Source organism: Bradyrhizobium sp. UFLA05-89 (assembly GCF_059803475.1).
This window is the reverse complement of record NZ_JBANBA010000073.1, coordinates 1-47,338: the sequence shown is the minus strand read 5'-3', so window position 1 is coordinate 47,338 and position 47,338 is coordinate 1. Positions and strand designations below refer to the sequence as shown.

The window sequence follows — 47,338 nt, the reverse complement described above, 5'->3', positions numbered from 1 at the left end:
TGTGAGTATGCCTGTCCATAAGGACAGTTCTCAACACAACGGTCCACCTGACAAGGCGGCCCCCAGCGGAGGATTACGGATCATCTGGACAAGAATGGGCTGGGGTAAAGTGACGTCCTGGGAAGGAGACGTCAAAGAACGTGAAGTGTGAGACAATCGCCCAATGCGATCTTCGAAAGCCGCTTCGACAGAGGGTGTCGATCTGACGGACGGCTTACATCGGTGGTCCTTCGTGCGGTTGTTCTTCTTGGCGTCGATCACGACGTCCTCCGGCATTTCCGGAATAGCATCAGCAGTTGGGCGATTGCAGACCGGGCAGGGCTCACCGGGCGCGCCACATCCGCATGCGCGCGGCCCTCCTTCCCAAGGCCGCTCGGGATGAGCCTCGCAGACCCAACCTGAGTCATAGCAATGTGGGCATCGCATCCGCGGTCCATCCACCGAACAGCATTCCTGTCAGAGTCCGACTGTACCGTTGCGCATCGCCGTATTTTACCCAAGAACCCGCCGCGTCGCTGGATCCCACGGGGGGCCGTTGCGGGGATGGCGTGAAGCTGGATTTGGAGGAGTCTAGGTGTCACGCCAAGACCCGACACCTCATCGAAGCGTCATCTTTTGGTTTCGGCAAGCTCAAGTGTTAAGCAGAAGTATGACTGTGTGGCTGACGTAATTGTCGCTCACGTTGGCACACGCTTTCAAATCGGGAAGTGCGTGGTTGAGCGAGACACCTTAGAGCCAGCGAGTTCGCTTGGGGATCGGCCGTCGCGACCCGGCGGCGTCTTCTATCGACTAGCCTTAGTTGAAGTTCAGCCGTCAAATAGTTTGAGGGAGAGGCTTTCCAAGGAATGTCCGAGTTGGGTCAGAAAATGCCAGTGAGAGCAAATCGGGTCCGCTAAATCCTGAGACCTCGACAGCACGTGTAGACACTTCAGAATGGCCAATGAACGAGATCATTCGCCTACCTCGTCGGAAGTCGTCAGTGGAGTGGCATCTCAAAATTGAAACGGACTGACCGAAATGGAAATCTTGCCGTCCGCAGCTTGTTCTACCTTAAAGTCCACCTCTTTTTGCGCTGTTACATCCTCAACGGTCACATGCAACAACGCCGTACAAGTAACTGCTCGCTTGGCTTTTGAATTTGTGCGTATTGTTTCATCCAACCTGTATGCGGCGCCTTGTCTAGCCTTTTTCAAAGTGGCTAATTTTTCGGCTTCTGTGCTCGTATTACTTACCATCGCCGCGATCGCGCTCGAATTCTTGACCGCGTAGTTGACAAGCGCGTTGTCGCTGTTGTCTGAAACGATCTTAACCACCGTACTGCGCGTATCGAAAGAATCACACTCGGGCGTCGTCCCGCCGCAACCGCTCAGCAAAAGCAAAGCAGGGAGACACCAGAAAACCCACTGTCCTTTCCGAAAATGTTTCATCGGAATCGTCACGAGCACCGTCATCAGTGGCAGGCCCGTAGCTTCCACCAGATTTGCGGCAAGAGCAGTGTTGCCGACTGCCATAGTAGCTACGGTGACAAGCTACGTTTTGCCGCTCTGTAAGGTTCTAAACTCTAGTTGCTGATCTCCGAAGTTAAGGGAGGAGTCGAAAAGACTGGCAACTGAAGCGGTCTTCAAACGGGCGTGGCTTCTCGGGGCGGACTAGGGGGCGGGAGTCCGTACCGGGCAGCGCGCTCTGCAGCCAACTCGCGATAGGCTTTCGCTTGTTCGGCGAGCTGCGCCTTGAGATTTGGATCAGCTTCGTGGGCAGCCAAGCGCTCAAACTGCAATGCGTGTTCTATGTATTCAGTCAGGAGTTTCATAGCGGAGAAACTATATTCTTGGCTGGCCGCCATTTCTTATCTCAGCGTGCCCGTGCCAATGATTGGGGTCCTGCTTTCGGCCTTTCATGATGTTAACCCTTGGGGGTGAACTCCGGTTCTGGACCATCTTGCAGTTCCCGGTGTTTTATTCTCTCAGGGAACTGGGACCATGTTAGGAACTTTTAGAACATTAAAGGCGGTGCTGGGGGCCACTCGATCGCTCTAGTGGCGCTCGCCATTGTCTTGGTGTCGCCGGAAGCAATCTGGGCTGCACGAGCGATCAGCGTCTTCGGGCCAGGACTGATCTTGCACAGTCCTTGAGACCAAAGATCGATAGCCGTCCCCGCAAATCGAGCTGACCCCCATCTACCGCTAGGTGATCCTATGTCGAGACGCTGGCCAACCCGATTTCAAGTTCGTAGCCGCTGCCGCCGCCGAGGTTAAGCAGCAGAGTGCTGCTATTGCATCGCTACGAAACTAAGTGGTCGCGCACGCTTTGATTTGCATGGGTGAATACGACTTCCATATGGAACTGATGAACGCCGTCGCCCGATACAGGTTGCTGGCAGAGGTGTTTTCGCAGGACCCTGACCTGCTATCGCAGATAAATCAGCTCGTGGCGGAACTCGAAGAGGACCTACGAAACCTCGAACTTTCCGCTGAGGCACCAAAGCACGACCACGAACACTAACAAGCCGCTCGTCGGCGGCACCCAGCAAGCTATGGGTAGCAATCAGGCAACTGCTGTCAACCTGCTATCTGCATCCGGGTTTGCGCAAAGCAGACGTTTGCGAATGGCTTCTTCAACGAGCGCCAGTGCTTCCTTGGCCTCTCGCGCTTCAGCTTCGGCAACTTTGGCGCGAAGGTCTGCAGCCGTCAGCTTATCCTTTTGAGCTTCAATGCACGACTGGGCTTGTTCTAGCGCTCTGCACGCACCTTGCAACTTATGTTCGGCGGTGGTGATCAGTTCACGCTGCGCCCGCTCGGCGGCCTCAGCCCGAATTTCAGCGTGCCGCAGCCTTTCTAAGGCGCTCGCGCAAAGCGATTGGGCGCGGGCTTCGGTCTCACGGGCATGCTCCTCCATACTGCGGAAGACGTCGGCCGCTTGATACACCAAGTCGAGGGCTGTTGCTCCCTTGTCTGGTGCCGGCGGCGGGGGAAAGTTCAGGACGGTCTCGTCCCGTCCAACTGACGCACTGGAATTACGCTGCGCCATCAAATTCAAGCCCCGTTGCTAACACACACACCAGCAGCATCATGGAAAGCTACGGTTAACGGATGGTTAAAAAGCCGAATGCCCGGGGCATCGCAACGGCGCGGGGGGACGGTGGCCTTCGCTGCCGGACTTCCAGGAAGTGACCACGCATCGCTGGGCCAGACGCGGTCGCCCCTCGATGCGTACCGAAAGACGCCCGAGCAGGATCGGCAAGGCATTGAAGCTCCCGGTTTCGAGGTCGTACTGGGATACATAGCCGGTCGAACAATCCCACGCGGACTACACGAACTCAGTAGCGACCAAGCCATCAGCGGCGGTGAGAGGGGCGTCGGGGCGTCCAGGTACAGCAAAGGATTGAATTATTACCGCGCCGAATGAAGTCCCGCCGACATGAGAGCGCCGGCGGGTTTTTACTGCAGTGTTCGTGCTTAGACAGCCGTCATCGGCAAACGTTCACTGGCACAGCACGCCATCCCCGACCGGTCCAGACTCGGCGCCACTGCGTGCAGCTGCCGCCCCAGGCAGCATAACTCGAACCTGGGCCCCATCCCCAACCTTGGTTCCAGCCCTGTCCCCATCCTTGATTCCATCCCGATCCTTGATTCCAGCCCCAACCTTGGTTCCAACCCGGGCGGCCCCAGGTGGCAGCACTCGCGAGGCCGAGACCCACGCCAGCTGCTACAGCCGGTCCATGCCATCCCCGGCCGCCCCGGCGCCAAGCGACGCCGCCGCCGCGCCAACCGCCGGCTCTGTGGAAACCAGCTCTGTGAAAACCAGCACTGTGGAGCCCAGCTCTGTGAAAGCCGCCTCCGTGAAAGCCCGCACGCGCGGAGGATGCTGTGGGGGCAAGCGCAATCACGGCCGTTGCCGCCATCGCGATAACAATTTTCCTGGTCATGAGGGAACTCCTGACAGACTCTCGTCCCCCTGGACTCCCTAAACAGCACAACCGATTCTTGTTCCCAACCGGCAGCAAACTCGTCGCCGGCGAGTTCAGGCGATGATGAGAACCGAGCGCGTGGCTTCGGTCCAGTTGCGAACGTACTGGGACATCAGTCGCCGCCGCATGCCCGCACTGGCACACGCTGCATAGCTTTTCCGCGTGGCCAGCCGCGCTCGACGGCATATTTGATGCCGGCGCCGAACTCCGGGCCGCTGGCTTATGGATGCGGCCGTCCTGGTCCTGGACGGGCTCAATGCCGGCGGCGATCTCGACAAGCTTGCGAGCTGCGGCTTCCGGGTTGGCGAAGGGACGTTCGGCGACGAGTTTCATGCGGCAGTCGGGCGGTGGGCATTTCGGGCATGGGCTGACGCTCGACTACTCGGGGAATTTTCGAGTGAAAGTAGCTATTCCGAGATTTGCACTCCCAGAGCCAAGGGCAGTAACGCTCCTGTTAGCGATGGCTGCCCTTGGGCGGAGCTGGTGGCTTATACGTTTGCAGCGCTCCGCAGGGCAGGTATTCAGAAAGTAAAGCGCGCTGACCTGTTTGACGAATAACACTATCGAAGTTTGCGCACACCGCGACGGCGACACTGCGATGTACCCAAATGATAATCCGGGCGAACGGCTCAGGCTGAATGTCGAACGGAACTTCCATGATCATGATGCTTGAAGAAGAGATCGAGCTTCACAGGTTCGCCAGTATCTCGCCAGAACAGTCTTTTGCCCATGCTGCCCGCCACCGCGAGGCGATGGTGGCCGCCGATTAGAGTATAATCATCCGTTGCTATGGCGATGATCTCGCCGGTTTCATCAACGATGACTTTCATGCGCCGCCTCCAATGCAACGCGCCGGTCAGCGCAGCCGCGATGGTACGCAATCTGTCTAACCTTGTGTCGGTCCCCGCGTTCCAACGGTGAAGATCACAGCTTCCGTAAGCCCATCGCGCACCGCCTTTCTGTGCGAGATGTACCCACTCATCGAGCGGTGGCTCGTTCCACTCGTCCGCCTTGGCAAGACAGGCTGACGCGATCTCCCGGCGGACCTGATCCACGACGGCGTCGATACTGCGCCGGACCTGTATGTCGCGCGAGCATCGGGCCGCGATGCCGGATAGATGCGTCAGCGTTATGCCAGCGAGCTGGTCGATCAGGGCATCGACATCGTCCCGGCGCACCAGCTCGCGTCGCTTCTCCATCAACCGCAGTTGCAGCATTCGGTCTTAGCCCTGACGTGACCAGCGTCAACCTCGCTGCGTGGCGATTGCCGTCGGTCGCGCGGGAAGCTGTCACCTTGCCGCTGGATCACGCCTTCCGCTGCGAGCTTGCAGATGTAGGTGGGTGCAATCGAGGTGCAGCGCGAGTGTCGACGCGCTGACGGTCCCAGCCCCCCTTAGCGACAGGCGAGCCATCAAAGGTAACGGTTTCAGGCATCGTGTTTCCGTCCTGTTGCGTCGCGGGCAGGATAGCTCACTTCCGCCTTCTGGCCTCATCGCGTCATTTCGTGGCGATGAGGAAGTTGGTCGCTATCGGCGCATAGCCGACATTGAGTAGGACGCACCTCTTCCTGTAACTGCAACCACGACTTCTTTCGTACCAAATATGCTCAGTATGTGCAGTCGCGCGTACCCCGCTTTTCCTACACGCCCCAGAAGAACCGGACGACCGTGCGGAGCGCGTCGGAAGGTTCACGACGAAGTGCTACGGCCCGCTGAGTAGAGCGTGCCACGTCTCGTCTCCCTTCATGCACGCGAGCTACTGCACGCGCTGCTGCATTCAGCGAAGACGAACCCTCCCAAACGGTCACCCGGGCAGGCCTTCAATCGCAACGATTCGAAATTTGGCGCCGCTCTGTCGGACTTTTGCGGCCGATTGGTTTTCGGGTGACTCGTACCAGCTGCGAACTGCATCCAGGCTTGGGAATTGCAAAATAGCCATACAACATGGCGCGGAGCCTGCTCCCTCCAGAAGGAGATTGTTCTGGCTGCGCGCCAGGTAGCGCCCGCCGTATCTCGGCAAGATTTCCCGCGCGAGCTTTGCGTACTCGTTCTGGATCGATTCGCTTGCGGTGGTCTCAGTTCGCTCAATAATGACAAAGGCCGGATGCTGCTGCTCCGCAATCGACACGGTGCCAAGGCAAGTAAACCCGAGAACAAGCAGAAATCCGATCCACCGCATGGAACTTGCTCCGAACATTTCGAGCGACCCGTTGCTCATCTGTCGGTCTGAGTTGCAATGCGCCAGTAGCATCGCAACTGCGCTAACGAAGTCGTGACCAGGATATCAGGATGACGGCAAGTAATTGCACTGATCGGCAAGGGACTACCCATCGTTCTCGCACGGAGCGCCAATACAAGGCCGTTCCGAACCGACGTGGACCCAAAAAGGGACCCAAATCGATTTTCTCGCGCATTTTTCCGGCTCAGAATCGAGCGTCATAAATGCGCGAACTCATCTGCAATGTAAGGGAGATTCGATGGCGTTTAGATGGGGATGAGCTGCCACGAGGTCCGGAGTGCCTAGGAGTCCGGACCTCGTGACTTCATCCCCCGCCTCATGAGGCCCCCGCCCATGTGACGCGGCCAGGAAAGTGTGACGCGTGTTGGCCGTCGGTCGCGCGGAGATACGCGAAATTATCGGGCGCTGCTATCCGCGTCATTACGGACGTGAACTGCCGTCTCAGTGCCACGCACGCGTGTGCCGAGGCCGGCGCGATGACCACATCTCCCTGAACGTCGGGAACCTGCCTTTCACCGGCGTGTCACTGAACCGCGTTAGCGCTGCCGATGTCATCACGCGATGGCCAAGGGAGTTCAAGACATGTCCGCTGTGCTGCCTGTGCTGGGCGCTGCCCTGTCAATCAAATCGATCCCTGCGCACCGTGACTGGCTCCTCGAACGCCAGCGCGACCTCGAGATCCAGGATTTCTTCCGCGCGGACCTGCTCGACAGCGACTGGCGCGCCACTGCGAGCGAGATCAAGCAGATGCTCGCGGGCCACACCGGCCGGCTCGGCATCCACGGCCCATTCTGGGGCTTCACGATCGACAGCCATGATCCGATGATCCGCCAGGCTGTCACGAAGCGACTTCTCCAGGGCCTCGACGCAGCCGAATTTCTCGGTGCGACGCAGATGGTGATCCATTCGCCGTTCACGACCTGGGATCACAACAATCTCGATCTTTACCCAGAGAGCCGCGGCAACCTGGTCGAGCGGGTGCGCGCAACGCTTGCCGAAGTGATCGCGCGGGCCGAGCAAAGCGGCTGCGAGATCGTGATCGAGAACATCGAGGACAAGGATCCCCGTGATCGCGTGCGCCTTGCGAAAGCGCTCGAGAGCCCGAAAGTGCGCGTCTCGCTCGATACCGGTCACGCCAACTACGCCCATGTTTCCACCGGCGCGCCGCCGGTCGACTACTACGTCGACGCGGCCGGCGACATGCTGACGCATGTGCACCTCCAGGACACCGACGGCTTCGCCGACCGCCATTGGGCGCCGGGTGAGGGCAATATCCGCTGGCCGGCGGTGTTCCGTGCGCTGGGGCGCCTCAATTCCCATCCGCGGCTGATCCTCGAGCTGCGCAATCACGATCACGTCCGCACGGCAGCGGCACATCTCAAGTCGCTCGGTCTCGCTGAATAACCAACACAAATAAGGGCAGGGGTCATCGTCATGAGCAAGCTCACACGTCGACCATCCTGAAATCCGGCACGGCGGCCGCCGGCAGCTCCTGCCGCGGTTCTCGATGGCGCAGGGCGACAACCGTCCCTCGGTCACGATCGCGGTACAGAAGGTCACGAACACAAACGTGCTCGACGTGCTGCGCGAGCAGTCGAACGTTGGGGAGCGCGTATTCTTCTCCTCGATCTGGGAAGGCTGATCTCGAAGAATTTCCGCGGCAATGCGGTCGAGCAACTCGTGCTGATGCTGTCCGACTTCCAGGCGAGCATGCCGTTCTTGATCATGGCGCTCGCGGTGCTCGCCTTCTTCGGCAACTCCCTGACGCTGCTCATGGGCCTGTTCGGCTGGGAGCGCTATGCCCGCATCGCGCGGGGCCTCGCGATATCGGCCCATGCGCAGGGCTATGCGGCCGCCGTCCGCCAGCTCGGCGCGACGCCGAGTCGGATTTACCTCGGGCACATCCTGCCCAACATCGCCTCGACCCTGATCGTCTCCACGACACTGGTCTTCCCCGAGGTGATCCTGATGGAGTCCGGTCTGTCCGTCCTTGAGCTGGGCGTTCAGCCGCCGATGACCAGCCTCGGCAACATGGTCGGCTATGGGCGGGAGTACCTGACCCGGGCGCCTTGGATCATGCTGGCGCCAGCCACAACGATGGTCGTGACCACGCTCGCAGTCTCCATCATCGGCGACTGGCTGCGCGATAAGCTCGATCCGACCCTGCAATAGGGGCACTTGCAGCCCGGATGGAGCGAAGCGGATCCGGACTACGAAAAGCCCGCGTCGGGAGCAGGGGAGGCCTGCACCGGGTCGATCTGGGCGGTTTCGAGGCAAGTTCTCGTTGCGCCCTTCGGTCCCGTGCGCTATCCGGCCGGAAAGGCCTGAGGCGGCTTCAAAATTTCCCGCCAGGCCCACCCAACGAGGACGGAAACCGCCATGCCAGCCTATCGCTCCCGCACCACCACCCACGGCCGCAACATGGCGGGCGCGCGCGGCCTCTGGCGTGCGACGGGCATGAAGGATGCGGATTTCGGCAAGCCGATCATCGCGGTGGTCAACTCCTTCACCCAGTTCGTGCCCGGCCACGTCCACCTCAAGGATCTCGGCCAGCTCGTCGCGCGCGAGATCGAGCAGGCCGGCGGCGTCGCCAAAGAATTCAACACCATCGCGGTCGACGATGGCATCGCCATGGGCCATGACGGCATGCTGTACAGCCTGCCGTCGCGCGAATTGATCGCCGACAGCGTCGAGTACATGGCCAACGCCCATTGCGCCGATGGGCTCGTCTGCATCTCCAATTGCGACAAGATCACGCCTGGCATGCTGATGGCGGCGCTGCGGCTCAACATCCCCGCGGTGTTCGTCTCGGGCGGCCCGATGGAGGCCGGCAAGGTCAAGCTGCACGGCAAGACACACGCGGTCGACCTGATCGACGCGATGGTTGCGGCGGCCGACTCCAAGGTCAGCGATGACGACGTCAAGGTGATCGAGCGCTCGGCCTGCCCGACCTGCGGCTCGTGCTCCGGCATGTTCACCGCCAATTCGATGAACTGTCTCACCGAGGCGCTGGGTCTCGCGCTGCCCGGCAACGGTTCGGTGGTCGCGACCCATGCCGATCGCAAGCGCCTTTTCGTCGAGGCCGGTCACACCATCGTCGACCTCGTCCGCCGCTACTACGAGCAGGACGATGCCAGCGTGCTGCCGCGCAACGTCGCCAACTTCAAGGCGTTCGAGAACGCCATGACGCTGGATATCGCGATGGGCGGCTCGACCAACACCGTGCTGCATCTCCTCGCCGCAGCCCATGAAGGGCAGGTCGAGTTCACCATGCGCGACATCGACCGCCTGTCGCGCCGCGTGCCCGTGCTGTGCAAGGTCGCGCCTTCCGTCGCCGACGTCCATGTCGAGGATGTGCATCGCGCCGGCGGCATCATGGCCATTCTGGGCGAGCTCGACCGCGCCGGCCTGATCGACACCAAGGTCTCTACCGTGCACGCACCGACCATGGCCGACGCGCTGGAGCGCTGGGACGTCAAGCGCTCGAAGAGCGAACAGGTCCGCACCTTCTATCGCGCTTCGCCCGGTGGCATTCCGACGCAAGTGGCCTTCAGCCAGGAGCGCCGCTATGAGGAGCTCGATCTCGACCGCGAGAAGGGCGTGGTGCGCGATCTCGAACACGCCTTCAGCAAGGATGGTGGCCTCGCCGTGCTCTATGGCAACCTTGCGCAAGACGGCTGCATTGTGAAGACGGCGGGCGTCGATGCCTCGATCCTGAAATTCTCGGGCCCGGCCCGCGTGTTCGAAAGCCAGGACGCTGCGGTCGAAGGCATCCTGGGTGGCAAGGTCGTTGCTGGCGAAGTCGTCGTCGTCCGCTATGAGGGTCCGCGCGGCGGCCCCGGCATGCAGGAGATGCTCTATCCGACCAGCTACCTGAAGTCGGTCGGGCTCGGCAAAGCCTGCGCGCTCGTCACCGATGGCCGCTTCTCCGGCGGCTCCTCGGGCCTGTCGATCGGGCATCTGTCGCCGGAAGCCGCCGAGGGCGGCAACATTGGCCTGGTGCGCGACGGCGATCGCATCGCGATCGACATCCCGAACCGCAGCATCCAGCTCGAAGTCTCCGACGAGGAACTGAGCAAGCGCCGCGCGGCGGAGCAGGCGAAGGGCGATGCGGCCTGGCAGCCGCAGAACCGCAAGCGCAACGTCTCGACTGCGCTGCAAGCCTATGCCGCACTGACCACCAGCGCCGCGCGCGGCGCGGTGCGCGAGGTCAAGCGGCGCTCGAACTAAGCTCGCACGTGCGGGCTACGATCCTTGGTCAATGAGTTCTTATCGACCGGCCGCGATTGCGCGGTCCCGTTAAGGATGCCCCAACGAACTTTCATCGATGCGGATTTCGCAGCATATACTGCTGCGTGCCGACCCACCGATCCAAGTCATTTCCCGCGTAACTGGGGCACCAACCACCATGTCTCGTACCATTGCCGTCGTTTTCGCCAGTGCAACCGTCGCCATTGCCATGACGGGCGCGGCGTCCGCCGGCTGCTACAATTGCTACACCCCGCCGCCGTGCACGACCTGCTACCAGCAGCAATACGTGGCGCCGCAATATCGCACCGTCGATGAGACCGTGATGGTCTCGCCTGGCTCCGTCGTTGCGCATCGCACGCCCGCGCAGTACCGCACCGTGATGGTGCCGCAGACCGTGATGGTCGCGCCGGCCGGCGTGCAGTACGAGCGAATCCCGCCGCAATACGCGACGCGCCAGCGCGTCGAGATGGTCTCGCCCGGCTACTCTTATTATGCCCCCGTCGTCTCGCCCTGCGCGTCCTGCGGCGGCTACTGAACCAGAATCAGAGCAGACAAAAAGCGTGGCGCCCCTGGCGCTGCGCTTTCGTTTGAAGCGAACGAGGCCCGGAGTTGGAGACTAGTCCAGCCGGGCCTCGTAATCGGCGACGCCCTGGGCGGCGGCGCCGATGTCGGGAATTGATTGTGTCCGGCCACGTGACGAGGGCCGTTGCAGGCTTCGCAAGCTAAGCGGGCAAGCTGACAGCGACCTTACAGGTGGTTCCGGTGGGCGACGACACCTGCCAGCCGGACCAGTCCAACTTCGCGTTGCCTTTGCGGACTGCCTGCGTTAAGCGACTGAAATTCCTGATTTGGAAGGGTGGCCGAGTGGTTTAAGGCACCGGTCTTGAAAACCGGCGTGCCCGCAAGGGTACCGTGGGTTCGAATCCCACCCCTTCCGCCAATGCAGCTCGGATCCGGAAGCCGAGCGGCCCGAATCAAAGATTCGCGCGATCGGTTTGGCCTCACGCCAGCGGAGGCGATCTCCGCGCTGCATGGTGCTGGCGCAACCGGATGCAGAGATAGTGCTGGACGGAATGCACTGCCTCACGGGGACCATTGCCGATCGCGCCCGCGATCTTCGAGAACGGCATGTACGGGAACGACGAGGCCCGCCGGCGGAACCTGGCGGGCCCCTAATCGTACTAATTTGCGTCGGCCATCGCTTCTGTTGAGGCAGGGCAATTGGAAGTGGCCGGCAGGGGCCGCTGGCCGTTGCACAGGGTCGGCGGCCCCACCTTGAGTTACAAACCTATCGACGGCTGATCAATGCGGGAAAACGTCGCGTGACTGCCGGTTCACGCTGGCGAGCCTTAACATAGGAGAATTGACTTCCGGTATCGCGATGCCGACATTGGTAAGATGCGGCGCGGGGACCGTAGCGATGAAAGACTATCAAGCCCAGCTCGAGAAGCTGCGCAGGGACGCGGCAGAGTGCGCCTTGATCCGCGATCTGGCGACCGACAGAGACAAACGCGACTTGTTTGATCGCCTCGCCGCTCACCTCACAGTTCTTGCGGATCAGGTAGAGATGGCGCTGCTCGAGAGGCGAAAGGCGACTGGCAGTTAGTGGCTCACGCCGGCGCGCGCCTATCGCCTCATACGCGCAGGCGCCCCCTCGGGATCGTTCTCGCCAAGTCGCGTCTGAGCAACTTCCGCGGTTCGGGCCGCCTTGCGGCCTGCCATTCTGGCGCGTCGTGCTCCTTCTGCGGCAGCGCAGCGATGTACTCGCCGGCATCACGCAGCATCACCAGCTTGCGGCCGTTGGCCTCGATCGGATCGTCAAAGCCGCTCCCCAGCCCTGTGCAACCACGTCTATTCTTGCCGGCAGGCTAGAGGGTACCGGGCACAAGATGAGGAAGTCAGCACTTCGCGGACGCTTCGGGGAGCTGTATGTTGACAACTTGACAGTGCCGTCGTGGCACCGACCCCCGCCATGTTTCCGGGGCCTGCGACCACGCGGTTGCAAGGGAGAGAAAAATGCGCCTGTTCTTGGTGGCGTTCTTCGCATTATCAGCTGGGCTAACCCTCGCTCATGCACAAGACAAGACCAAACAGTCTGTGTCGTCGTGTAGCTATACTCTACGCAGCGGGGATTCGTACGACGTGCCCGCCGGCGAGGCTCTTTGCTGGCGCGTGCCTGCGCCTTCCTACAAGGAATACACGCTGCTAACTTGTGGATCGCCGCCGTCGTTGCAGGAGATTGCCCGGGTGAAACCAGGCGATCCTCGCTGCAAGAAATACGAGGAACGGCAATAGATCTTGATGTGAGCCGCGATCTCGACCAGCTTGCGCGCGGCGGCTTCCCGGACAGGCGAAGGGACATAAGGAACTATCTGGGTTGTCGCCGATTAAATCCTTGCCGAACGCGCGCACATGGGAGTGCGTGTCATGCGCCTTCAGACATTCAAGGACGACAGCCGCTCCAGGCACTTCGATTTGATCGGTGGAAAAGGACACCACTGGTCAATTGATCTGGTCACGGCAACGGCTGCGAGCATCCTAACGGTAGGCTTCGCGTGTGCCCTCGTGGCCCTCTGGGTTCGCTAGCGGCACAGCGGAGTTCACTCCAACCGAAACACAAAATCCACCGTGTGTCTCACGAGTGGCGGGGCCGATCGTCGCCGTGTCCGGCAGAAGTAGACGGCCGCGCCCTGGTCGACGTCATATGCCTACCGGCAAGATGCGCGCGATGCGCGTGAGCGGCGTCGTGGTCTATTGCGCGGACGACATGCCGCAATCAAAGCGACTTCCCAAGAACCTCGCAAAGAGGCTCGCAACGGCCGCGAGCCATTGCGGACGTGGGGAAAGGCTGGCGGGAACTGACCCCGCTTAGGATCGAATTCGGCCAATCTGGGTTAACGAAAACCGAGGCGAGGCAGCGGTGGGTTATTCTATGCTTGGATTGGCAATTCTGTTCGCGGCAGTCGGGTTGGGTTTTGCCGTTGGTTACGGCACCCGAGAAGTCGTCTCACGCAGACGACACGTCGAATATTTGGCATATGCGCCATATCTCGGGCCTCCACAGCCGAATGTTTCACATACCAGGGATGACGGTCGCTTGGGGCAGCAGCCAACCACGTCGGTCAGGAACATCTTCTCGATATTGGCCGATCGCCTCAGCTTCGCGCTTGCTTTGGATTTTACCTTGGCGCTGCTGCTGATCCTGTTGCTGCCAAGGCCGTTATGACCCTTCCGGACGATCCGAGCGAAAAACTGTCGGCCGTATCCCGTGCGTTTGGGGCGGGTCCCGCGTCGGCCGGCGCCGTTCGCACAGGAAGCACAACCGGTGAAGGCCGTCGACACAAGGAGGCCGCCTCGGAAGGCGGCCTCAATTCGAAAGCGCTGATCTAATTCCGTGTTGAAATGAACTCGCAGCCAAAGCCTCAAGCTGCGACCAGCCCCGGGTGCAACAGTAGATCGGGAATTCAAACGTCTGCCCGGCGAGAGAAGGCTACCAACGTCTGCATACGCCGCTTTAACAAATGCAAATCAGATCGAGAAAAGTCGGCAAATTTGAATCTGTTCCTCTGTGCAAAATTGGACATTACAAAATGCCGGACCGCTCTAGGCTCGCTCGGCTTGGCCAGCCAATACCGCCAAGCAAAACTCCAACGGCCCCGGCATTGTAGGTGGTGCTGGGGCCGTTTTTCGGCAGCACGCCAGGAACGCGCTTGCGCGGAGATCATGCTCAAACAACAACCCAAGGTGCGCTGGCGATTCACCCTAATCTCATCGCGCTTTCCACGATTAGGAAATAGAGCGACGCCACGGCGCAAATTGCCGCTCGTCCTAACTCCGTCTGTGCGTTCGAGGCGCAAGGCCGCCGCCATGACCAGCGGCCTTCCCCGGTTTCAAAAATACGAAATGAAAAAGCTCGCCCCCGGAATTGCCTGGTTTCCTAGAGGCCTTCCGGCGAGCGCATATGTGAATCGATTCGAGAGCCAAACCTGTTTTCAATGGGAAACTACGTAGGCAATGGTCGCGAGCAGCACGATCAGCCAAGAGTACCATGCGATGAAAACCCAGCTGTCAGGTTGAAGCTTTCGCATCTCAAAAGTGAGTACCCTCGGCCTGGATATCCTTTGATCTAGATCAAGGTGGCGAGTCGCTTGGCGATGCCGCATGGGGTGAGAAGTGAGCCCGCCATCCTCTATGGCGGGATTTTCTTCGTCTGTTTGGGCGCGATCATCGGGACCCTTTGAGTAAGCTGCGGCTCGGGCCTGCGAAAGAAGTTGCCAGCCCGACGTGGCCTCACGATCAAAGGACCCGACCTTTCGCCTGCGCCGCTTGGGAGGGCGCGGCGCGCGGCTTGATCGGCGTCAGTTCGCCGGATGGAGAGATGATGGCGACCTCCTGACGGCGGCACTTCGGACAGACGAACTTCACCTCATGCGGTCGGCTCGACCAGCTCGCATGCTTGAGGTTGGCCGACATCGGCCAAGCTTCGCATTGCGGACACGAGATCAGAAATCGACCAGGGTCGAGCATACCCATTCCAAAGCTCCAAGAGCCTGCCCGTAAGCTGAAATGTCCCACATATGTAAATAGTTCCGCGGGCGGGCAGGGCGGCGACGCAGGCCTGCCACGTTCCTGATGCGCGTCACATCTTGAATGCGACCCGCGTCGGACCGACGACAACGAGTTTGGCCGAAGCGTCGCTGCTCAGCTTCGCTTCTCTTTCGACCTCAGCCGCATCCCGATCTGCTGACGAATGGTCTTTGCAAGTGGCCGCACCGCGGCGACGGCGAAGCCGCAGAAAAGCATCAGCCAAGTCGCCAGCGCCGCGCACCACAATAGATCTTCCAGAATCTTGGGCATGATTTGCCCCCCAAAATGACTGCCTGAAATGAGAACAGTGTCCCTCAACCTCTGAGCGGCCACAAGGCGTCCTGAAAGTAGCAGCGAAGCGATATCAGTCGCGGAGAAGCCGCTGAGCGCCAGTTTTGCTGGGGAAGCGGGCCCGTTTCCCAAAATTCCCTCGATCGGTGATTGTGAAACGGAGGATCGATTCTCGGGGTAATCGGTTGGATCCGGATGCGCATCCGGGTCATGACATGGGCAGGTTCGCTGACCCTTGTTGGTGTTCTTGTCTCTGCTTGCGTGAATTCTGACCATGCGAGGCCGACAATTCGATCGGGCGCGCCATGGGCTCGCGATCTCAACGAGCCGCCCCCAAGTCGAGAGCCCGCCAACGAAGCGGCGGTGCCGGGAATAAAAGCGGATCTGAATGCTGCGCGAGAGAAAGCACCGCGCTGAGGGGAGACTTCCGTCGACGCCTCCTTTGCCCCGGCAAAGTCTCAGTGCTGAGGGCCACTATCCGATTATCCTTTCCAGGGCGACGAGAGCAGTAAAGACGATCACGACGACTCCAATGAAGGTAATGCCGAGGAAGACGTTGTGCATGGTGCCGCGTTTCCTTATTCGCCGCCGCGGCCAACTGCCGCGTAGGCTATTCGCGCGTCTTTCGGATTCCGACCGCGCGTCTGTCCGCAACGCGGGCACGAGTTGGGTGATCCCCGCAATCAGCTTTAATCAGCTTTCAACGTCAGTGGATTTTGATTTCCTTCAACGGGAGCCGAAGCTCGGCCGCGCGTTCTTCGCGATCCTTCTTGCGAAACTCGATCTCTCGCCGCTCGAATTCACTGAGTTCCCTTCGAGCCGCTTCCAGGATGCGATCACGTGGCGTCGTTCCTGGTTGTGTCCGTTCGGTCATTCCTTACCCCGGTGTTTTGGAAGGGGCACAGCGCCGTAGAATTGCGGATTTATGACGGCAGCGCGAGGACTATCGGTCCAGGCATTCTCACGATCGTGCCAAGAGATAGTGCCAAGCGATCGCGCCAAGCGACCGCGGCAAGACAAGCCTTTGGCGCGTGCGGCTGGGTCCGATCGTTGTGCCGGCAATTTGCCCGACGCGTCAATTGCGGGCGCCGCCGAGGCAACCCTCGCCGGCAACGCCCGCGCTACTGTGCATGGGGTTGTTTTCGATATTTTTGTTTAAGCGTGGTCCGCGCCGGTCCCGCGGCGGTTTTTCAACGCCGATGCTCTGATCGGCGTGTGTCGGGGCGGAAGTTTCACTGCCTGCGGTACACCCGGGGCTGCTGCGCGCCCGGCTGCTGTCCGGTCTGTTGCTGCTGCTGGAAGAGGACGCGCGGGTTCAGATCGCAATAGGTGTTCCACCGGCCCGAAGCGGACGCCAGGCACTGCGCCTTCGTTTCATACGAGCAGTCTCCAGACCAGCCGAGCTGTCCGCCAAAGACGCACCAGGGGTAATCATAGGAGGCGGGAAGGGCGGAGCCTGCGCGAGCGGCTGTTGCCGCGACCAGCAGGGCCAAGATGGCTAACGTCATGCGCATGATCATATCTCCTGTCCTAAGGTCTTTGGCGGCGGGCAAGCCCTCGAGCCATCCCACACGCCGCCTCAACGCGATCAAGCGCGTGGAGGATCAAGCCAAGTGGCTCGCCAGTCCACCCAGGCGCGATTTTTTTCTCGCCATGTGTGAACTGCCTCACATCCGGAATGCCGATCCCCTGCTACAGATCACGCATTGCTTTACTTATCCATTATTTAAAAACGCACCCCCGGCTGTTGCTATGCCGGGGGTGTTTTTGCGTGGAGCCGAGGCGAGGTGCTTCACTTGTCTGCGCAGCGGCCCAGGCTTGGACTGGGCCGCAATCAGAATGAGGCAAATCTCGCTATTGGAATCCGGTCAGGCGGCGTTTTTGTTCAATGCCGGCGGGATGAGCGCGCGGGACTGAAGGAATGCTTCAGCGCCGCGATCAAGCCCGCGGTCGAACGTGTCGACGATCTGGCTTCAATCGCTTCCGCCGCGACGCGGCAATCCGCGGCAACCTTCAGCAGGCCGATCCGCGCGAGGTCGAGGGTGGAGAGCTCCGCCTGCTCCAGACACACACGCTCCAAACGGCGGAATTCCCGCAGCTCTCTGCTCATGCGCTGTCCCCGATGGTTGAGGATAACCCAACCGCGATTCTCCTTAATGCGCGGTAAATCAGGCCGTGCTGGCCCCAGGCTGGTCACCCCCGCCTGTGCTATAGTCCAGCGCATGACCTGATCCCCGACGGCCCGCACCGACGGTTCCATCGTTCGGCCGGCGACTCGACCAGGCAACCAAGGCAGATGGCAAAGCGACCACGGAGACGATCGCAACGGGAGGGAGCCTGATCATGACCACGTTCGACAAGCGCGAGCAGGGCTTTGAAGCCAAATTCGTTCACGACGAGGAGCTCATGTTCAAAGCCACGGCCCGGTCCAACAAGCTGCTCGGCATGTGGGCCGCAGGGCAGCTCGGACTGAGCGGCGATGCCGCAAGCCGCTATTCGACGGAGCTCGTGACCGCCAATCTGGACAACAAGACGGTCGATGATGTCCTGGCAAAGGTCTCAGGCGATCTCGCCGGCAAGGGCATCACGCCCGAGCAGGTTGCACAGAAGCTTCAGGAATTCCTGCACCAGGCCGTACAGCAGCTGAAGGGCCCCGACTAGGGTTGTTCGTGATTGCGCGTGGCCGTGTCGCTCAGGCGATCGACGAAAGCGATCCCGATCGCTGATGCTACGAAGGTGATGTGAATCAGGACCTGCCACATCACGCCCTGCTCGGTAAAGCTGGCGCGGCCTGAGCCGAGATTGCCGGCCTCGATGAAGGTGCGTAGCAGCGCGATCGAGGAGATGCCGATGATGGCCATCGCGAGCTTGATCTTCAGCACGCTTGCATTGACGTGGCCGAGCCATTCCGGCTCGTCCGGATGGCCCTGGAGATCGAGCCGCGAGACAAAGGTCTCGTAGCCGCCGACGATCACCATGACCAGCAGATTCGAGATCATGACCACGTCGATCAGCGCCAGCACGCTCATCATGATCTGCTGCTCGGTCAGATCGAGCGCGTGCCAGGACAGATGCCAGAGCTCCTTGACGAACAGCGCAATGTAGACGCACTGCGCAACGATCAGCCCAAGATAGAGCGGCAATTGCAGCCAGCGCGAGCCGAAGATGACCATCGGCAGCGCGCGCAGGCGCGGCGAGGCCGGAAGGCGGGGCTGGCTCGTCGTCTCAGGCTCGCTCGACATTTTCAGGCAATTCCCCGCTTCGGTTGCACGGTGGCCAGATGTAGCCCGACATGATGGCCTGCGGAAGACGTGACGTCAGGATCATGCGCCGCCTGCGGCATGATGCTATTCTGACTTCCGGGCGGCGCTGATTTTCAGCTGAGATCATTGGAGACATCGTGCGGACGATTGCGGCTGTTGCGACCATCGTGCTCTGCGGAGCCGTAATCACCGAAGCGGCCGCGGTGCCGCTGACGCCATTTCGCTACGCGGACCAGGCGCAACGCTATTGTCCGAACGACAGGGTGGTGTGGCTGGATTTCAGAAAGGGACGCTACTACGCCAAGGGCCAGAAGCTCTACGGGCAGGGCTTTGATGGCAGCTTCGTCTGCCTCAACGAAGCTAAGAGCAGCGGCTATCGCGGCTCGGTGCTGGGCGTGCGCTGAGCTGCACCTGGCCGCGTGCCTCGTGAGCTACTTGCTCTCGCTCGGCAGCTTGACCGGCACGTGCGGGGAACTGCTGACGACGCGGGGACTTCCGTCCGGATAAGTGCGGCTCGTCCGGATCAGCGTTTCCAGAACCAGGAAGAATTTCTCGGCAAGCATGTCTCGTCACCCTCGTTGGTGATGGCCTCTTGAAATGAGTCGAGGCGCGAGAGGCGGAAATTCAATCAACTAAAAGGGAGGCGGGCGATCCGAAAACTCTGCACAGGCCGATCGGCAGGCTATTGCGCCGCAACATCGCGGCAGATGGATAATGGAAAGGTTGGCGCTCTCAGGCGAACGCCAAGGCCATCAGACTCGAGCAGAGCAGAACCAAGCCGCCTGCGGTCAACGCCAGAAAGCCGTCGGACACCAGATCATGATTGCGCATAGTACACCTGCCGCTCTCTTACTCGATGCTCGACCGGATTGATTAAAAGTTTCCGAACGCGCTCAACTGAAAGAGGTGATGCTTCCGCGCGAGGCATTATGCCCTCGTGCGGTATCCTTCGAACGCATGGGCCAGAAAAATCCCCGCGCTTACCAGACCCATCAGTGCTGAAACCGTCTCAATCATCGCAAACTTCCGTTGCGCCCCTCGCACACGCGACAAAACGCGTACCGCCTTGCACAGTCAAAAGGATTCCAATGTGCGCACTTGCAATCGGCAGGCAGTGAGGATTTGGCGCAACAGTTTGTCCAGGACTGGGACGGGAATAGGGCGCTTGGCGCGCCGGTGCTCCGTAGATCAACGGAGAGAATGCCAACCTCTGGTTTACCATCTCGGCGCGAGAGTCGCGCGCTCCCCATTTCCGCCGTGATCGCGTTGCGATATTGTCACCACTTCCGAACCGGTGGTGGGCCGTTTCGGGCAAGTCCGGCAGAAGGCCTCCTTGTGGGCACGCGTCCGGCGAGATGGTATTGGGGCGAATGGGGATCCGACGGTCAGATTCGATGGTGCGGGCCGCGCGTGGTGTTGCGGCTGCCGCGACCTGCCTCGTGCTCGCCAACTGTGCCTCATCGGGCAAATTCGCCAGCCGCGTCGATCCGAAATACGGCGTATCCTCCAGCCCGCGCGTGGTGGCCTGGGGCGATCCCGTGCCCAAGGGCGGCGGCACCTACCGCATCGGCAAGCCCTATGTGGTGGCCGGCAAGACATACGTGCCGGAGGAAGACGCCAACTACCGCGCCGAGGGCCTCGCTTCCTGGTACGGCGACGATTTCCACGGACGCCTGACAGCCAATGGCGAGATCTTCGACATGGGCTCGCTCACTGCGGCGCACCCGACCTTGCCAATGCCGTGCTACGCGCGGGTGACGAATCTTTCCAATGGCAAGTCGCTGATCGTCCGGGTCAATGACCGCGGGCCGTATCACGGCAACCGCCTCATCGACGTCTCGAATAAGGCCGCTGAACTGCTTGAATTCAAAGGCAACGGTGTTGCCAAGGTCCGCGTCGAGTATGTTGGCCGGGCGCCGCTTGAGGGATCCGACGACCGCCAGCTGATGGCCACCTTGCGCACCGGCATTCCGGCGCCGACCCCCTCCATGGTCCGCGTCGCCTCGGCAAGGCCCTTCGTCCCGGAGCTGTCAGCCTCCAGCCATGGTGCGATCCGTGGCGAGGTTCCGTTGCCGGAAGGGCGGCCCTACAGCCTCGGCAATACTTCGGCGGATGTGGCCTCGATCAACGCGACCTCGGAAATGTCGGCTTCGAGCCGCAGCCGCGGCCGTGCGCTCCACAACGCGCGGGCGGTGTCCTACGACCAGGACGGCCGCGATACGTCGGATGCGGCGCCATCGGCAGCCTATGTCTCCGACGACGGCGCGGCAGAGGCGCGCAACATCCTGAGCGGCCGCGGGCTCTACTGAGCCGCGCTTTCCTTCAGGAACTTCACCAGGGCCGTATTGACCTCGTCGGGCCGCTCCTGCTGCACCCAGTGGCCGGCACCGTCGATGATCAGCTTGCGCTTCAGGTTGGGCAGCACGCGCTCGAGCTCATTGACGCGCTTGGCGCCGATCAGACCGGTGATCACGCCGTCCTTGGAGCCGGCGATGAACAGCGAGGGCTGATGGATCTGCGCATTCTGCCAAGGCGCGGTCAGCTCCCAATTGCGGTCCAAGTTGCGGTACCAGTTGAGGCCGCCGCGGAAGCCGGACTTGCGATAGGCCTCGGTGAAATAGGCAAGGTCTGCCTCTGTCAGCCAGCCCGGCAGCGGCTCCGAGCCGCTGGCGTGGCCGAGAAAGCCCTTGTCGTCCTGAACGAACATCGCCGCCGTCGGGTCGGACAGTCCGCGCCCGCCCAGTACGACGCGCATGGTGTGGGCGACATCGCGCTCGAGCTCAGCCTCGGCAACGCCGGGCGTCTGAAAGTACTGCCAGTAGAAATTGGTAATGCCGTTCTCACGCAACAGGTCGAGCGGCTTACCGCGACCGCGGAACGACGGCGGAACGCTCAGGCCCGCCACCGCCGTGAACATGTCCGGCCGGAACAGCGCCGCATGCCAGGCCACCGGCGCGCCCCAGTCGTGGCCGATGACCATGGCCTTGGTCTCGCCAAGTGCCTGCACCAGGGCAACGACGTCACCGACCGTGTCGAGGATGGAGTAGGCGGCAACATTCGACGGTGCGGTGGTCCGGCCGTAGCCCCGCATGTCCGGAGCAACGACACGGAAACCGGCTGCCGCCAGCGCCGGGATCTGGTGACGCCAGGAGTAGGAGAGCTCAGGCCAACCGTGGCAGAGAACCACGAGCGGTCCCTGGCCCTGTTCGCGGATGAAAAGATCGATCCCATTGGCTGGGATCACGCGGGAGGAGGACATCGCTTTTCCGCCTTCTTTCAGAGGTTTGGTCGGAAATCGTGAGGCGCCACGATAAGGATGCCGGCCCACCTGTGCAATCTTCGGGTGATGATCCGGTTCCCCGTGTTGTTTGCGCGGGGGCCAACTGTTAGAACGCCGCTCTCGGGGCTTCGCCATGGTATTTCGCTTTCCTCCGATCCGACCATCCCGGTTCGCCGCCGGGTGGCTCGCGCGCGGGCTCGTTGCGGTCGGCGTGGCCTTGAGCCTCGGCTGGGGCGGGGTGCTCTATGCTGCCAATCAAAGCGTGCAGGGCGCCAAGAAGGAAGAAGCCGGCTTCGACGGCGACGCACCCACCGCGATCCTGATCGAAGCGTCGAGCGGCAGCGTGCTGTTCGAGAAGAATGCCGACGAGCTGCGCGCGCCCTCCAGCATGATGAAGCTGATGACCGCAGAGGTCGTCTTCAATGCCGTCAAGAAGGGCGACGTCAAGCTGACCGACGAGTACCGGATCAGCGAGAATGCCTGGCGGAAGGGCGGTGCGCCCTCCGGCAGTTCGACCATGTTCGCCGCGATCAACAGCAAGGTATCGGTCGACGATCTCCTGCATGGCGCGATCATCCAGAGCGGCAACGACGCCTGCATTGCGCTTGCCGAGGGCTTGGCCGGCAACGAGCGCCTTTTCGCCACCGATTTCATGACCAAGCGCGCCCGCGAGCTTGGCCTGACCAAATCGACATTCGCCAATTCGAACGGGCTGCCCGATCCCGGCAACAAGATGACGGTGCGCGAGCTCGGCGTTCTCGCGCGCCACATCATCCTGGATTATCCGGAGTTCTATAAGCTGTTCGGCGAGAAGGAGTTCACTTGGAACAAGATTCGCCAGCCCAACCGCAACCCGCTGCTCAACGCCATGGAAGGCGCCGACGGTCTGAAGACCGGCTTCACCAAGGAGGGTGGCTACGGCATGGTCGGCTCGGCCGTGCAGAACGGCACGCGGCTGATCGTCGTCGTCAACGGTCTTGAGGACTCCGAGGATCGCGCCACCGAAGCCAAGAAGATGCTGGAATGGGGCTTTCGCAACTTCGAGACCCGGACGCTGATCGCGGCCGATCAGCCGGTGGGCTATGCAAAGGTGTTCGGCGGCGAGAGCCGCTCGGTCAAGCTCGTCGCCAAAACCCCGGTCAAGGTGATGGTGCACAAGAACGGCGGCGACAAGCTGATCGCGCGCATCGTCTATAGCGGCCCGGTGCGCGCGCCGGTCCAGGAGGGACAGCCGGTCGGCGTCGTGCGGGTCTGGCGCAGCGGCCAAATCGCGGTGGAGACACCGGTCTATGCGGCGGAGGCAATCGGCACCGGCTCAACCGTGCGGCGCGCGATCGACGGCGCGAGCGAGCTCGTGATCGGCATGTTCCGCGCGGGCGCCGAGAAGCTCTGACCATGAGCGAGATTGCAATGAAGCCGCCGTCGGGGCGCGGGCGATTCATCACCTTTGAAGGCGGCGAGGGCTCCGGCAAATCGACCCAGATCAAGCGGCTCGCCGACCGGCTCAACGCCATGAAGCTGAAGACCATCGTCACCCGCGAGCCTGGCGGTTCGCCGGGCGCCGAGATCATGCGCCATCTCGTGCTGTCCGGGATGGGCAAGCTGCTCGGGCCGGATGCCGAGACGCTGTTGTTCGCGGCCGCCCGCGACGACCATGTCCGCACCGTGATCGAGCCGGCACTCAACCAGGGCACGTGGGTCCTGTGCGATCGTTTCGCCGACTCGACGCGAGCCTATCAGGGCAGCCTCGGCAGCGTGCCCGAAGGTGTCATCAACGCGATGCAGCGGGTCACGATTGGAGATCTCAAGCCGGACGTCACGATCATCCTCGATCTGCCGGTTGAGATCGGTCTCCAACGCGCGGCCGCTCGGCGTGGTAGCGGCACGCCGGATCGCTTCGAGGGCGAGAGCCTGAAATTCCACCAGGATCTGCGCGAGGCCTATCGCAAGATCGCAGCCGGCGATCCCGGTCGCTGCGTGCTGATCGACGCCAGCGGCGACGCGGACACGGTCGCCGCGCGAATCTGGGCGGCGTTGCGCGATCGCGTGTTCAGCGCGCCGACGAAGGCTGCGTCCGCATGAGCCCGCGCCAGACCGAGCGCGAGACCGCGATCCCGCATCCGCGCGAGACCAGCCGCCTGTTCGGCCATCGCGAAGCCGAAGTGGCGCTGCTCACCGCCTATCGCAGCGGGCGCATTCCGCATGCCTGGCTGATCGGCGGACCGCAAGGTATCGGCAAGGCGACGCTGGCGTACCGGATGGCGCGTTTCGTGCTCGCACACGGCCAGCCGCTCGGGCCCGCCGTGCAGCGGGCCGAGGATCTGTCGATCGATCCGAACGACGCCGTGGCGCGCCAGGTTGCCGCCGGCTCACATGGCGGACTGTTGACGCTCGAGCGCACTGCGAACGATCGCGGCGTAATGCGGACGGTCATCACGGTCGACGAGACGCGCGAGACGATAGCGTTTTTCGGCTCGACGGCGGCTGCCGAAGGCTGGCGCGTCTGCATCGTCGATACCGTCGACGAGCTCAATCCGAACGCGGCGAACGCGCTGCTGAAGATCCTTGAGGAGCCGCCGCAGCAATCGCTGTTCCTGTTGGTCAGCCACGCGCCGGCGCGGGTGCTGGCGACGATCCAGTCGCGCTGCCGCAAGCTGCGGCTGCGCTCGCTGGCGATCGACGACGTGATCGGCGCTGCGGCCGTGGCCGCCGATCTTGACGTGAGCGATCCAGCTCTGCGAGAGGCGGCAGAGGCTGCCGAGGGCAGCGTCGCACGGGCGCTGACGCTGCTCGGCGGCGATGCGCTGAAGCTCCAGCAGCGTACCGCGGCGCTGCTTGCGCGCCTGCCGCAGGTCGATCCAAAGGAGTTACACACGCTCGGCGATTCGCTTGGCACCAGCGACCGCGTGGCGCTCGCGGCCTTCATCGACGGCATCGACCGCTGGATCGCCGAGCGGTTGCATGCGGATGAGGCCAGCGCCAACCAGAACCTGCCGCGCCTTGCACGGCTTGCGGAGGTATGGGAAAAGATCGTCCGCGCCGCACGCGACACCGAAACCTACAATCTGGAGCGCAAGCCGCTGGTTTTTTCGGTGTTCGGCTGGCTCGCGGACGCAACGCGCTAGGCGCTGGTTTCCATTTTTTTGAGAGCCGTAAAGGAATTCGTGGTGGCAACGCGAGCTAAGAAAACCGTCAAACGCAAGAGCGGCAAAAAGGCTGCGAAGAAGACCGCCAAGAAAACGGCCAAGAAAACCGCCAAGAAGGCTGCGAAGCGGTCGGCCAAGTCGCGAGCGCGCAAGGCTGTCAAAAAGACCAGCAAGGTTGCTGCCAAGACAGCGAAGAAGTCCAAGGCCAAGGCGCGCGTGACCAAGACGCCGAAGAAGGCCAGTAAGGAGAGCGCGAAGAAGCAGCTCGCGGCCAAGAAGAAGGCCGCCGGGAAACCGGCCAAGGCCGTGACGACGACCGTGGTGGCTGCGCCTCCCGCGGCGCCGGCCGCCGCCGCGGCTCTTCCGAAAGTTGCGAAGCCGAAAGCGCCGCGCACGCCTGCGAAGAAAGTAGTCGCTCCGCAGGCCGCCGCGCCAGTGGCCGCGCCGTCGCGCGAAAATGCCTTCTACATCACGACCGCGATCGCCTATCCCAATGGTCAGCCCCATATCGGCCACGCCTACGAGGCGATCTCGGCCGACGTGCTCGCGCGCTTTGCGCGGCTCGAGGGCAAGGACGTGTTCTTCCTGACCGGTACCGACGAGCACGGGCTGAAGATGATCCAGACCGCGCAGAACGAGGGGCTGACGCCGTCGGCGCTCGCGACGCGTAACGCCAACCGCTTCAGGGAGATGGATCAGCGGCTCGACGTCTCGTTCGACCGTTTCATCCGCACCACCGAGGAGCAGCATCATCGCTCCAGCCAGGAGATCTGGCGGCGGATGGCTGCGAGCGACGACATCTACGTCGACACCTACGCCGGCTGGTACTCGGTGCGCGACGAGGCGTACTATGCTGAGGACGAGACGCGCCTGAACGATGACGGCGTGCGGCTCGGCCCGCAGGGTACGCCGGTCGAATGGGTGGAGGAGAAGAGCTATTTCTTCCGATTGTCTGCCTATCAGGACAGGCTCCTGAAGCTCTATGAGGACAATCCCGAGTTCATCGGTCCGGATGCGCGCAAGAACGAGGTGGTGAGCTTCGTCAGAAGCGGCCTGCGCGATCTCTCGATCTCGCGCACCACCTTCGACTGGGGCGTGAAAGTGCCCGGCGACGAAGAACACGTGATGTATGTCTGGGTCGATGCGCTGACCAACTACATCACCGGCGTCGGCTTTCCCGACGAGAGCGATGGCAATTGGCGCTATTGGCCGGCCGATGTCCATATCATCGGCAAGGACATCATCCGCTTCCATGCAGTCTACTGGCCTGCATTCCTGATGTCAGCCGGCATTCCCGTGCCGAAGCGGGTCTATGCCCATGGCTTCCTGTTCAACAGGGGCGAGAAGATGTCGAAGTCGGTCGGCAATGTCGTCGATCCCTTCAATCTCGCGGATCAGTATGGCGTCGACCAAATGCGCTATTTCTTTCTGCGCGAGGTGCCGTACGGCCAGGATGGCAACTACAACCATGAAGCCATCGTCGCGCGCATCAATGCGGATCTCGCCAACGATCTCGGCAATCTCGCACAGCGCTCGCTGTCGATGATCGCCAAGCAGCTCGGTGGCGTGCTCCCGGAGCCCGGCGAGTTCAGCGACAACGACAAGGCGATGCTGGCGCAGGCTGACGGCATGATCGCGCTTGCGCGCGAAGCGATGGCGACGCAGCAAATCCATCAATGGCTCAACGCGGTATGGGCCGTGGTCGCCGAAGCCAACCGCTATTTCGCGGGCGAGGCGCCCTGGGCGCTGGCGAAGACCGATCCGGCGCGGCAGAAGACGGTCCTGTATGTGACCGCCGAAGTCGTGCGTCAGATCGCGGTCCTGACCCAGCCCGCGATGCCGAGCGCCTCGGCCAAGCTGCTCGATAGCCTCGGTATCCCCGAAGGCGAACGCACCTTCGCGATGCTCGGCGGCGAGAAGCGGATCGCGCCCGGCTCGGCGCTTCCTGCGCCGACGCCGGCGTTCCCGCGCTACGTCGAGTCGGCTGCCTAAGGCCCGGACGATGCTGGTCGACAGTCACTGCCATCTGGATTTTCCGGATTTCTCGGACGATCTCGACGGGATCGTGTCGCGTGCGGCTGCCGCAGGCGTTGGCCGCATGGTCACGATCTCGACGCGGGTGCGCAAGCTCGACCAGCTCATCTCGATCGCCGAGCGCTACGACAATGTCTATTGTTCGGTCGGCACCCATCCGCACAATGCGGATGAAGAGGACGGCATCCCGCCGGACGAGCTGATCGCGCTGACGAAGCATCCCAAAGTAGTTGCGCTTGGGGAGGCTGGGCTTGACTATTTCTACGACAACGGCTCGCCGCAGGCGCAGGCGAGGGGCTTTCGCGCCCATATTGCCGCGGCACGCGCAACCGGCCTGCCGCTCGTGATCCACACCCGCGAGGCGGACGAGGATTGTGGGCGCATCCTGGAGGAGGAAGTCGCGAAAGGATCATTTGCCGCCGTGCTGCATTGTTACACCGGCGGACGTGAGCTTGCGCTGAAAGCGATTTCACTCGGGCTATACATCGGTTTCACGGGCATCCTGACCTTCAAGAAGTCGGAAGCCTTGCGCGCGCTCGCGGCCGAGCTTCCAGCGGACCGCATCCTCGTGGAAACGGATTCGCCCTATCTCGCGCCGGGCAAATTCCGGGGAAAACGCAACGAGCCGGCTTATGTTGTGGAGGTAGCAAAGGTGCTCGCCGAGACGCGCGGCGTATCGCTCGAGCAGATCTCGCGCCAGACCACCGAAAACTTCTTCCGCCTGTTCTCCAGGGTGAAGGCCTGAACCAGGGACGCCGCATGACACTGACGCTGACGATTCTGGGCTGCGGCTCCTCTGCCGGCGTGCCGCGCCCGGCGCTCGGCTGGGGCGCCTGCGATCCCAACAATCCAAAGAACCGCCGCCGCCGCTGCTCACTGCTGGTCGAGCAGGCCGGCGAGCACGGCACCACGCGGATCGTGATCGACACCTCGCCCGACCTGCGCGAGCAGCTCATCGACGCCAATGTCGATCACATCGACGCCGTGTTCCTGACCCATGAGCATGCCGACCAGACCCACGGCATGGACGATCTGCGCTCGGTCGTGCTGCATATGCGCAAGCGCATTCCGACCTATTTCAATCAGTCGACCGCCAAGGACATCATGGCGCGGTTCTCCTATTGTTTCATCTCGCCGGAGGGCAGCGACTATCCGCCAATCCTGACGCGGCACTCCATCGAGGCGGGCGAGACCCAGACCATTTTGGGGAAGGGGGGCGCGGTGAAGATGACGGCCTTCCTCGTGCAGCACGGCCAGATCCCCGCGCTCGGCTACCGCATTGGCGATGCCGCCTACACGCCCGACCTCAACGACATTCCGCGCGAAAGCTGGGGCGCCCTGGAAAATCTAGATCTGTGGATCGTCGATGGCCTGCGTTACACCGGTCACGTCAGCCATTTCAGCATCAACGACGCGCTGTCCTGGATCGAGCGCTTCAAGCCGAAGCGCGCCGTCATCACCAACATGACCGCGGACGTCGATTACGAGGTGGTGAGGCATAAGCTGCCGGCGGGCGTGGTGCCGGCGTATGACGGTATGCGGCTGGAAACGCGTTGAGCGTGAGTCCTACCAGGCGTAGCGCATGACGGCCTTGCCGGTATAGGACCGCACCTGACTGGCGAATTCGCCGTCGAAGCTTGCGGCCGCGGCCCAGCCGTTGAGCCATTTCAATTCGATCGCCCCGCCCGCAAGCGCTGCGTTCGGTGCCAGCGCCGCCCCGCTGGCGACGTAGCCGAGCCCGGGCAGCGCCTGGAAGGCCGGTGCAACCGTGCTTGCGGCGCTGAAATCATGCGCCCATGTGAGGTGCGTGCGTAAATTCAGCACACCGCCCTGGAGCGCGAAGGACGTGTTGGTGCGCATGCCCAGTTCGCTGCGGCTATCGGTGACACGATCGCTGCCGAAGGCCGCTACAAAGGCGTTCGTAGCAAAAGTCGGTTGGGTCGCATTGGCCGGCAGGCTGAAGGCCATGAACTGTCCAGCGGCGTAGGCGGTCACGCCGAGCCAAGGCGTCGTGAAGCGGTAGCCGGTCTCGACACGGCCGGAATAGGCATTGGCGTTGAAGGCCGCATTGAGTTGGTCGATGCCGGGATGATCGCTGGTGATCGCCTGCCAGCCATAGGCGAGCGCTGTGGCGACATAGGCCTGCCCGACCGTACGCCTGACGAAGGCGCCTGCCTGAAACAGATCGGAGCGGCCGCTGCCGGCGCTGCCGGCGAAATTGGTGCCGCCGCCGGCCATCGCAAAGCCAAGCCGCGTTTGCGGCGACAGGGAGTAATCGGCGCCGACCGCGGTTGCAAAAATCCGGCTCGATGAACCCGCGCCCGGCGCGGCGTTGCTGCCCGCCACTTGCGAGCCGCCGATGCCCGAAGCCCAGACGTTCCAATGCGGCGCATAAGAGGAGCCGGTGAGGGGCATTTTGCCGTAGACGGCCTCGTAGACCTCGCGCCCGACACCGCCGCGCATTCGATCTGACGGGATTGCCGCGTAGGCTGCCAATGTTTCGTCGGCGAGCGCTGGCGAGGCGTCCGCTGCTCGGCCGTCGATCGCAGGATCAAGCAGCGTCTGTGTGAACTGCGTCATTGCGAGGAAAGTCGCTTGCGCGGTTTCGGCCTGCGCCAGCGCCAACGGCCCGGACGGAGATGCCAGGCTGAAGCCGGCGTTCACACCCGAAGGCGGCGCCATGGCCGTAGCAGCGATGCTCGGCTGACTGGTTGGATTGCTGCCGGCGGGAGGTGAGGTCGTGCCGCCCGTGACGACGCTGCTGCTGAGGGCGGCCGCGTTGCCCACACTCGTGGTCGCTGGCGACGCCGGACCTGCGGGCGTTTGGGTTACTTGCGGGGAAGGTGTGGGAGCGGTGGTCTGCTCCGGCGCAGGCGCACCGACGGGAGCCTCCGGCAGGCCTTGCGCGTGCGCGATGCCCGGCAGCAATCCGATCATCAATAGCGGCGCCAGACGCAAAGATGCGTCTGTGCGCAAGACATATCGCATGAAGCGCCCCACCGAGCCGGTCGCCTCGCCGCGCCAATCGCGCAGCGCCTCGTTCGGGAATCAGCGAATCCGACCTTGCGAAACCGTAGGCGGGCCGGGATTTTTTTCAAATCTTTTCCGGCCGTTTCCGGACTTTCACGGGAACCCGAGCCTCGATCGCAGATAACGGGCGAATCAGGCCGAGATCGCCTTCGCCGAGTCCACCTGGTTGCGCAGCAGGAATTTCTGGATCTTGCCGGTGGACGTCTTGGGGATCGGCCCGAACACGACCGCCTTCGGGGTCTTGAAACCGGACATATGCGAGCGGCAGAAGGCGATGATGTCGGCTTCGCTTGCGCTCGCACCCTCCTTCAGCTCGACGAAGGCGCAGGGCACCTCGCCCCATTTCGCGTCCGGCTTGGCCACGACCGCGGCGAACAGTACGGCCGGGTGCTTGTAGAGGATGTCCTCGACCTCGACCGACGAAATGTTCTCGCCGCCGGAGATGATGATGTCCTTGGAGCGGTCCTTGATGATGACGTAACCGTGCTCGTCGAGCACGCCGAGATCACCGGTGTGAAACCAGCCGCCTTCGAAGGCCTCTTTGGTGGCCTTGTCGTTCTTCAGATAGCCCTTCATCACGATGTTGCCGCGGAACATGACCTCGCCGATGGTCTCGCCGTCTCGCGGCACCTCCTGCATGGTCTGCGGATTGATGACGGTGACGCCTTCCTCCAGCGGGTAGGGCACGCCCTGCCGCCGCTTCATCCGCGCGCGCTCGGGCGCGGACAGCTCGTCCCAGCCCGGCTGCTCGGCGCAGACGGAGGCAGGGCCATAGACCTCGGTGAGCCCATAAACGTGCGTGAGCTTGATGCCGATGCTTTCGGCGCCCTCGAGCACCGCAACCGGCGGAGCGGCGCCTGCAATCAGGCCGACGACGCGCCGCGCAGCCGTTCCCGTCGAAGTTTCCTTGGGCGCATCGGGTCCGTTGATCAGCGTGTTGTAGACGATCGGCGCGCCGCACATATGGGTGACGCCATGCGTCTTGATCAGTTCGAAGATCTTTGTCGGCTCAACCTTGCGCAGGCAGACGTTAATGCCGGCGGCTGCGGCAATGGTCCAGGGGAAGCACCAGCCGTTGCAATGGAACATCGGCAGCGTCCAGAGGTACACCGGGTGCTGGCCGAGATTGCCGGCGAGGATGTTGCTGACGGCGTTCAAATACGCGCCGCGGTGATGGGTGACCACGCCCTTGGGATTACCCGTGGTGCCCGAGGTGTAGCTCAGTGCGATCGCGTCCCATTCGTCCTGCGGCGGGATCGCGTTGAAGCCGGGATCGCCCTGCGCGACCGCTGCCTCATACTCGATCTCGCCGATGCGCTTGCCACCCTTGAACGAAGCGTCGTCGACGTCGATCACGAACGGCTTTGGTCCCTTCATCTGCGCCAGCGCATCGGTGATGACACCGGCAAACTCGGGATCGACCAGGATGATCTTGGCCGCGCCGTGATCGAGCTGGAACGCGATCGAGGGCGCATCGAGGCGGATGTTCAAAGCATTGAGCACCGCGCCGGTCATGGGGACCGCGAAGTGCACCTCGTTCATCGCCGGCACGTTCGGCAGCATGGCCGCCACGGTGTCACTGGTGCCGATGCCCTTGCCTGCCAGATACGATGCAAAGCGCCGGCACCGCTGATAGGTCTCGGCCCAGGTAAAACTGCGGCCTTCATAGACGGTGCTGACATGGTCGGGATAGACGGCGGCGCTGCGCGCGAGGAAGCTCAGCGGGCTCAAGGGCACGTAGTTCGCGGGCGTCTTGTCCAGGCCGATATTGTAGGGGTTCTGCGTCTCACTCATCGGCACACTCCCTCAACGCTTCAAAGGAATCCGATCGAAATCCACGGGAAGATCGCAACGATAATCAATCCTACGAGCAACGCCAGTAGGTAGCCCCAGATTGGCCTGATGCCTTCGGCGGGGTCAACGCGTCCAATCGCGCAGGCGGCATAATAGCCGACGCCGAAGGGCGGGGCGAACAGGCCGATGCCCATGGCGAGGATGATGACCATGGCATAGTGCACCTCGTGCACGCCGACGGCGCGCGCGATCGGAAACAGAAGCGGCCCGAACAGCACGATGGCGGGAATGCCTTCCAGCACGCTGCCGAGGATGGTGAAGGCCAGGATCGAGACCGCGATGAAGGACGCAGAGCCGCCGGGCAGTCCGGTCATGGCGGACGCAAGCGAGCGCGAGAAGCCCGATTGCGTCAGGCCCCAGGCCATGCCCGTGGCGGTGCCGATGATCAGGAGGATCGCCCCCGACAGCGCGGCAGTCTCGACCAGCATCGGAAACAGCCGTCGCCAGTCGAAGCGGCGGTAGATCAAAAGGCCGACCAGCACGCCATAGACGATACCGATGGTCGAGACCTCGGTCGCGGTCGCGATCCCCTCGACCACGGCGTAGCGGATCACGAAGGGCAGCGCGAGCGCGGGCAGGGCGATGACGAAGGTCTTGCCGATCTCGCCCGCACTGGCGCGGCGGACATGGCTCATGTCCTCGTGGCGGTAGCGCCACCAGACCAGCATGCAGAGCGTCAGGGCGAGCACCCCGCCCGGCAGCAGGCCGCCGGTGAACAGCGCGGCAATCGAGACGCCCGTGACCGAGCCGATGGTGATCAGCACGAGGCTGGGCGGAATGGTTTCGGTCTGCGCGCCGGTGGCCGCGAGCAGGGCGACGAGATCGCCGGGCTTGGCGCCGCGCTGCTTCATTTCTGGGAACAGCACCGGCGCGACCGCGGCCATGTCGGCTGCCTTGGCGCCGGAGATGCCGGAGACCAGGTACATGGCGCCGACCAGCACGTAATGCAGCCCGCCGCGGACATGACCGAGCAGGCTCGCCAGGAACGCGACCATGGCCCGCGCCATGCCGGTCATCTCGATCAAAAGTCCCAGGAATACGAACAGCGGCACCGAGAGCAGGATCAGATGACTCATGCCCTCGTCCATCCGCCCGACCAGCACCATCACCGGCGTGCGCGTGGTCAGCGCAAGATAGCCGAAGATCGCAAGGCCAAAGCCGAACGCAATGGGAACGCCGGCAAAGACGCAGAAGCCGGCGACGCCGACGAAGAATATCACCAGGTTGAGATTGCCGAGCGTCCGCAAGTACGGCTCGGCGAGCCAGAACAAACCGACGACGGCGGCAACGGTCACGGCGGCCGTCAGCACGGTGCGATAGTCGGCGGCGCGCAGCAGGCGCAGCACCGCAAACACCGCCATCAGGCAGATGCCGATCGGTAGCGCAGCGGCGCGCCACATGTTTGAGATCTGCAGCGCGGGCGTCGTGATGAAGCTTTCCTCATAGGCGTAGTCGTAGGACGGCCAGACGATCATCACGAGGAACGCCAGCGCGGCGCAGACCGCCACGAGATCGAGATAGGCGCGCATCGCGGGGCTCGCGCTCGCGACGATCGCCGTCATGCGCATGTGCTCGGAGCGGCGGAACGCCACAGCCGCGCCCAGCATCGCAAGCCACAGGAACAGGATGGATGCGAGTTCGTCCGACCAGATCAGCGGCCGGTGAAAGCCGTAGCGTGCGACGACGCCGGCGAACAGAATGACGATCTCGGCGACCACCAGGATCGCCGCCGGGATCTCGACGATGAAGCCGAGCACGCGCTCCAGCGAAGCCAGAAACGAAGGTCGGCGAGGGGACTGCACAGTCACCTCGCCCACCACCTCGGTCACCTGAACCTCGATGTGAGCCATGACGGCCTTTGTGCGTTACGACAGCTTGCCGACGGCCTTTTCCAGCAGGTCCCAGGCCTGGTCGCCATACTTGCCTTTCCATTCGGCATAGAAGCCGGCGCTACGCAGCTTGTCGCGGAACGGCGCAGTCGTCGGCTGGTTGAAGGTCAGGCCCTTGCCCGCCAGTTCCTGCTGGAGGTTGGCGTTGAGCTTGGCGGTGTCTTCGCGCTCCTTGAGCGCGGCGGCGTTGATATTCTTGGCGACGATGGCGCGGACATCCTGTGGGAGCTTTTCCCAGGCACGGCGGTTCGCCAGGAACCAGAAGCCGTCCCACATGTGGTTGGTCAGCGAGCAGTATTTCTGCACCTCGTAGAGCTTTGCAGTCGAGATGATCGCCAGGGGGTTCTCCTGGCCTTCGACGACCTTGGTCTGGAGCGCCGAATAGACCTCGCTGAAATTGATCGAGGCGGGCGCCGCATCGAACGCCTTGAACATCGAGGTCCATAGCGGCGACACCGGCACGCGGATCTTGAAACCCTTCAGGTCGTCCGGGCCGTTGATCGGCTTGGTCGAGGACGTGGTCTGGCGGAAACCGTTGTCCCAGATCTTGTCCATGACCTCGAGGCCGGCCTTCTTGATCTCGCCGCGTACATGGGCGCCGAGGTCGCCGTCCATGGCCTTCCAGACCGTGTCGTAGTCCGGGAATGCGAAGCCGATGCCGTTGATCGAGGCCGCCGGCACCAGCGTCGCCAGGATCAGGCCGGACAGCGTGAAGAACTCGACGCCACCGGAGCGGATCTGGCTCAGCATGTCGGTGTCCGAGCCGAGCTGGTTGTTCGGGAAGATCTGGAGGTCGAACTTGCCGTCTGTCTCGCTCTTGATCGCCGCGGCCATCTCCTTGGCGCGGATGTTCAGCGGATGGGTGTCCGGCAGGTTGTTGGCGTATTTGTACGCAAACTGGGCCGTCTGGGCGCGCGCCACATGGGGGGCGCCGATACCGCTGAGGACCGCGGTCGCGGCGGAGGCCTTGAGAAGCGTGCGTCGGGAAAAGCTCATCGGGGGTTTGCTCCCAAAAGGTTTGTTGTTGTTCTGAGACGCAAACCTATACGGACGGAAGGCCATGAGGTCATCTGCGATCTCGCGAGGTGTCGCTTATTGCAGCCGAGCCAAGCCGCGGCAATATCGGCTTTCGCAAGGTGCGTGCACGCCATCAAAATCCGCAAAACAACCCCATGCAAAGTAGCGCCCGATCGCGGTTACGAGCTCAACGGCTGCGACGAGTTGAGGGCGCAATCGAATGCGTGGTGTCAGGAATTCCGTCTAAATATCTGATCTAATTTGATATAAATATATTCCATAATATACCTTATGCGAATTACGGATATGGGTGCGCAGATCAGGCCGGACAATTCCGCAGCTACCCGGAACCCCGCTCCCGGCTCACAATCCGCGACCGATCAGCGACCATCCGACGACTGTTAATCGGGTGGCGCTGCAACGAACACAGGCGATCCAAACCGCCGCTTCAATGGGAGGTCCATCATGCAGGAGCACGTCGCCCGCGGATCTGAGTCCCGCGCCATTCCATTCGATGCCGCCAAGCTCGACCGTCTGATGGAGGCCGCCGGCCTCGACGTCCTGATTGCGACCTCAAAGCACAACGTGCAGTACCTGCTCGGGGCCGAGCGCGCGATCTTCTTCGACTACATGGATGCGATGGGCGTCAGCCGATATCTGCCGGTCCTGGTCTATCCCAAGGGCGCGCCCGGCAAGGCCATCTATGTCGGGCATCGTCTGGAGACCCATCAACGCGCCGTGGCGCCGCCCTGGGTGTCGCAGCTCCGGACCGAGTCGAGCGGCTCGGTCGACGCCGTCACCTGCGCCGTTAACGTCCTGAAGGACGCTGGTGTGCCGGTGAAGCGGGTCGGGGTCGAGATGGCGTTCCTGCCGATGGACGCAGGGAGGGCGCTTGCCGACGCCCTGCCCGGTGCCGAGTTCAAGGACGCGCTTTTCGTGCTGGAGCGCTTGCGTGCGGTCAAGTCGGCGGCGGAGCTTGCCGAGCTCAAGACGGCATCGGAGCTCGTCATCGCCTCCATGCTGGAGGTGATTTCGAAGCACGGTCCGGGCACGACCAAGCGGCAGCTGTCCGACGCCTTGCGCGTCGCGGAGGTGCAGCGTGGGCTGACCTTTGAGTATTGCCTGCTTGCCTGCGGCAACAGCCACAATCGGGCGCCGTCGCCGCAGCGCTGGGAGCAAGGCGACGTGCTCTCGCTCGACTCGGGTGGAAACTACCATGGTTATATCGGCGACCTCGCCCGCATGGCCGTGCTGGGCGAGCCGGACGCCGAGTTGAAGGACTTGCTGGCCGAGATCGAGGTCGTCCAGCGCGCAGCCTTTGCCGCCGTGCGGCCTGGTGCACTTGGCGGCGCCATCTATGCCGCGGCCGAGCAAGAGTTGGCCAAGATCAGCCAGCGTGACTGCACGGACTTCCTGGCTCACGGCATGGGCCTCGTCAGCCACGAGGCCCCTCGCCTGACCGCCAAGGGTCCGGTTCCCTACGATGATCCCGACGCACGGCTGCCGCTAGAGCCCGGCATGGTGGTTTCGATCGAGACCACGATGAAGCATCCCAAGCGTGGCTTCATCAAGCTCGAGGATACCGTCGCGGTGACGCCGACGGGCTACGAGATTTTTGGCGAGGGCGGCCGCGGCTGGAATCTCGGTGGGACGCTTTAACGGCGTCGCTCCGATATCCGTCAGCTCTGCTGCTGATGCCGGTAATCCCGTGGGGACAGTCCAACGCGCTGGCGAAAATTGCGATTGAATTCGAGAGGTCGCCGGGCCCTCAGGCATGAGGGCCGCGCATCTTGCCTGGCGGCAACCTTCGGAGCAGACTGCCTGCAACCAAAAATGGCATCGAGAGGAGACGCTGATGCAGGGTTTCGCGCGCGCCGTGGGGACCGTTGTCGCCCTGCTAGCGTTGTCGGTGCCGGCGCGTGCGGACCGCTGGATCGCGAGTTGGACCGGCTCGGCTCAGGGGCCCTATCCGGCAGGGAATGCGACCGCGCAGCCCGAGCTCCGATTTGCCTTTCCCTCTCCGGAGCTGGGCGCTCGGGATCAGAGCTTTCGCCTCGTCGTTCGGCCTGATGTGTGGGGAGGCCAGACCCGCATTCGGCTGTCGAACGTGTTTGGAACACGGCCGGCGACATTCGATGACGTATTCGTCGGCTTGCAGCAGAGCGGCGCCGCCATTGTCGAGGGCACCAATGTTGCGGCTCGGTTCGGCGGCAAGTCCCTCATCACGATCCCTGCGGGCGAAAGCGTTGTCTCCGATCCCGTCACGCTCGGGTTTGTCGGCCCCTCCACCGCGGCGCTGCTCGGAGGCCGGAAGCTTGCAGTCAGCTTCCACGTGGCCGGAGAGAGCGGTCCGATGACGTGGCACGCAAAGGCGCTGACCACATCCTATCTGACCGCGCCCGGTGATGGTTCCAGGAGCAGCGAGATCGCCGAGGCCGGCTTCCCGTTCTCCACCACCTCCTGGTACTTCCTGGATGAGGTCGACATGAGCGTCGCCGATCGTACCCAATTGATCGTCGCCTTTGGCGACTCGATCACGGACGGCACCGGGACCACGATCAACGGCGATGACCGCTGGCCGGACGTCCTGTCGCGCCGGTTGCATGCGCGTTTCGGTGACGAATACGTCGTCGTCAATCAAGGCATCGGTGGCAACCAGGTCGCAGGCCCATCGGATTATTCCCCGGACAAGCCGTTTGCGGGCGGCCCTTCGGCAATCTCGCGGCTCGATCGTGACGTCATCAGCCTGCCGGGTGTCGCTGCGGTGATCTGGATGGAAGGCATCAACGACTTCGGGGCAGCCGATGCGGCCGTGAAGACGGTGGAGGACGGCTATTCCAGCGGCGTCGCGCGGCTGCGCGAGCGCATCCCCGGCGTGACGATCGTTGCCGCGACCCTGACATCGGCGCTGCACAGCATCATCGTGACGCACGGCCGCGTTGAGGTCGACGCCAAGCGCAAGGCGCTCAACGAGTTCCTGCGCACGAGCAAGATTTTCGACGGCGTCGCCGATTTCGACGCGGTGACGTTCGATGCCGCGACCGGCGAGATCAAGGCCGCGATGCAGCCCAATTCATCGACGGGTGGACCGGGCGACAAGCTCCACCCCAACCGCGCAGGATATGCCGCGATGGGCACTGCGATCGAACTGGAGATGATCACGGCGCGTAAATAGTGCTTCCGTCGGTCATGCTTTCAGGAGCGCCCACGCATTTTTCGGCGAGACGCGCACCAAGACTATCGCAACGGCAATAGCTCGATCTGGCTCTGCGCCTTCTTGATGGCCGTTGCGAACCAGCTTTGGTTTGGGGCCGCCTTGGCGAAGCACGCCGTGTATGCGGTCATCGCGTGGTCCTCGCGGGCCATATCGCCCCGCGGGTCCTTCTTGTTGAGGGGCTTTGCCATCATCTGTTTCCAGACCTGCTCGCAGGCCGGGATCTCTGCCGTCTTCACGGCGTCGCGGACCGCGACGAAAAAGACATTCTCGCCCTGGATCACGACCACGTCGATTTCGCTAGGCAGCCCCTTGATCTCGCCATTGCCGCGCAGGCCCAGCACGGCGATCGCGATACTCGCCGCTGCAGGCTTGGTGATCGGCAGCTCCGCATATTTGGCGAAGGCGGCGTCCTGGATGGCAGCATAGTAGAACTCTTCCGATTTGAACGCGGCGTCGATCTCCTGCGGCATGCTGTCTTTGCGGTGATCGCCGAGCCAGTGCTTGAGCAGCCCCGTGGTCGTCACCACGACGTTCGTCTTGTCGCCTTCGCTCCTGAAAACGAGCCCGTCGAGATGGCCGAAGCCGATGTCGTCCTTGTACAGCGTGTCGACGTTGGAGGTTGCCTCGGCGGGAAGCCCCTTGATCGTCACAGGTCCGATAAGGCCGCGCAGCACCTCAGACAGCTCCTTGATTGCTGCGTCGTGCTGCTTGTTGGTTTCGTCGTTTTCGGGAGCCTTGGCGAATTTTGCGATGTAGCGATCACGCAGATCAAGGTAGTGCTGCTCTGGAGAAGCCGCACGCGCGTTGGTGGCGAGTATGAGCAGGCAGACGAGGCTAAGCCATTTCATGAGGGTCCCGCGGAGGTAAGGGCTGTCTCCCTTTGTGCCCGGATTCCGCGGGAAGGTTCATCGGCGGAGAAGAAGCTGGCCTCGCAGCGTTAGGGCTGATGACCCAATTTCACGATCATTTTCGGGTGACGTTCACTCAAGGCCCTCAACGCAAGCAAGCTCTTCCGTTCCTCTTCCCGGTCGAATGTAAAACTCCCAGGTTCGACGCTGTGCTCCCAGCCCCAGCGCGTGTGGCAAGCGTCGCCAGTGAGGAGCACCGGACCTGTCGGCGTTCGGGCGAGATAGGAAACATGGCCCGCCGTGTGTCCGGGAGTCAGGATTGCGAACAACGAGCCGTCACCGAAGACATCGATCACCCCTTTGAAAGTCCCGTCCGGATCCTTGGTAAACTGAAATTCCTGTATGGCTGGCCGGCCCTCAAAGAAGGCGTTTTCCATCCCCTCGACGAAGACATTCTCGAACTTCTTCTCCCCGGCCTCTCCAGGACCTGTATAGAACGGCACATCGTTCGGAATGTCCGGCATCCCGGAGATATGATCGAGATGAAGATGGGTCATGAGCACCCCTTTGAGGCGAGCCGCTTCCGATTTGATGATCGACAGAGGGTCTTGCCGGACTTGCATCTTGTCGAGCTTTGCGAAGTTCCGCACCACCCATCCGACCCCCAAGCTCTTGGGGTCCTCGACAAACCGCTTCGAAACACCGGTGTCGACCATATAGAATCCTTCGGTCGGATGTTTCACAAGATGGGTGTAGATCTGGATCGGCTCCTCGTGATCCGTGAGCCCTGCCTGCACGGCTTGGGGGTCCTTCAGATTGAGCAGCCCCGATAGATCGGCGACCCAATCCGCGCTGGCAACCGTCTCAACCTCGATGGGGCCCGGCTTATCAATCAGCGCTTCCATGGCCGACGAGCTGACAGGCTTGCCGAGACCGGCATGCTGCGTTGGATGGGATGTCTGTGCGCATGCGGAAAGCGCGACAATGGCAAGGGCGCCAATGAAAAGGAGTCCTGATTTGCGGAGCATGATTGTCTTCCTCGTTTCTGCTGCCGCTTTTGCCCTGGACCGATAGAATAGCAATCGCCTAAGTTCCTATGTTGCCATACATAATTGGATAGCTCCGGCTGAGCCTGAGGAGTGAACGTGGACCTGCAATGGGATGACCTCCGCATTTTTCTGGCCATTTGCGACGCCGGGAGCCTGAGTGGCGCGGCGCGACGCCTCAAAGTCAGCCAACCCACTTTGAGCCGCAGGATCGCAGAGATGGAGTACGGACTCGGCGAGCCGCTTTTCGTCCGCAAGAGCCAGGGCATCGCCTTGACAAAAGCAGGTACGGGGCTGCTTCCCGCCGCGCAAGGCATGGCGCAATGGGCGACCGAAGCCAATCGCTCACTCGATGCGAAGAACTCGCCCGTGAGCGGCCGCGTGCGCATCACGGCGGCCCCCTCGTTCGCTTTCGATTTCCTGGCGCCGATCGCGGAGAAGCTCAAGAGAAAGCATCCACAGATCACGCTCGAAGTTCTGGCCAGCACGCAACGCTTGAATCTCTCGCTCGGCGAGGCGGACATCGCACTCAGGAGACATCCGTCCGATGATCCTGATCTGATCACGGTCGATGAAGTTGTCGTTCCGATCGGCGCGTATGCGAGCAGGGATTACGCACGCAGACTGCCCGCGAAATACGATTTCCGCGACCTCGACTGGATCGCATGGGCGGGAGAGCGTGAGATGACGAGCCCGAATCCGGAGCTAGCGGCCAGGATCGCGGACTTTCGTCCCGCTTTCACGTCCGACGATTACAGCGTACAGGTCGCGGCCTGCCAGGCAGGCGTCGGTGCGATGATCCTTCTGAAGACGTCCCATCGACTCAGGCGACCGGGCGAACTCGTCGAGCTCAAGCTCGAGCTTCCAGCCTCGCTCCGCGCAGAACTCGCTATCATCTGCCACAAGCGCATGGCGGATCTCCCCAAAGTCAGAACCGTCGTGGACCTGCTCAGGCAAGAATTCGCTGATCTGAGGAAGGACCAAGAGAGGCCCAAAGGCGCGAAGGAACTTCGACAGGCGCCGGCAATGATCCCAGGTCAGGCAAGAACCAGGAAGAAAGCGCCACCCGCCCTCTCCTCGCGCGGGCGCTAGCGACGGCCGCCGACCTCGTCGATCCGGCGCAGCATGTCGGCGGGATCGTCATAGACGCGGAAGGCGCCGGATTGGCGCAGCTCGTCCGGCCCGTAGCCGCCGCTCAAGAGGCCGACGCCCAGCGCGCGGCAGCGGACGGCCGCCATCATGTCCCAGACGCTGTCGCCGACCACGACCGCCGTCTCGATCGGCGCATTGAGCCGCGCCGCGGCAGCGAGAAACAAATCGGGATCGGGCTTTGCATATTTGACCTGGTCGCGCGTCACCACGGGCGTGCGTTGCGGATCGACGCCGAGCGAAGCGAGGTTCACGGCCGCGGTCTCCATCCGGCCGCTGGTTGCGATCGCCCATGGGATTTTCGCTTCCGACAGCCATTGCAGCAATTCACGCGCGCCCGGCAGCGGACGGATCTGGCCTGCCTGCTGCTGGTAGGATGCCGCGTGCGCGCGGCGCAGCCGGTCGATGCGCTCCTCGCTGATCTCCACCCCGATCTCGCGCAGAAGCTGGTTGGTGAAGAGACCACCGCTCATGCCGATCTTGCGATGGATGCGCCAGACCGAGAGCTCGATGCCCTCGGCATCCAGCGCGTGCTTCCAGGCGAGTACGTGCTGATAGACGCTGTCGACCAGCGTGCCGTCGAGGTCAAACAGGAAGGCCGGTTCGATGCGCATGCAAGCTCTCCATCTGATCGTAGCGGCGGAGCGCCCTCGCCTCCGCCACGACATGGAAGCATACGATCAAGACGATAGCTTGTTCCTTTTGGCGTCAGCGATGCCGCAGCCGGCGATTGACCCGCTGCGCCAGGTAGTCGCCAGCGGACTGGACCGCCTGCACCAGCGCAATCAGCACGACCACGACGGCGAGCATCATCTCCGGCATGAAGCGCTGGTAGCCGTAGCGGATTCCGAGATCGCCAAGCCCGCCTCCTCCGACCGCGCCGACCATCGCGGAGTAGCCGAGCAGGCTGACGACCGCGAGCGTGAGAGCGAGGACGAGGCCGGGCAGCGCCTCGGGGATCAGCACCTTGAACACGATCTGGAGCGGCGAGGCGCCGAACGAGGACGCCGTCTCGATCAGGCCGGCATCGACCTCGCGGATCGCGGCTTCGACGAGTCTTGCGATGAACGGCGTTGACGCAATCGTCAGCGGCACGATCGCCGCCGTCGATCCGATCGACGTGCCCGCGACGAGCCGCGTGAACGGAATGATCGCGACCACCAGGATGATGAACGGCGTCGAGCGCGTCGCGTTGACGACCATGCCGAGCACGGCATTGACCGCAGGCGCGGCGAACAGCTCGCCCTTGCGGCTGGTCGCCAGGAACACGCCGATTGGCAGTCCGAAGACGGTGCCGAGCAGTGCGGCGATCGAGACCATGAACAGGCTTTCGCCGGTTGCCTGGACGATGAGATTGATCATTTCAGGCGACATGGCCGAGACGCTCCGAATTGAATTGATGCTGCGCGAGCCAGGCCAGCACCTGCTGTGCCGCCCCCTCGCCGCCTGGAATTCCGATCGTCAGCGAACCGACATGCTGGCCGCCGATCTCGTCGATGCGCGCCGCGAGCAGCGCCACGTCGATGCCAACTTCGCGCGCGAGCCGCGCGACGAGCGTATCGCCCGCGCCCGTGCCGCGCACCTGGACGCGGATCACGGCCTGCCCGCCCGCAACCGGCTGCGCCGTGAGGCGCGAGGCCAGCGACACCGGCAGGCTGTCGCCAACCACCTCCGCGATGAAGGATTGCGTAATGGGATGCGCAGGCTTGGTGAAGATGTCGGCGACGTGGCCGCGCTCGACGATGTGGCCGGCATCGATCACGACCACCTCCTTCGCGAGCTGCCGCACCACGGACATCTCATGCGTGATCAGCACGATGGTTACGCCGAGCTCGCGATTGATGTTCGCGAGCAGATCGAGGATCGCGCGCGTGGTCTGCGGATCCAGTGCCGAGGTCGCCTCATCCGACAGCAGCACGTTAGGGCGCGTCGCGAGCGCCCGTGCAATGCCGACGCGCTGCTTCTGGCCGCCGGAGAGCTCCGAGGGATATCGGTCGGCCTTGTCGGCGATGTCGACGAGCGCGAGCAACTCGGCAACACGCGCCTTGATCTCGGCCTTCGGCCAGCCGGCTATTTCCAGCGGCAGCGCGATGTTGTCGGCGGCAGTGCGCGAGGACAGCAGGTTGAAGTGCTGGAAGATCATTCCGATCGAGCGCTGCGCGAGCCGCAAGCTCCGGCCGGCGAGCACGGAGATGTCGCGGCCGTCGACCACGACGCGGCCGGTGGTCGGCTTCTCCAGCCCGTTGATCAGGCGCACCAGGCTCGACTTGCCTGCGCCTGAACGGCCGATCACGCCGGTGATCGATCCGCGCGCAATGGCGAAGTCGATGTCCTGCAAGGCATGGACGCCCGGCTTGTCGCGATAGGCCGGATAGATCTTCGAGATGCCTTCGAACCGGACCATGGCGTCGGGCGCATCGCCCGGCGAAATCGCTGCGTGTGCCCCGATCGGTTCCCCGACCGCGAGCGCTTGATGTGCATTCATTCGAAAATCTCTCATTCGCAAGACATCGCCGGCTCGAGCAGCCAGGCGAGGCCGCAGCGGTGGTTGGCGTCAGGCGAGCGGAATTGCCGGACTGCGCGCTGCGTTGCAGCAAGGACAATCGTCCGATCCGGTCCGTCTTGCAATCGCAGATATTCGGGCCGTGCTAGGCAAAGCTTTCCCGATTTCTCTCCGTCGGAGAAAAACTCGTTCGCGCTCTGTCCTAGCCTCCGCGGAGCTGCAACCACGGCAGCACGATCACGAGCAGGCCGGCAAAATAGATCAGCCCGAAGATCAGGCCAAAGCTCCAGAACTGGCCTTTGCCGATATAGCCGCTGCCGAAATACATCGGCGCCGGCCCGGTGGCGTAAGGCGAGATCACGCCCATCAGGCCCAGCGAATACATGCAGAGCATCGCAAGCGTCGTGACCGGAAGCCCGGCGATGCCGGAGCCCACCGCCAGCACCACCGGCAGCACGGCCGCCGCGTGCGAGGTGATGCTCGAGAAGAAATAGTGGATCCAGAAGAACAGCGCGACCAGCATGATCATCGCCGTTGACGGCGACAGCACGGCGAGCGGCTTTGCATATTCGTTCGCGAACCATTTGATGAAGCCGATCTCGTTCAGGCCCGAGGCCAGCGTCAGCAGCGAGGTGAAATAAAAGAACACCTCCCAGGCGCTCTTCTCGCTGACGATGTCGTTGAACTCGACGATGCCGGTGACCAGCATCAGGGAGATCACGATGAACACAACCGTGGTGGCGTTGATGAAGTTTGAGCCGAGGATGGGCAGGCTGATGTCGGGCGTCGATCCCGTGATCCACAGGAACATCGCGAGCACGATCAGGCCCAGCATGATCCATTCGTGGCGCGACATCGGCCCCATCGTCGCCAGCTCCCTGCTGGCCCATTCGGAGATCTCGGGGCTCCGCTTCACCTCGGGACGGCAGATGGCATAGCTCAGAAGCGGCACCAGCAGCATCAGGAGGATGCCGAGCGGCGCAAAGCCGATGAACCACTGCGCCCAGCTTACGTCGATGCCTGCGGTCCTCTTGGCGATGGCGAGCGCCGCGGCATTGGGCGCAAGCGCGGTGAAGAACAACGAGCTCGTGACGGCGGTCGCCGCGAACGCGGTCCACATCACATAGGTGCCGATCTTGCCAGCGGTCGGGCCGGGCTCGGAGCCGTAGATACGCGGAATGTTGCTGATGATGGGATAGACGATGCCGCCGCTACGCGCCGTGTTCGAGGGCGTTGCCGGTGCCAGCAGGAAATCCGACATCGCGACCGCATAGCCGAGCCCGAGCGTGTTGCCCCCTAGGCTGCGTACCAGCACGAGCGCGATGCGCCGGCCAAGCTGGCTCTTGCGGTAGCCGATCGAGAACACGAACGCACCGACGATCAGCCACACCGTGCTCTCGGCAAAGCCCGCCAGCATCCAGCGCAGCGATTTCGTCGGATCGGGGTCGATGTAGCCACTGATACCGGCGACCGTCAGCCCGATCAGGCCGACGGCGCCGACCGGCATCGACTCCAGGATGAGACCGGTGATGACGGCCGCGAACACCGCGAAATAGTGCCACTGATTGGCGTTGAGACCTTGCGGCACCGGCCACAGGTAGATCGCAAGCCACACCACGAGCGGGGCGTACAGCTTCCAGCGAAATGCCTTCGCCTCCGGTGCCTTCGCGCCGACCACCTTCGCGTCATCCGGCGTTGAGTCTGCCTTCATGAGCTCTCCCCCTCAATTCCCGTGGCATTGTACCGGCTCGTTGACCGAGGCTCAGCCGGCCCCACGGGGCCGTGCACGGATAGTACAATGCGATCAATGGCCGCGCGAGGCCAGCCTGCCGGCGAGGTCACAAACACGTGGCGTCATCCGGTTCGCGGGGTCTCGACAGGCTCGGACCGAAGCGCCTATCTTGCCGGGCATGAGCAGCGAACACGACCACCATCATCACGATCATGACCATTCGGAACTCTCCGAAACCGAGCTGCGGGTGCGCGCGCTCGAGAGCATTTTGACCGAAAAAGGCTACGTCGATCCGGCCGCGCTGGATGCGATCATCCAGGCCTTCGAGACCAGGATCGGCCCGCACAACGGCGCGCGCGTCGTCGCCAAGGCCTGGACTGATCCCGCCTTCAAAGAGGTCCTGCTGGAGGACGGCAGCAAGGCGATCGGCATGCTCGGCCATGTCAGCCGCGTCGGCGATCACCTGGTCGTGGTCGAGAATACGCCCGAACGCCACAACATGGTCGTGTGCACGCTGTGCTCCTGTTACCCCTGGGAAATGCTGGGGCTGCCGCCGGTCTGGTACAAGGCTGCGCCCTATCGTTCGCGTGCGGTGAAGGATCCGCGCGGCGTGCTCGCCGATTTCGGCGTGACGGTGCCGAAGGAGACGGAAATCAGGGTCTGGGACTCGACCGCCGAAACGCGCTTCCTGGTGCTGCCAATGCGGCCCGAGGGCACGGAAGGCTGGAGCGAAGCGCAGCTCGCCGAGCTCGTGACGCGCGATTCCATGATCGGCACCGGCTTTGCGAAGACGCCGGGAGCGCCGTCATGAACGGCGTGCACGACATGGGGGGCATGGACGGGTTCGGCAAGGTCGAGCCCGAGCCGAACGAGCCGACCTTCCACGCGGACTGGGAAGCCCGCGTCCTCGCCATGGTGCGCGCGATGGGCGGCGCCGGAGCCTTCAACATCGACACCTCGCGCTTCTATCGCGAGACCCTGCCGCCGCACGTCTATCTCTCGAGCTCCTATTACCAGAAATGGTTTTTGGGGCTCGAGGAGATGCTGCTCGACAAGGGCTATATCGCGAAGGAGGACGTCGCGGCTGGCCATGCGGTGACGCCGGCAAAGCCGCTTAGGAATGGCAAGTTCGAGGTCGACGATCTCGAGCGGATCATGGTGCGCGGCAAGTTCGCCCGCCCCGCCCCAGTGCCGGCGCGTTTCAATATCGGCGATCGCGTGCGCGCGAAGAACATCCATCCGGCGACGCATACACGGCTGCCGCGCTATGTGCGCGGCCATGTTGGCGTGGTCGAGCGCAACCATGGCTGCCAGGTGTTTCCGGATTCGGCCGCGATGGAATTGGGCGAAAATCCGCAATGGCTCTACACGGTGGTGTTCGAGGGGCGGGATCTCTGGGGCGCGGATGGCGATCCGACCTCGAAGATCTCGATCGATGCGTTCGAGCCCTATCTGGATCCGGCGTGATGAGTACCGCCGCCGCTGCGAGAGCGACTGCGGCCGTCCCAAGCATTCCCCGAGATGACGACGGTCCGGTGTTCCGCGCGCCCTGGGAGGCGCAGGCCTTCGCGATGGCGCTGACATTGCACGAGCGCGGCGTCTTCACCTGGAGCGAATGGGCCTCAGCGCTCGCAGAGGAGATCAGGCGCGCCCAGGCTGCGGGCGATCCCGACACCGGCGAGACCTACTATCTGCACTGGCTTGCCACGCTGGAAAAACTGGTCGCCACCAAGGGCGTCACCTCGACGGAAACCCTGCACCGCTACCGCAATGCCTGGGATCACGCCGCCGACCGCACGCCACACGGCCAGCCGATCGTGCTCAGGGCGGAGGATTTCGGCTAGTCGCCCCAACCCACTGTCTTTCCCCGCGAAAGCGGGGAATCCAGTACGCCGCGGCTCCTCCGTATCCCACAACCGCCTCTGGAATACTTGTATGGGCTTGGTCAAGGATGAGTGGTTGTTAGATCATTTCAGATCATCTCCTTGTTCGAAGGA

43 protein-coding genes, 1 tRNA gene and 2 pseudogenes are annotated in these 47,338 nt (G+C 62.8%); 24 read left to right on the top strand and 22 right to left on the bottom strand.

Features of this window, described 5'->3' with window-relative positions; translation table 11 throughout:
• Positions 1-992: 992 nt before the first annotated feature.
• From SO139_RS30380 to SO139_RS30365, 4 genes are all read right to left on the bottom strand, one after another.
• Positions 993-1,511 (bottom strand): hypothetical protein, encoded by a 519-nt coding sequence (locus SO139_RS30380; RefSeq protein ID WP_449382598.1) that lies wholly within the window; start codon positions 1,509-1,511, stop codon positions 993-995.
• 1,032 nt (positions 1,512-2,543) lie between these two features.
• Positions 2,544-3,026 (bottom strand): hypothetical protein, encoded by a 483-nt coding sequence (locus SO139_RS30375; protein WP_449382600.1) that lies wholly within the window; start codon positions 3,024-3,026, stop codon positions 2,544-2,546.
• Between the two features lie 1,569 nt (positions 3,027-4,595).
• Positions 4,596-5,183 carry a hypothetical protein gene (locus tag SO139_RS30370; RefSeq protein ID WP_449382597.1) on the bottom strand — a complete coding sequence of 196 codons (588 nt, stop codon included), beginning with the start codon at positions 5,181-5,183 and terminating at the stop codon, positions 4,596-4,598.
• A 586-nt stretch (positions 5,184-5,769) separates the two neighbouring features.
• Positions 5,770-6,144: a DUF1330 domain-containing protein gene (locus SO139_RS30365; protein ID WP_449382596.1), complete on the bottom strand. Its 375-nt coding sequence runs from the start codon at positions 6,142-6,144 to the stop codon at positions 5,770-5,772.
• A gap of 642 nt (positions 6,145-6,786) precedes the next feature.
• On the opposite strand from SO139_RS30365, the gene SO139_RS30360 reads away from it, so the two are divergent.
• The 9 genes and pseudogenes from SO139_RS30360 (at position 6,787) to SO139_RS30320 (ending at position 13,681) form a co-directional block, all read left to right on the top strand.
• Complete coding sequence (locus SO139_RS30360; protein WP_449382595.1) at positions 6,787-7,608, top strand: sugar phosphate isomerase/epimerase family protein; 822 nt, start codon at positions 6,787-6,789, stop codon at positions 7,606-7,608.
• A gap of 30 nt (positions 7,609-7,638) precedes the next feature.
• Positions 7,639-7,869, top strand: a pseudogene (locus tag SO139_RS30355) (ABC transporter substrate-binding protein); the annotation flags it as partial.
• Positions 7,846-8,376 (top strand): annotated as a pseudogene (locus SO139_RS30350) (ABC transporter permease); the annotation flags it as partial. The pseudogenes SO139_RS30355 and SO139_RS30350, both read left to right, overlap by 24 nt.
• A gap of 207 nt (positions 8,377-8,583) precedes the next feature.
• Positions 8,584-10,434, top strand: coding sequence for a dihydroxy-acid dehydratase (ilvD, locus tag SO139_RS30345; protein ID WP_449382594.1), 1,851 nt, complete (start codon positions 8,584-8,586; stop codon positions 10,432-10,434).
• A 229-nt stretch (positions 10,435-10,663) separates the two neighbouring features.
• Positions 10,664-10,990: a hypothetical protein gene (locus tag SO139_RS30340; RefSeq protein ID WP_449382599.1), complete on the top strand. Its 327-nt coding sequence runs from the start codon at positions 10,664-10,666 to the stop codon at positions 10,988-10,990.
• A gap of 315 nt (positions 10,991-11,305) precedes the next feature.
• Positions 11,306-11,395, top strand: a tRNA-Ser gene (locus SO139_RS30335).
• A gap of 480 nt (positions 11,396-11,875) precedes the next feature.
• Positions 11,876-12,061 (top strand): hypothetical protein, encoded by a 186-nt coding sequence (locus SO139_RS30330; RefSeq protein WP_449382593.1) that lies wholly within the window; start codon positions 11,876-11,878, stop codon positions 12,059-12,061.
• Positions 12,062-12,471: 410 nt separating this feature from the next.
• Entirely contained in the window at positions 12,472-12,750 is a 279-nt protein-coding gene (locus SO139_RS30325) for a hypothetical protein (RefSeq protein WP_449382592.1), read from the top strand.
• Positions 12,751-13,375: 625 nt separating this feature from the next.
• Positions 13,376-13,681: a hypothetical protein gene (locus SO139_RS30320; RefSeq protein ID WP_449382591.1), complete on the top strand. Its 306-nt coding sequence runs from the start codon at positions 13,376-13,378 to the stop codon at positions 13,679-13,681.
• 1,070 nt (positions 13,682-14,751) lie between these two features.
• On the opposite strand, the gene SO139_RS30315 is transcribed toward SO139_RS30320, so the two are convergent.
• From SO139_RS30315 to SO139_RS30295, 5 genes are all read right to left on the bottom strand, one after another.
• Positions 14,752-14,988 (bottom strand): hypothetical protein, encoded by a 237-nt coding sequence (locus SO139_RS30315; protein ID WP_449382590.1) that lies wholly within the window; start codon positions 14,986-14,988, stop codon positions 14,752-14,754.
• Between the two features lie 168 nt (positions 14,989-15,156).
• Positions 15,157-15,609, bottom strand: a complete 453-nt coding sequence (locus SO139_RS30310; protein WP_449382589.1) for a hypothetical protein — start codon at positions 15,607-15,609, stop codon at positions 15,157-15,159.
• A gap of 430 nt (positions 15,610-16,039) precedes the next feature.
• Complete coding sequence (locus tag SO139_RS30305; RefSeq protein WP_449382588.1) at positions 16,040-16,207, bottom strand: hypothetical protein; 168 nt, start codon at positions 16,205-16,207, stop codon at positions 16,040-16,042.
• 358 nt (positions 16,208-16,565) lie between these two features.
• Positions 16,566-16,853 carry a DUF3551 domain-containing protein gene (locus SO139_RS30300; protein ID WP_449382587.1) on the bottom strand — a complete coding sequence of 96 codons (288 nt, stop codon included), beginning with the start codon at positions 16,851-16,853 and terminating at the stop codon, positions 16,566-16,568.
• A gap of 365 nt (positions 16,854-17,218) precedes the next feature.
• Positions 17,219-17,443: a hypothetical protein gene (locus tag SO139_RS30295; RefSeq protein ID WP_449382586.1), complete on the bottom strand. Its 225-nt coding sequence runs from the start codon at positions 17,441-17,443 to the stop codon at positions 17,219-17,221.
• Between the two features lie 233 nt (positions 17,444-17,676).
• Here SO139_RS30295 and SO139_RS30290 point away from each other — a divergent pair, with 233 nt between their 5' ends.
• Complete coding sequence (locus tag SO139_RS30290; protein ID WP_449382585.1) at positions 17,677-17,994, top strand: DUF1476 domain-containing protein; 318 nt, start codon at positions 17,677-17,679, stop codon at positions 17,992-17,994.
• On the opposite strand, the gene SO139_RS30285 is transcribed toward SO139_RS30290, so the two are convergent.
• Positions 17,991-18,575 carry a TIGR00645 family protein gene (locus tag SO139_RS30285; RefSeq protein ID WP_449382584.1) on the bottom strand — a complete coding sequence of 195 codons (585 nt, stop codon included), beginning with the start codon at positions 18,573-18,575 and terminating at the stop codon, positions 17,991-17,993. The two genes, SO139_RS30290 and SO139_RS30285, sit on opposite strands and share 4 nt — an antisense overlap.
• Positions 18,576-18,733: 158 nt before the next feature.
• Between SO139_RS30285 and SO139_RS30280 the strand changes: the two genes are divergently transcribed.
• Complete coding sequence (locus tag SO139_RS30280; RefSeq protein ID WP_449382583.1) at positions 18,734-19,000, top strand: hypothetical protein; 267 nt, start codon at positions 18,734-18,736, stop codon at positions 18,998-19,000.
• A gap of 27 nt (positions 19,001-19,027) precedes the next feature.
• Here SO139_RS30280 and SO139_RS30275 read toward each other — a convergent pair whose 3' ends face one another.
• On the bottom strand, positions 19,028-19,159 hold the full coding sequence (locus SO139_RS30275) for a hypothetical protein (protein WP_256375276.1): 132 nt from the start codon (positions 19,157-19,159) through the stop codon (positions 19,028-19,030).
• Positions 19,160-19,990: 831 nt separating this feature from the next.
• Between SO139_RS30275 and SO139_RS30270 the strand changes: the two genes are divergently transcribed.
• The gene (locus SO139_RS30270) at positions 19,991-20,905 is read left to right on the top strand and encodes a septal ring lytic transglycosylase RlpA family protein (protein ID WP_449382582.1); all 915 of its coding nucleotides are present in this window, start codon (positions 19,991-19,993) and stop codon (positions 20,903-20,905) included.
• On the opposite strand, the gene SO139_RS30265 is transcribed toward SO139_RS30270, so the two are convergent.
• Positions 20,899-21,855, bottom strand: coding sequence for an alpha/beta fold hydrolase (locus tag SO139_RS30265; RefSeq protein ID WP_449382581.1), 957 nt, complete (start codon positions 21,853-21,855; stop codon positions 20,899-20,901). The genes SO139_RS30270 and SO139_RS30265 overlap by 7 nt on opposite strands.
• Before the next feature lie 154 nt (positions 21,856-22,009).
• Between SO139_RS30265 and SO139_RS30260 the strand changes: the two genes are divergently transcribed.
• Genes SO139_RS30260 through SO139_RS30235 form a run of 6 tightly spaced genes read left to right on the top strand, consistent with a single transcriptional unit; the run spans position 22,010 to position 28,613 of the window.
• On the top strand, positions 22,010-23,269 hold the full coding sequence (locus SO139_RS30260) for a D-alanyl-D-alanine carboxypeptidase family protein (RefSeq protein ID WP_449382580.1): 1,260 nt from the start codon (positions 22,010-22,012) through the stop codon (positions 23,267-23,269).
• 2 nt (positions 23,270-23,271) lie between these two features.
• Positions 23,272-23,958 carry a dTMP kinase gene (tmk, locus tag SO139_RS30255; RefSeq protein ID WP_449382579.1) on the top strand — a complete coding sequence of 229 codons (687 nt, stop codon included), beginning with the start codon at positions 23,272-23,274 and terminating at the stop codon, positions 23,956-23,958.
• Positions 23,955-25,001 (top strand): DNA polymerase III subunit delta', encoded by a 1,047-nt coding sequence (locus SO139_RS30250; RefSeq protein WP_449382578.1) that lies wholly within the window; start codon positions 23,955-23,957, stop codon positions 24,999-25,001. The genes tmk and SO139_RS30250 overlap by 4 nt, the downstream gene beginning before the upstream one ends.
• A gap of 42 nt (positions 25,002-25,043) precedes the next feature.
• A complete protein-coding gene (metG, locus tag SO139_RS30245; protein ID WP_449382577.1) occupies positions 25,044-27,014 on the top strand; it encodes a methionine--tRNA ligase in 1,971 nt (656 codons plus the stop codon).
• A 10-nt stretch (positions 27,015-27,024) separates the two neighbouring features.
• The gene (locus SO139_RS30240; protein ID WP_449382576.1) at positions 27,025-27,801 is read left to right on the top strand and encodes a TatD family hydrolase; all 777 of its coding nucleotides are present in this window, start codon (positions 27,025-27,027) and stop codon (positions 27,799-27,801) included.
• A 14-nt stretch (positions 27,802-27,815) separates the two neighbouring features.
• Positions 27,816-28,613, top strand: coding sequence for an MBL fold metallo-hydrolase (locus tag SO139_RS30235; protein ID WP_449382575.1), 798 nt, complete (start codon positions 27,816-27,818; stop codon positions 28,611-28,613).
• Positions 28,614-28,622: 9 nt separating this feature from the next.
• Here the strand turns inward: SO139_RS30235 and SO139_RS30230 are convergent, their stop codons facing one another.
• The 4 genes from SO139_RS30230 to SO139_RS30215 all read right to left on the bottom strand — a co-directional run bounded on the left by SO139_RS30230 (position 28,623) and on the right by SO139_RS30215 (position 34,825).
• On the bottom strand, positions 28,623-29,993 hold the full coding sequence (locus SO139_RS30230; RefSeq protein ID WP_498541087.1) for an autotransporter outer membrane beta-barrel domain-containing protein: 1,371 nt from the start codon (positions 29,991-29,993) through the stop codon (positions 28,623-28,625).
• A 225-nt stretch (positions 29,994-30,218) separates the two neighbouring features.
• On the bottom strand, positions 30,219-31,880 hold the full coding sequence (locus SO139_RS30225) for an acyl-CoA synthetase (RefSeq protein WP_498541086.1): 1,662 nt from the start codon (positions 31,878-31,880) through the stop codon (positions 30,219-30,221).
• Between the two features lie 20 nt (positions 31,881-31,900).
• Positions 31,901-33,790, bottom strand: a complete 1,890-nt coding sequence (locus SO139_RS30220) for a TRAP transporter large permease (protein WP_474802176.1) — start codon at positions 33,788-33,790, stop codon at positions 31,901-31,903.
• A 15-nt stretch (positions 33,791-33,805) separates the two neighbouring features.
• Entirely contained in the window at positions 33,806-34,825 is a 1,020-nt protein-coding gene (locus tag SO139_RS30215; RefSeq protein ID WP_449382571.1) for a TRAP transporter substrate-binding protein, read from the bottom strand.
• Positions 34,826-35,311: 486 nt separating this feature from the next.
• On the opposite strand from SO139_RS30215, the gene SO139_RS30210 reads away from it, so the two are divergent.
• Together SO139_RS30210 and SO139_RS30205 are read left to right on the top strand one after the other, a co-directional pair.
• Positions 35,312-36,505 (top strand): M24 family metallopeptidase, encoded by a 1,194-nt coding sequence (locus SO139_RS30210; protein ID WP_449382570.1) that lies wholly within the window; start codon positions 35,312-35,314, stop codon positions 36,503-36,505.
• 196 nt (positions 36,506-36,701) lie between these two features.
• Entirely contained in the window at positions 36,702-38,021 is a 1,320-nt protein-coding gene (locus tag SO139_RS30205; protein WP_449382569.1) for a GDSL-type esterase/lipase family protein, read from the top strand.
• Between the two features lie 62 nt (positions 38,022-38,083).
• Here the strand turns inward: SO139_RS30205 and SO139_RS30200 are convergent, their stop codons facing one another.
• Both SO139_RS30200 and SO139_RS30195 read right to left on the bottom strand, forming a co-directional pair.
• A complete protein-coding gene (locus SO139_RS30200) occupies positions 38,084-38,911 on the bottom strand; it encodes a hypothetical protein (protein WP_449382568.1) in 828 nt (275 codons plus the stop codon).
• An 89-nt stretch (positions 38,912-39,000) separates the two neighbouring features.
• A complete protein-coding gene (locus tag SO139_RS30195; RefSeq protein ID WP_449382567.1) occupies positions 39,001-39,939 on the bottom strand; it encodes an MBL fold metallo-hydrolase in 939 nt (312 codons plus the stop codon).
• 117 nt (positions 39,940-40,056) lie between these two features.
• On the opposite strand from SO139_RS30195, the gene SO139_RS30190 reads away from it, so the two are divergent.
• The gene (locus SO139_RS30190) at positions 40,057-41,049 is read left to right on the top strand and encodes a LysR family transcriptional regulator (protein ID WP_449382566.1); all 993 of its coding nucleotides are present in this window, start codon (positions 40,057-40,059) and stop codon (positions 41,047-41,049) included.
• Here the strand turns inward: SO139_RS30190 and SO139_RS30185 are convergent.
• The 4 genes from SO139_RS30185 to SO139_RS30170 form a co-directional block, all read right to left on the bottom strand.
• Complete coding sequence (locus SO139_RS30185; RefSeq protein WP_449382565.1) at positions 41,046-41,720, bottom strand: HAD family hydrolase; 675 nt, start codon at positions 41,718-41,720, stop codon at positions 41,046-41,048. The two genes, SO139_RS30190 and SO139_RS30185, sit on opposite strands and share 4 nt — an antisense overlap.
• Before the next feature lie 94 nt (positions 41,721-41,814).
• Positions 41,815-42,480, bottom strand: a complete 666-nt coding sequence (locus tag SO139_RS30180) for a methionine ABC transporter permease (RefSeq protein WP_449382564.1) — start codon at positions 42,478-42,480, stop codon at positions 41,815-41,817.
• The gene (locus tag SO139_RS30175) at positions 42,470-43,591 is read right to left on the bottom strand and encodes a methionine ABC transporter ATP-binding protein (RefSeq protein WP_449382563.1); all 1,122 of its coding nucleotides are present in this window, start codon (positions 43,589-43,591) and stop codon (positions 42,470-42,472) included. Before SO139_RS30175 ends, SO139_RS30180 begins: the two co-directional genes overlap by 11 nt.
• A 220-nt stretch (positions 43,592-43,811) precedes the next feature.
• Complete coding sequence (locus tag SO139_RS30170) at positions 43,812-45,320, bottom strand: DASS family sodium-coupled anion symporter (protein WP_449382562.1); 1,509 nt, start codon at positions 45,318-45,320, stop codon at positions 43,812-43,814.
• A 199-nt stretch (positions 45,321-45,519) separates the two neighbouring features.
• Between SO139_RS30170 and nthA the strand changes: the two genes are divergently transcribed.
• Genes nthA through SO139_RS30155 form a run of 3 tightly spaced genes read left to right on the top strand, consistent with a single transcriptional unit; the run spans position 45,520 to position 47,185 of the window.
• Positions 45,520-46,152 carry a nitrile hydratase subunit alpha gene (gene nthA, locus SO139_RS30165; protein WP_449382561.1) on the top strand — a complete coding sequence of 211 codons (633 nt, stop codon included), beginning with the start codon at positions 45,520-45,522 and terminating at the stop codon, positions 46,150-46,152.
• Positions 46,149-46,808 (top strand): nitrile hydratase subunit beta, encoded by a 660-nt coding sequence (gene nthB / locus SO139_RS30160; protein WP_498541085.1) that lies wholly within the window; start codon positions 46,149-46,151, stop codon positions 46,806-46,808. Before nthA ends, nthB begins: the two co-directional genes overlap by 4 nt.
• On the top strand, positions 46,808-47,185 hold the full coding sequence (locus tag SO139_RS30155; protein WP_449382559.1) for a nitrile hydratase accessory protein: 378 nt from the start codon (positions 46,808-46,810) through the stop codon (positions 47,183-47,185). The genes nthB and SO139_RS30155 overlap by 1 nt, the downstream gene beginning before the upstream one ends.
• Positions 47,186-47,338 lie beyond the last annotated feature (153 nt).

Bases quoted from the DNA above. Each gene is read 5' to 3' on its own strand.
- SO139_RS30380 (WP_449382598.1), bottom strand. From the start codon at position 1,511: ATGGCAGTCGGCAACACTGCTCTTGCCGCAAATCTGGTGGAAGCTACG.
- SO139_RS30375 (WP_449382600.1), bottom strand. From the start codon at position 3,026: ATGGCGCAGCGTAATTCCAGTGCGTCAGTTGGACGGGACGAGACCGTC.
- SO139_RS30370 (WP_449382597.1), bottom strand. From the start codon at position 5,183: ATGCTGCAACTGCGGTTGATGGAGAAGCGACGCGAGCTGGTGCGCCGG.
- SO139_RS30365 (WP_449382596.1), bottom strand. From the start codon at position 6,144: ATGCGGTGGATCGGATTTCTGCTTGTTCTCGGGTTTACTTGCCTTGGC.
- SO139_RS30360 (WP_449382595.1), top strand. From the start codon at position 6,787: ATGTCCGCTGTGCTGCCTGTGCTGGGCGCTGCCCTGTCAATCAAATCG.
- ilvD (WP_449382594.1), top strand. From the start codon at position 8,584: ATGCCAGCCTATCGCTCCCGCACCACCACCCACGGCCGCAACATGGCG.
- SO139_RS30340 (WP_449382599.1), top strand. From the start codon at position 10,664: ATGACGGGCGCGGCGTCCGCCGGCTGCTACAATTGCTACACCCCGCCG.
- SO139_RS30330 (WP_449382593.1), top strand. From the start codon at position 11,876: ATGAAAGACTATCAAGCCCAGCTCGAGAAGCTGCGCAGGGACGCGGCA.
- SO139_RS30325 (WP_449382592.1), top strand. From the start codon at position 12,472: ATGCGCCTGTTCTTGGTGGCGTTCTTCGCATTATCAGCTGGGCTAACC.
- SO139_RS30315 (WP_449382590.1), bottom strand. From the start codon at position 14,988: ATGGGTATGCTCGACCCTGGTCGATTTCTGATCTCGTGTCCGCAATGC.
- SO139_RS30310 (WP_449382589.1), bottom strand. From the start codon at position 15,609: ATGGTCAGAATTCACGCAAGCAGAGACAAGAACACCAACAAGGGTCAG.
- SO139_RS30305 (WP_449382588.1), bottom strand. From the start codon at position 16,207: ATGACCGAACGGACACAACCAGGAACGACGCCACGTGATCGCATCCTG.
- SO139_RS30300 (WP_449382587.1), bottom strand. From the start codon at position 16,853: ATGATCATGCGCATGACGTTAGCCATCTTGGCCCTGCTGGTCGCGGCA.
- SO139_RS30295 (WP_449382586.1), bottom strand. From the start codon at position 17,443: ATGAGCAGAGAGCTGCGGGAATTCCGCCGTTTGGAGCGTGTGTGTCTG.
- SO139_RS30290 (WP_449382585.1), top strand. From the start codon at position 17,677: ATGACCACGTTCGACAAGCGCGAGCAGGGCTTTGAAGCCAAATTCGTT.
- SO139_RS30285 (WP_449382584.1), bottom strand. From the start codon at position 18,575: ATGTCGAGCGAGCCTGAGACGACGAGCCAGCCCCGCCTTCCGGCCTCG.
- SO139_RS30275 (WP_256375276.1), bottom strand. From the start codon at position 19,159: ATGCTTGCCGAGAAATTCTTCCTGGTTCTGGAAACGCTGATCCGGACG.
- SO139_RS30270 (WP_449382582.1), top strand. From the start codon at position 19,991: ATGGTGCGGGCCGCGCGTGGTGTTGCGGCTGCCGCGACCTGCCTCGTG.
- SO139_RS30265 (WP_449382581.1), bottom strand. From the start codon at position 21,855: ATGTCCTCCTCCCGCGTGATCCCAGCCAATGGGATCGATCTTTTCATC.
- SO139_RS30260 (WP_449382580.1), top strand. From the start codon at position 22,010: ATGGTATTTCGCTTTCCTCCGATCCGACCATCCCGGTTCGCCGCCGGG.
- tmk (WP_449382579.1), top strand. From the start codon at position 23,272: ATGAGCGAGATTGCAATGAAGCCGCCGTCGGGGCGCGGGCGATTCATC.
- SO139_RS30250 (WP_449382578.1), top strand. From the start codon at position 23,955: ATGAGCCCGCGCCAGACCGAGCGCGAGACCGCGATCCCGCATCCGCGC.
- SO139_RS30240 (WP_449382576.1), top strand. From the start codon at position 27,025: ATGCTGGTCGACAGTCACTGCCATCTGGATTTTCCGGATTTCTCGGAC.
- SO139_RS30235 (WP_449382575.1), top strand. From the start codon at position 27,816: ATGACACTGACGCTGACGATTCTGGGCTGCGGCTCCTCTGCCGGCGTG.
- SO139_RS30230 (WP_498541087.1), bottom strand. From the start codon at position 29,993: ATGATCGGATTGCTGCCGGGCATCGCGCACGCGCAAGGCCTGCCGGAG.
- SO139_RS30225 (WP_498541086.1), bottom strand. From the start codon at position 31,880: ATGAGTGAGACGCAGAACCCCTACAATATCGGCCTGGACAAGACGCCC.
- SO139_RS30220 (WP_474802176.1), bottom strand. From the start codon at position 33,790: ATGGCTCACATCGAGGTTCAGGTGACCGAGGTGGTGGGCGAGGTGACT.
- SO139_RS30215 (WP_449382571.1), bottom strand. From the start codon at position 34,825: ATGAGCTTTTCCCGACGCACGCTTCTCAAGGCCTCCGCCGCGACCGCG.
- SO139_RS30210 (WP_449382570.1), top strand. From the start codon at position 35,312: ATGCAGGAGCACGTCGCCCGCGGATCTGAGTCCCGCGCCATTCCATTC.
- SO139_RS30205 (WP_449382569.1), top strand. From the start codon at position 36,702: ATGCAGGGTTTCGCGCGCGCCGTGGGGACCGTTGTCGCCCTGCTAGCG.
- SO139_RS30200 (WP_449382568.1), bottom strand. From the start codon at position 38,911: ATGAAATGGCTTAGCCTCGTCTGCCTGCTCATACTCGCCACCAACGCG.
- SO139_RS30195 (WP_449382567.1), bottom strand. From the start codon at position 39,939: ATGCTCCGCAAATCAGGACTCCTTTTCATTGGCGCCCTTGCCATTGTC.
- SO139_RS30185 (WP_449382565.1), bottom strand. From the start codon at position 41,720: ATGCGCATCGAACCGGCCTTCCTGTTTGACCTCGACGGCACGCTGGTC.
- SO139_RS30180 (WP_449382564.1), bottom strand. From the start codon at position 42,480: ATGTCGCCTGAAATGATCAATCTCATCGTCCAGGCAACCGGCGAAAGC.
- SO139_RS30175 (WP_449382563.1), bottom strand. From the start codon at position 43,591: ATGAATGCACATCAAGCGCTCGCGGTCGGGGAACCGATCGGGGCACAC.
- SO139_RS30170 (WP_449382562.1), bottom strand. From the start codon at position 45,320: ATGAAGGCAGACTCAACGCCGGATGACGCGAAGGTGGTCGGCGCGAAG.
- nthA (WP_449382561.1), top strand. From the start codon at position 45,520: ATGAGCAGCGAACACGACCACCATCATCACGATCATGACCATTCGGAA.
- nthB (WP_498541085.1), top strand. From the start codon at position 46,149: ATGAACGGCGTGCACGACATGGGGGGCATGGACGGGTTCGGCAAGGTC.
- SO139_RS30155 (WP_449382559.1), top strand. From the start codon at position 46,808: ATGAGTACCGCCGCCGCTGCGAGAGCGACTGCGGCCGTCCCAAGCATT.